The following is a 54325-nucleotide window of genomic DNA, read 5'->3' on the forward strand; positions in this document are numbered from 1 at the left end:
CTGTCATTGGTCCGGCGGTGAACCAGACTGCGCGTATTGCCGGGATGCATCGGTCTTTGGGTCAGCGCATTTTGATCTCGGATGACGTGGCCCGGGCTGCTCAGCCTTGCGGCAAGGAATTGATCTCGGTCGGGCGCTACATGCTGCGTGGCGTGCCCGAACCGAAAGAGCTGTTTACGGTCTACCGGCCAGGAGATTAGGCGTCGGCTGCGAGCGCACCGCAGCCGGTTCCGCTTAACATCAGAAAATTGATACTGAAGAAAGGTTGTCAATGAAGGCGTCGATCAAGTCGATCTGCTGGCATGACAGTGAACGTCCTTTGTATGATTAGCGGCGTATTCGATTATTAAAAACGGCCATCATCGAATTTCTTAATCGAGACACGTCTTCGTCTACTGAAGTGGATGGGTCGCATTCGAATGGCGGCAGAACCTCGACCCGGATCGTTCCACTTTTTGGGAGGTGTTTGCCGCGTGGCAACAGGCGGTCGGAATCGTGGATGACGATGGGTCGGATTGTCCGGCCCGTATTGCGCGCGGCCAATACAGCTCCCGCCTTGAAGGTGCCAAGACTTTCGGACCGGGTGCGTGTGCCCTCAGGGAAAAGCACGACAGAGCAGCGTGCGGGCATTGCTTGGATAGCAGCGGTAAGTGTTTCAAGCGCTACACTGCCGCTCTTGCGGTCAACCTCAACAAGCCCGGCGCCCTTGAACCCACGGCGTAAAAGGGCCGCGTCGCAGAGTTCTTTCTTAGCGGCAAAGGTGATCCACTTGGCCTCTGGCAGAGCATCCATCAGGGCGAAGCCATCCAGATGGCTGCGATGGTTGATCACAATGATGCTACCGGTGTCAGCGGATAACATTGCCACTTCTGCCTGTGTCATCTCGGTCCGGATGCTCAGCAACCATAAAAGCCGCGAACAAGCACGTTTGACCAGTCGCCAGTACCAGCCGCGAAAGCCCCGCCGTTTACTGCAGAGTAAGGGCACAAACGCAACGAAAAGGAAATAAACCGGGCCCAGCAGGAACAGCGTCATGCGCTTGAAGATGCGCACGCCGGTTGAGTCTATTGCCGCAGGTGCGGCTCGTTCTTCCGGACGTTGGAGTGACATGGATTCCGTTGCAAGTGTTGCTGTCCTGGGGATGGCCACAAGGGTCCTTCGTCTGGCTTTCGCTGCCTGCCCTCTGGGCGCGTGGCCTGACAAACACCCAGCGCACTGCCTCTATGGGGCAACGGCGAAGACACATCAACAAAAAGTCGCGCACAGACTAGACTTCAATGTTTGGTTAGGACTTCAAAAGCGGATACTTCGCCGGGGCGAATGTCCAGTAGTACAGTTTGTGACAGTTCGACCCAAGGGCTTGGGCGGTAGAAAACTCCGCAAATTTGACTTGCGAGAGGTACCTAAAAGTCGATTTCGACGCCCGGCAGGTTCAGCTCTTTCATCATGTCTCGCAGTTCCTGACGGGCCGCGATGTTCGAGATGTTGAGCTGTTTGACCCCGATATCCTTGAGGTCCAGCAAAGTCAGGCCGCGTGGGAAAAGTTCGCGAAAGACGACCCGCTCGGAAAAGCCCGAGGCCACGCGGAAGCCGATGCGCTGCGACAGCATCTCAATCGCGCGCTGCATTTTTTCCTTGTTGACCATGCGCTGGGTTCCGACACGGTTTCTTACGACGACCCAGTCAATGGGCTTCAATCCGGCCTGTGCCCGCAACTGGCGCGCGTTCCATACCATCTCGGAATAGACCGAAGGACCAAGGATTTTCTCGCCTTTAGAGTCAATGCGGGCCAGCAAGTCAAAGTCGATGAAACTGTCGTTCAGCGGTGTGATCAGCGTATCGGCCAGCGAATGTGCAACCTGGCTGAGACGGGTGTGCGAGCCTGGGCAGTCGATAAGGATGAAGTCACTGTCGCTTTCCAGTTCTGCCACGGCGGCTGAAAGGCGGTGGTCATATATGTTCTCGCCCGGTTTCAGCTTGGTCGCGTCAATCTCGGGCAGGTCATGATGGCGGGGGCTGGGAAGAGACAGGTCCGAGTTTTTCAGGAAATTGGCACGGTTTTCGAAGTAACGGCCAAGGCTGCGTTGGCGCAAATCCAGATCCAGAGTGCTGACCTTGTGACCCAGCCGCGCTAGTGCAGTGGCCACATGCATCGAGACGGTCGATTTGCCCGCGCCGCCCTTCTCGTTCCCCACTACGATAATGTGTGCCATGCCTGTATTCCCAAGTCCCGCCGTGTTTGACCACACGTTGTTGAACACCACTATATGTTGTGGAAACGTGGAAGGGAAGAACCCGAAACGCCATTCTGAAAGCCTGTTGCGAATTCATAGACCCAAGAATGGACGTGCTGCTTGCCAGTTTGGCACCCTTGTCTCACTGTGGGTCTGAGGCAGCAGCGGGAAGGGCTTGAGATGGAACAGATATTCCTGAATGTGCTGAATGTGGTGCTGCCAGTACTTATTTGCGCGGGGATCGGTTACGTTTTGGCCATCACTCGGGCGCCTTTCGACAACACAGTTGTTGGCGGGATCGTTTCTCGGGTCGGGTATCCGACGCTGATTATCTCGCATCTGTCGACAACGAATATTGCCGTTAGCACATTTGTCGACGTCATGACTGCCGCGGCTCTGGCAATTGCGGGCTTCGGCATTTTGGGATTGGTCGCGCTTAGGGCAATGCAGTTGCCGGTGCGGGCATTTCTGACTCCGTTGATGCATGGGAATGTCGGGAATATCGGTCTGCCGATTACTCTGCTGGCGCTGGGCGATGCCGGGATGGCCTACACGATGGCGTTCGTGGTTGTCGTGTTGATCAGTATCTTTACCGTAGGCATGTGGATACCGGCCGGAGCGTTCTCGGCCAAAAAGCTGGTAACCTCGCCTATTATCTACGCTGTCGCCATTTCGCTGGGCCTGATGGCGACTGGGTACAGCTTGCCTGCACCCGTGGCCAAATCGTTTGACATTCTGGGCGGCCTTTCGATCCCACTTATGCTTTTGACGCTGGGCCACACGCTGGCTGGTCTACGCGTTCAAAGCTTGGGCCGGTCAGTGGTTCTGACCATGCTGCACCTTGGGATGGCGGTGCTTATTGCCTCAGTGTTGGTTTGGACCTTCGGGTTCACAGGGGCTGAACGTGGGGCAGTCATCCTGTCTTGTCTGATGCCGTCATCGGTCGCAACTTATCTGTTCATTGATCAGCACATGCTCGAATACGGACCGGACGTTGCGGGGTTCATTCTGGTTTCGACATTGGCAACCATTCTCGTTTTACCGCTGGCGTTGTCTTACTGGGTCTGACCTTATGTCGAAGGATGAACTCTGCTAAGATTCTGATGTGGCGGGTAAATACCCAGCGGATACGAGGGCTTGGCGATGTCGGATGCGAAATCACCTCAGCACAAAGCGCGTGTTGTTTTGGCAATGACGGCGATTTGTATGATGGTGGTTGGTTTCAATACGACGGCTGTTGCCACGATCCTGCCCAACCTCAAGGCCGAGTTTGACCTTACTCCCGCAGAGCTTCAATGGGTGATGGCGACCTATACCGTCGCTAGTGCTTCGCTTGTTACAATTGTTAGCCGACTGGGCGATATAACGGGCAAAATGGGCGTGTTCTTTTTTGGAATGATAGTGTTTGCCCTTGGTTCAGCGACTGTACTGTTTGCGCATGACGGCGCGATGCTGCTGAGTGGACGCGCTGCGCAAGGGGCAGGGGCAGCGGCTTTGTTCGGAACGTCTCTTTCCTTGTTGACGGCTGCAACGCCCGAAGATCAGAGGGCAAGCGTCACCGGGGCCTGGGGCGCAATTGTAGGGTTGGCGATTGGCGTGGGCCCTATCTTGGGTGGGGCATTTGCTCATTACATCAGTTGGAGAGCCGTTTTTGCCACCGACCTGATCTTGCTGGCCGGCGCTTTTGCCATAGGTCTAACGGTCAGCAGGCGGGGCTATGTACCCGACACGCGGCTTGCAGGCGCAAGATTTGACTACGTTGGCGCAAGCGCTGTTCTATTGTTTCTTGGGCCGTTGTCTTTTGCACTCAGCAATGGCGAAAGCGCTGGATGGGATACGCCTTCGACATTGGTGCCGCTGGCGGTCTCCGCATTCGCAATGGTTTGTATTGTCATCGCTTCGCGCCGCAGCCAAGACCCTCTGATCGAACTGCGATATTTTCGCCATCCACGTTATTTCATGGCTGCGGCTGGCATGTTTTTGACCGGGTTTACCCTGTTCGGATTTTTCGTCTATTTCAACACGTTCGTCCAGTCACCCGACGCCTTCGGATATACGTCGGTCGAGGCCGGGTTGGCGATCATGCCGCTTAGTCTAAGCATGTTTGTCATTTCGGTCACCGCGCCGCGTTTCCTCGCGCCCTACAGTTTCCAATGGCCTGTTGCGATAGGGTTGGGGTTGATGGCGGTTGGGTTCCTTTCGCTGACCGCAACTACGAACACTACACAATACGCCGAGATTTGGTGGAAACTTATGATTGTCGGCATTGGTCTGGGTATCTGTTTTTCATTGCTGCCACGCCTTGGGTTGCGCCTGCTACCCGAAAAGCACGTGGGGCAAGGTTCCGGTGTGATCAATGCGTGTTTGTATTTCGGCGCTACGCTTGGTGCCGTCGTTTGTGGCCTGGCCGAGGCCCTTACAACCCGTAAGGGACTGTCAGAAGTAATCAATGCCTTGCCTGTCGGATCGGCCCCGCGCGAGGATCTGGCACATGCGCTCACCCATGGCTCACCCAGTCAGATTCAGCAGATTCTGGCGGATCTGAAGCCAATTGCCGGAAGCGCTCTGGCCCAGGCCCTTCGGGATCTTCAGGACAATGCTTTTGACAGCGCCATGGTCTTTACAGCGATGGCAGCCTTGTTGGGGATGGCGTTGGCGCTGCTATTGCTGCGTGGACCAATTCCACCACTGCACAGCGCTGCCGATCTGACAGCCAATTAGACTAGAGCCACTAGCGTCGAGGAGCACCCAAGTGGGATGGTCACTTGGGAAATAGGGATAAAATTAGGATGTGAGCATTGGCTGTTGAAGGCATTTCCCCTGCTGTTAGCTTTCCCGAAATTGGGACTGTAGAAAGCCCCGCTGTATTCTATGACGGGCGGACTGTATTTTTGTCTTACGAAATTGCGCCGGTGTCGGGCGGTGGGGTCGCGATACTGAAATTTGATGATGTTATCGAATTTCGGATAGACCCATTGAATGTCGAAGGTTTGCGGGCCGCCGAGTTCCCCGTCAAACCATGGGACTTTCAAGAGGTCACGGGATCAGAAAAAACCGAACGCTGGAAGGCTTTGAAACCCCGCTTTTGGACGATCTCCTTCAACGATGAAACGATAGAGGTCGTCTTCAAGCAAGTTGAACTGATTAACCGAACACGTGAAGCCACAGCTCCTGATGCGGCTTTGTTGGAGCTGCTCGCATCGAACAAGGCGGATCGATTCCAACCGTAGCCAGCGCCACATGCCGCTGAGAAGATAAACAAAAAGGCCGCCCCTTGGGACGGCCTTTCGCATCTGAAATAGATCTGGCTTAGAAGCCCAGACCTTCGTATTTCTTCTTGAACTTCGACACGCGGCCGCCGGCGTCCATCAGGCGGGCGCCGCCACCGGTCCATGCGGGGTGCACGGAGGGGTCGATTTCCAGGGCCAGCTGGTCGCCTTCGGCACCCCAGGTGGATTTCATCTTGATCACTGTGCCATCGGTCAGTTTGACGTCGATGAAGTGGTAGTCGGGATGGATGTCTTTTTTCATCTTTCCGCTCCTTACGCCTCGGCGCCTGCCTTGGGCTTGTAGTTGGTGACTTCGGCGATACGCGCGGACTTACCACGGCGCGAGCGCAGATAGTACAGTTTGGCGCGACGGACGCGGCCACGGCGGACAACGGTGATGCTGTCGATGTTGGTCGAATGCAGCGGGAACACACGCTCCACGCCTTCGCCGAACGAGATTTTGCGGACGGTGAACGAACCGGCGATGCCGCTGCCACCTTTGCGCGCGATGCAGACACCTTCGTAGTTCTGCACACGGGTACGCGACCCTTCGGTCACTTTAAAGCCGACACGGATGGTGTCACCGGCTTTGAAATCGGGGATGTCTTTCCCCAGGGCGGCAATCTGTTCCGCCTCAAGCTGTGCGATCAGGTCCATCGCATTCACTCCTATCTGCTCGTGGTTGGTCCACGAAGTTTGGGCACGGGCTGAGAGCTCTTGGTCTTCACCGGGTCCTGCATGCAGCCCGCCAGAGGTCAGATCGAATGTTCCTTAGTCCAGTTTGTTCCGCCGCGCCGTGGCCGAAGAAAGCCGGGCGTCACGACATGGACCAAACCAAAACACCGGAGTCGCATGACGCGGCACCGGATTGCGGTCGTTTAAGGGCATTATGTGCAGGGATCAAGCCCAAAATGCTGAGAAACGGTGGGATTCCGCCGCCTCAAAACAGCATCGTTGCTTTGATCCGTCGATCAGGCATTCTGAGGGCAATTACAAGAGCAGTCATTTCAAACAGGAACAGACCATGCGCACTGCATTGATGCTTGCTGTCGCGGCTTTTGCCATCCTGTCCTGCGGTCGCAGCAGCCCGCCGCCGCAACAGGTCGAGGCCAACGCGTTTCTGGACACGACCTCACCTGCGGTGATTTTCCCGGCTTTCGGCGATGCTGATCCGCACCCGTGGGAGGGGCGCCATCCAGGCCACTATCCCGTGCACGGACTGGACGTGTCGCGCTGGCAAGGGCCGATTGACTGGCAAAAGGCCAAGGCATCGGGTGTCAGCTTTGTGTTCATCAAGGCGACTGAGGGTGGTGATGTAGCTGATCCGATGTTTGCAAGTCACAGCAGCGGAGCAAAGGCCGCTGGAGTGCCTTGGGGGGCCTATCACTATTACTATTTCTGCCGCCCAGCGCGCGAGCAGGCGCGGTGGTTCATCCAGAATGTTCCCAAAGGATCGGACCTTCCGCATGTTCTGGATATGGAGTGGACGCCCCATTCCAAGACCTGCACTCTGCGCCCAGACGGTGCGACCGTTCGCGCCGAAGCTCAACGGTTTCTCGATATTCTCGAACGTCATTATGGGCGGCGTCCGATTGTCTACACGACTGTGGACTTTTATGCTGACACAGACATCGGGCGCCTGCCCAAGACAGAGTTCTGGCTGAGGTCCGTCGCCGGGCATCCAAGGAACGTTTATCCCAATGCGATTTGGCGGTTCTGGCAATACACGGGCACGGGGCTTGTGCCCGGTGTGCAGGGACCAGTGGACATCAACACCTTCAACGGCCCGCCCGAGATCTGGGCGCGGTGGAAGAACGGCTAGTCTTCGGACTTGGCTTTGGAGTAGGCGTCCCACAAGTCGGGGCGGCGCTCCTGTGTGATCCGCTCGGACATCTCATGCCTCCAATTGGCGATACGGCCGTGATGGCCCGACATCAGAATGTCCGGGATCGGGCGGCCCTTCCATTCGGCGGGGCGTGTGTATTGCGGGTGTTCCAGCAGGCCCGAGGAAAAGCTCTCCTCCTCAGCCGAAGCCTGATTGCCCAAAACGCCGGGGATCAGCCTTACGGTGGCGTCGATCAAAGCCTGCGCGGCAATCTCACCGCCGGTCATGACGAAGTCGCCCAAGGAGACCTCTTGCACGCCGTAATGCTCCAGAACGCGCTCATCGACGCCTTCGAACCGGCCACACAGCAGGGTCATGCCGTCACAGCGCGCCAGATTCTGCATCATGCGCTGATCCATCCGGCGGCCACGCGGGCTAAGGTAGATCAGCGGCCAGTTGCCCCGCACCCCCGCCATCGTGTGTTCAATCGCCTCGCCTAGTACATCGGCGCGCAACACCATGCCCGCGCCGCCGCCGGCGGGCGTGTCATCCACATTGCGGTGCTTACCGACGCCGAACTGGCGCAGATCGACGGTTTCCAACTGCCACAGGCCCTCTTGCAGCGCCTTGCCGGTCAGGCTTTCGCCCAACACACCGGGAAAAGCTGAAGGGAACAGAGTGATGATCTTAGCCTTCCACACCCCATGCAGGTCGGGCGTTGGGGTCAGCAGCTCACGCGGTTTCAGGGTCGGGCGGATCGCCTTGCGCCCATGAGATTTCGATGGTTTTTCGGTCATGTCGCACCCATCAGCGCCTGCTGCGCCCGTTCAACTACGGCGGCCTTTTGCGCGACCAAGGCGGCTTCGTCCAGACGTGATCTGTTCAGGTCCAGCAATTCGGCCAAAACGTTCTCGGGCAGTCGAGTGTTCGATTTGGAGGGCGGAACCAGCTGTTGCGCCTTGTCATGGGGCAAGTCCAGATACTCGGCAAAAGGCGTACCTGGCCCGAACTGGCGCAATTGCAGTTCCTCCAGCCAGTCCGTTTTCACGGCGACGGTGGGCAGCTTGTCACGGATTTGGTCCACGGTCTCTTGCAACGAGGGCAAATGGTCGATGCTGTCGCGGAACGTATCGAAATCCTGCACCTGCCGCATTCGCTGCAAATCATGCGCCCAAAGGCTGCGCAACCAACTGCCCCGTTGGCGCAAAGACAGGTAAAGCGTGATCTCGACCTCTTGGCCGGAAAACCTCTGGCGGATCGAATCCACAAGACAGGCGGCCAGATCGGGGGCTGCGGCGTAGCCCTGTTCCAGATTGCGACTGGGTCGGAGGCCCGCGAAGTTTTCCTCGCTGAGGATCAAACCGCGCTTTTCCCCGAAATCCAGCGAGTCGAGGAAATCGCGCATCTGGTGACCGAATTCGGACAAAGTACCAACGGTGCCATAAACGGAATGGTTAGTCGCTGCCCGCGACAGGCCCGAGTTGCGCGTTCGATAGGGCAGGACCAACGCGAAATGCGGCCAGATCAACTCGCGATTTTCATAAAGGAAAGACTGTGCCGCAGTGGTGCCGGTCTTGTGCAGGCCCAGATGCAGCAGGACGCGGCGCATCAGATCAGCCCTTCGGGCGGGTCGGCGATGATGCGGCCTTGATCCAGATCGACCGTGGGGACGGCCTCAAGCGTGAAGGGCAGCAGAACGGTCGCCTTCAGTCCCGGCCCGTGTAGTTCCAGCAGGTCGGCAGCGCCGTGGTTTTGCACCGATTTTACCCGGCCCAGCAGGGTGCCGCCGGTGTCATAAACCTCTAGCCCGATCAGGTCGGTGTGATAGAATTCATCATCGGGCAACGAGGGCAGTTGATCACGCCGCGCAAACAGACGCAGACCTTTCAGCGCATCGGCTTGTTCCTTGGTTTCAACTCCGCCCAGACGCGCCGCAAAGCCGTTCTTGATCGACCGAGTCAGGACCAGCGGATAACGATCGCCACCGGCCTCGTCCGTCAGGGGGGAATAGGCCTCGATATCCTCGGGGATGGCGCAATAGCTCTTTAGCCGCACTTCACCGCGTACGCCATACGATCCCGCAATGCTGCCAACGCAGATCAGATCACTCATTTGCCCCATCCGTCACACATAGCCCGTCATCCCATTGTCCGATCCCTTCGCAGGCCTCGCGTTGGTTCGAGCGTTCGAAGAACACGCCGACAATAAAGGCGATCATCAACAGGATGGGAAGGCGTAATAACCCGAACATGCGCCTATCGCACCTCGATGGGCAGGCTGTCGTCGCGGCATTCCCAACCGACCTGTTCCAGCTCGGGCGTGTCCGATTGCGTTTCTGGCAGGCCAACACAGAAATAACCGATCAGGCGCCAATCCTCGGGTACATCCAAATCACGCGCCATCTGGCCTGGGTCCAGAATGGATACCCAACCCAACCCCAGACCTTCGGCCCGCAAGGCCAGCCAGAACAGGGTGATGGCCGAAACCACCGAATAGCGCCGCATCTCGGGCATCGTGTCTGCGCCCAGACCTTGCCCCTTGACCGAGGCATCGTCGCAGAACACGGCCAGTTGCACCGGGGCCTCTTGCATCCCCGACAGTTTCAGGCGGCTGTAGAGTTGCGCCTTTTCGCCGGAATACCCTTCGAATGCCTGCGCATTGGCGGTTTGAAAATTTCGCAGCGCCGCGTCGCGCGCGGCCTGACTTTCGACGCGGATCACGCGCCAGGGTTCGCTAAGCCCCACCGAAGGGGCCAGCCGAAACGCGTCGAGGCAGCGCGTCAGCACTGCCTCGTCAATCGCGTCGGTGCGGAACCGACGCACATCGCGCCGGAGCCGCAGCAAAAGGTCAAACTGCGCGCGAAAATCGTCAGTGAAAGTCTGATCCCGCACGCGCCTGCCTGCTTATTCTTCTGCAGCCGCTTCTTCAGCCGGTGCAGCGGCAGCTTCTGCCGCCTCAGCAGCCTTGGCCGCTTTCTCTTCGGCGCGTTCCTGAGCTTTCTTGCCCGGGGTACCCTTGTTGGGGTTGTTGCGCTCGGCTTTGTCGCGTGCGCCAGCTGCTTCCAGCATACGTGCGATCCGGTCGGTGGGCTGGGCGCCCTGGTCCAGCCAGTACTGGATGCGCTCCAGGTTCATTTTCACGCGCTCTTCGCTGTCTTTGGGCAGCAGCGGGTTGTAGGTGCCCAGTTTCTCGATGAAACGGCCATCGCGAGGCATACGGCTGTCAGCCGCAACGATGCGATAGAAGGGACGTTTTTTCGAGCCGCCGCGGGCGAGACGAATTTTCATTGCCATGGTAGTATCTCCTTAAGATGGCGTGACCGGTCACGGACCGGGTATTCTATGGGTGGAAACGACGGGTCATTCCTGATGTTTCCGGTGGTGTCGGATGACTTCCTGAATGATGAAATTCAGGAAAGCCTTGGCGAAGTCGGGGTCCAGATCGGCCTCTTTCGCCAGGTCTTCAAGCCGAGCGATCTGCGCGGCTTCGCGCGTAGGATCGGACGGGGGAAGGTCGTGTTCGGCCTTGAGCTTGCCGACGGCCTGAGTGTGCTTGAAACGCTCGCCCAGCGTATAGACAAGGATCGCGTCCAGCCGGTCGATGCTTTCGCGATGCTCTTTCAGCAGCGCGGCAGCTTGTGCTACGGGGTCGGTCATGCGTAAGCCTCCATGCCGCCATTCACCAGATCGGCGGGGGCGGGGTGCCGCCAGATTTCGGATGTGCCGAATTTCGGATGTTCGTAGTGATAGTCGAAGGTTGCCCCCAGACGGTTGGCCACGGCCTTGCTGGCGTGATTGTCCGGGTCGATCAGCGAAATCGCCGTGTCCCAGCCCAGCACGTCATAAGCGTGGGCGCGTGCGGCCATCGCGGCCTCGGTCGCGTAGCCTTTGCCAGTGGCGTGGTTCATTAGGGTCCAGCCGATTTCCGGCTCGGGCCAGCCCTCGGGGAACCACAGGCCGACGCGGCCCACATAGGTGCCGGTGTCTTTTTCCTCAACGCTCCAGAACCCATAACCTCGGATTGCCCAATGGCCGAGGATGCTGGCGACAAGCCGCCATGTCTCATCCCGCCGCAGCGGGCCGCCGACGAACTGCGACGCCTCGCTGGCGAAGAACGCGGCATCCGCGTCCAGATCAGCCTCGGAGGGCGCGCGCAGAATCAGGCGCTCGGTCTCAAGCCGGGGGATATGAGGGGTGAGGGTGTTCACTTTTTCTTCCCGAACCCGCTAAGGCCCGGAGGCAGGGCCATTCCGCCGCCCATGCCGGGCATGCCGCCGGGCATCTTGCCACCCATCGCTTTGGCTGCAGCCTCAAGCGCCTTGGGGTCCATGCCTGCGGCCATCTCCTCGGGTGAGGGGCCGCCTTTGCCGAACATGCCCTTCATGGCCTGTTTCAGCATCTTGCCTTTGCCCATCTTGCCCATTTTCTTCATCATGTCCGACATCTGCCGGTGCATCTTGAGCAGCTTGTTGAGGTCGCTGACCTCCATCCCCGAACCCGCCGCAATCCGTTTCTTGCGGCTGGCCTGCAACAGTTGAGGGTTGGCGCGTTCGCGTTTGGTCATCGACTGGATCATGGCGATCTGCTGGCGCAGGATCTTGTCGTCCAGACCGGCCTGATCCATCTGCTTGGCCATTTTGCCCATGCCGGGCATCATGCCCATCATGCCCTGCATGCCGCCCATCTGGATCATCTGTTCCAGCTGCATTTTCAGGTCGTTCATGTTGAACTGACCTTTGACCATGCGCTTCATCATGCGCTCGGTCTGTTCGATCTCCATTGTTTCCTGGGCTTTTTCGACCAGGGCAACAATGTCGCCCATGCCCAGAATACGACCGGCGATCCGGTCCGGCTCGAAGGTCTCAAGCGCGTCCATCTTCTCGCCCAGCCCGACAAACCGGATGGGCTTGCCGGTGACCGCGCGCATCGACAGCGCCGCACCACCGCGACCGTCACCGTCCATCCGTGTCAGGACCACGCCCGAGATACCGACCTTGGCGTCGAACTCTTCAGCGACCTCAACGGCGACCTGACCGGTCAGGCCGTCGACGACCAGCAGAGTCTCGCGCGGGTCAACCGCGTTGCGGACCTGCTCGACCTCATCCATCAGGACTTCGTCGATGTGCAGACGGCCTGCGGTGTCGAGCATATAGACGTCATAGCCACCCAACGTTGCCTGCTGCTTGGCGCGCTTGGCGATGTCGACGGGTTTCTGGCCGGGAACGATCGGCAGCGTATCAACGCCGACCTGCGTCCCCAAAACGGCCAGCTGATCCATCGCCGCCGGGCGATAGACGTCGAGCGAGGCCATCAGAACCTTCTTGCCTTCTTTCTCTTTGAGGCGTTTCGCCAGCTTACCGGTCGTGGTCGTCTTGCCCGAGCCCTGCAGGCCGACCATCAGGATCGGGGCAGGGGGGTTGTCGATCTTCAGCTTGCCGGGGTCTTCTTCGCCACGGAGGGTATCGACCAGCGCGTCATGGACGATCTTGACGACCTGCTGGCCGGGGGTGATCGACTTGGTGACGGCCTGACCGGTCGCCTGTTCCTGCACTTTCTTGACGAAGGCACGGGCCACCGGCAGCGAGACGTCGGCCTCAAGCAGGGCAACGCGAACTTCGCGCAGGGCGGTTTTGACGTCTTCCTCAGACAGAGCGCCCTGTTTGGTCAGCCGGTCAAAGACGCCAGAAAGGCGTTCGGATAGATTTTCAAACATGCCTTCGGCCTCCTTAGCCGGTTATCTGGTGGCGCCTCCTAGATAGGATGCGTCGGTTAAATGCACAAACGCCCCCTCCCACTGAATTTGACGTGGGGGTCATGCCAAATGGCATTGCCCCCACGGGCGAAACTCGCTGGTGGGGGGCGATCCCTTAACGACTCAAGGGACCGGAAGATCAGACGCTTCCGGATGTTTGAAGTGGGCTGTAGGCCGATTGGCTGTCAGAGTCAACCGCTCGCGCCGGAAGCCAGTCATTGACCGCATCCACCAGCCGCTGCGCCCCGTGCCCGCTTACATAGGCTTCGACAATCGGGTGTCGGCCTGCACTCATGCCCTTTTCCAGGATCAGAACGGGACGGTGCATCTTGGACGTGGTTCTGTCGCGGGTGGATGTGGTGGTTTCCACCTCGGCATGGGACAGGTTCGACAGCTCATGTTCTACGGTGTCATAGCCAAAGACGGATTGGCGGCGGATCAAAACGCTGTTGCTGGGTCGATCCAAAATCACCTGTACGCGCCGCACAAAGACGCAGAAAGCGCCGATGCCCATCCCGCCGCCAAACACAGCAAAGAACAGACCGAACAGAATGCCCTCGCCGCCTTCGGTTGCCATGAACAGACCAGCGCCGACAAAGGCAAGGATGAAGAAGATCAGTGAGATGCCAATGAACCAGGGCGTATTAGAAAGGATCAATTGGTTCGGAGTATGGCGCGTGACTTTCATGGCGGCACGCTAGCACTGAATTCCGACGCTGTCTGGCTTGAATTTGTCCGCACGTTGCGCGATGAGCACGCCAAACAGGAGATACCCATGGACGCATCATCCACCTTTCAGGACACATTACCGCTGAGTTCCGACGCGCTGCTGGCGCAACTGGACGATTGGGGCCTGACTTATACGCTGCACACCCATGTGCCGCTGCGCACGGTTGAGGATTCAAAGGCGGTCGAGGATCAGTTCATGGTGCCCGGCGAAAACGCGTTGCGGGTCAAGAACCTGTATCTGCGCGACAAGAAAAAGCGGAACTATCTTGTAACGCTGGAGCAGAACGCCGAAATCGACCTTAAGGCGCTGGGGGCTGAACTGGGTGTCGGTAACCTGTCCTTTGGGTCGGCGGATCGTTTGTTGCAGAACCTTGGTATCCGTCCCGGCGCGGTGAGCCCTTTGGCGATGATCAACGGGGTGCAGAACGAGGTACGGTTCTTCATGGACGGCGCAGCCAAGCAGGCGGATGTCATCTATATGCACCCGCTGGTCAATGACCGCACCGTTGCAATGCCACGGGACGATCTGCTGGCGTTTTGTGATCGTACCGGGGTCGAGATTAACTGGTTGCCCTGATCAGTCCCCTAGCGCTTGGGCCAAGGCGGCCGAGACATGTGCGGCGGAAGGGTTGATGAAAAGGTGCCCGTCTGCCTCAAACACCGGATCGTCCAGATGGTTGGGGAAGGCTAAAGGCAGTTCGGTGCAGGCCAGCAGGATCGCGGTGCCAGTGCGCGCATGTTTGTTGCAGAACGCAAGCAAACGGGCATGCGCTTCGTCGGACGCCCCACCGTAAAAGTCGCTGTCGATCATCGCTTGCATCTCGGCGATCTCGGCGTCGGGCAGCCGCTTGTTGGCGACAACGCCATGTTCGGCCAGCTTTTCGGCATAGTTGGTCGCTTCCATCGTGACGGTTGTTCCCAGAACCAGCGCCTCAGAGGCTTTGGTGCGCGCTGTCACCTCTGCAGTGGCGTCGAAAATACTGAGAATCGGCATCGCCACGCCTTGTCGTATCGAATGAAGTCGAGCGTGGGGCGTGTTGGACGCGATGATGCCGAAATCACATCCGGCCCGCTCCAACGTCAGCAATGCCTCGCGAAAGACTGCGTCGAAGGCCGACCAACTCTCCTCGTCCCCGGCGATACCGCGCAAAGCGCGCGTTTTGGCCTGCGTGACGGATTCGATGGTCATCGGAGGGATGGGCAGCGGAGATGTATGACCCCGTTCAGCGAAATGGCGGCTCGCGCCCTCGGCAATGGCGCGGTAGTAGTCCACGGTCGAGGCCCAGCCCACACCGCCCAGAATTCCGATTTTTTTCATGCCCGGTGTCCAGTCTGCAATTGTCTGTTCAGGTGCAGACTGGACGTTTTAGGGCGTAACGGTCAATCAGGCCGCCAATTCCGAAACAGCCTTTTGCGCGTTGCTAAGGGTCGTTTCAGCGTCCAGTGCCATTTTATCGGCTGCGATGACGTCGACATTATGAATGCCGATGAAGCCCAGAACATGCTTGGCATAGTCGGTGGCAAAGTCGATCTCGGACCCGACTGCGGTGCCGCCAGAAGCGATGGCCAGAACTGCGCGTTTGCCGTCCAACAGTCCCTTTGGGCCGTTTTCACTGTAGGAAAAGGTCAGTCCGGCGCGGGCGACCAGGTCGATCCACGCCTTGAACGCCGCAGGCACCGAGAAATTATAGATGGGCAGGCCGATCACGACCGTATCGGCCTCTTGCAGTTCCGACACCAGAGCGTCGGAAAGGGACAGAAGGTCACGCTGGACCGCGTCGCGCTGATCGGCGGGAGTGAAATTGGCATTGATCCAAGCTTCGGTCAATAATGGCAGCGGGGTCGCCAGGTCGCGGCGGATGATGCGGTTGGCACCAAGGTGCTTGACGATACGGTCAGAAAGGTCTCGGGTCGTTGACCCTGTTCGGCGGGCCGAGGCGTCAATGTGCAGAACTGTCTTGGTCATGATGGTCTCCTTCAGGCGGTGAATTCTGTGTCTGGTCCCAATATGAATGTTGCGTTGGTGAACAAAACTCTGATATCCCAACATTAAGTGTTAAAATTTGCACAATGGGCAAGATGCAATGGACAATTGGGATGAAGTGAGAACCGCGTATCAGGTGGCGCGCATGGGGACGGTCAGCGGTGCCGCCGAAGTGTTGGGCGTTCACCACGCCACCGTTATCCGCCATATCGACGCGATCGAGGCGCGGCTGGGGGTCAAATTGTTCCAGCGCCACGCCCGTGGATACACGCCGACCGAGGCGGGCGACGACCTTCTGCGCGTAGCGCAAGCGACCGAAGATCAATTCAACCAGTTGGTTGGGCGCATGAAAGGCCGCGGAGATGACGTATCCGGAGAGCTGGTGGTGACTTCTCTGTCCTCGTTGGCGCCGTTGGTTGTGCCGGTGCTGAGCACTTTCCAGCGCCTGCATCCTGATCTGATCGTCCGCTATCTGACCGGTGACCGTCTATTCCGGCTGGAATATGGCGAGGCACATGTGGCGATCCGCGCCGGGTCGGCGCCGGATCAGCCCGACAATGTTGTGCAGCCATTCATGAAACAAGAGGTCGGCTTATATGCGAGCACGGCATACATCGAACGTCACGGCAAACCAGCCGGGGTCGAGGATTTTGCCAGCCATTTCTTTGTCAGTACCGATGACGAAACCAGCCGCGCGCCGTTTTCGCGTTGGTTGCGCGAAACGGTCCCTGCTGATCGCATCACTTTTCGCTGCACCAACAATTTCTGCATCCGCGAGGCCGTTCTTTCTGGAGCAGGCATTGGTTTCATGGCGCGGTGGGAGGCTGCCCGTGACCCCAATCTGATCGAGGTGATCCCGCCGCTGTCCGAGTGGTTCGGCAACCTTTGGCTGGTGACGCATGTGGATTTGCACCGCACGACCAAGGTGCAGTCGTTCCTGTCCTATCTGAAAGAGCAATCCAAAGGCTGGCAGCCATGACCCCTCCGGCGCGTGGCCATTTGGCCATGCTGGTCTTTTCTGCCTTGGTCGCGGGCAGTTTCTCACTAGGCTCAATGATTGCCAACCAGATCTCACCCGAGTCGGTCACTGCCGTGAGGTTTGCAATTGCGGCCATCGTGATCGGGGCAACAGCGTTGATGACCACAGGCTTGCCTCGCAGCGCTGCGCAAGCTCCTTGGCGTTACCTGGTGCTGGGCGGGCTTTTTGCGACCTATTTTGTTCTTATGTTTCACGGGTTGAAAACCGCCCCTCCGGTCAGCGCGGCTGCGGTTTTTACTCTGACTCCGGTTTTGTCAGCGATCGCCGGATGGTTTCTGTTGCGTCAGGTCACCACGCCAAGGATGGCACTGGCGCTAAGCATTGGTGCCGTTGGGGCGCTTTGGGTGATATTCCGGGCGGATTGGCAAGCGTTCACGGCTTTTCAAATCAACAAGGGTGAGGTCATTTATTTCTGGGGGTGTATAGCTCATGCTGTTTATACGCCGATGGTGCGTAAACTGAACCGCGGCGAACCCGCCGTAGTGTTCAGTTTCGGAACCATGGTAGCAGGTTGCCTGCTTTTGACGATCTATGCGTGGTCCGACATTCGCGACACCGACTGGGCCAACCTGCCCATGATCGTGTGGGTCGGGTTGCTGTACCTGTCGATCTTCGCGACCGCCGCCAGTTTTGTTCTGGTTCAGTTTTCGGCCCTGCGTCTGCCGTCGGCCAAGGTTATGGCCTATACTTATCTTGTCCCCAGTTGGGTCATTCTATGGGAGATTGCGCTGGGCAACGGCGCCCCCGTGGCACTGGTTTTGGTCGGCGTCGCTCTGACATGCGTTGCATTGTTGATGCTCCTCAGGCCCGACGGACCCACAGGGGCGGAACCTGTTTTTAAGGCCGATCGAAACTGAACTGAAGGTTGCTCAACAGGCCGAGGCCGCAAAACGTCTCGACCTGTGCGGCATGAACCGTTTGCGTCATCCTTAGAAGAGATAGATTTGGTTTTGGCAGCATACCACGAAACATGCGCCTGCCATTGTCAATTGGTCAGGTGTCGTCTGTCAAAGGCAATTGGCTTTCCAGAAACCGTTCGAACGCATCCAGGTTGACCGGCTCGAATTGTCCGAACCCCTGCATCCAGACCGAAGCCGACCGTAGCGCGTCGGGTTCCAGCTTGCACCATTTCACCCGGCCGCGTTTTTCCTGGCTGATCAGTCCAGCCTTGGTCAGGATCATCAGATGCTTCGAGATCGCGGCCAGTGACATCTCGAACGGTTCGGCAACATCGGTGACGGCCATGTCATCCTCCAACAGCATTGCAAGGATGGCGCGGCGTGTTGGGTCGGCAAGGGCCGCGAAAACGGTATCGAGATCACTGGACATGCTTCCGCTCAATCACAGCGGTCTGCTTTGGTCAACCATTTGGTTGAATATGGAAGATCCGGTCCATTCATGCCCCCGCAGGATCAACGGGTGCGCCTACGGAGGGGCAGTGGAAAATTTTAGCAAATAAAATCAGGGTATTAAACATAATTTGAGTGCGACCTATACACCGTTGACTCTATGCCCGCATCGCCTTAGCACCCTACCCAAGACTGTGCGAGGGAAACGCCCGTGACCGATGATGACCAAAAGCAGCGTATGGCGCAGCTGGAGGCCAAGATCGACGCGGCGAAAAAGGCCAAACAGCCCCCCAAACGCGCAGACAGTGACATTTCCGGTGGCGAGCTTGCCTGGAGGATGGTCATCGAAATGGTATCCGGTCTGGGGATCGGGTTTGGCATCGGATACGGGCTGGACAGCCTGCTCGGGACGATCCCGATCTTTCTGGTGCTGTTTACATTGCTGGGCCTTGTCGCGGGCGTGAAGGTTATGCTCCGCAGCGCGAAAGAGGTCCAAGAGAAACAAACGGCGGCGACGGCTGCCGAGAAGGACGAGAGGGACTGAACGTGGCAACCGAGACCACCGCAGCAGAGGGCAGCAGCCTGGTATTCCACCCGATGGACCAGTTCATCGTCAAACCGTTGTTCGGCGACGGTGCGGTGGGCATGTTCACCATCACCAACGTGACGCTGTGGCTGTTCTTTGCGATCGTTGCGATTGTTCTGCTGCTGATCGTTCCGACCTCGAAGCGCGCGATTGTTCCGACCCGGATGCAGTCGGTGGCCGAACTGGCCTACGGCTTCATCTACAAGATGCTGGAAGACATCTGCGGCAAGGAAGGCGTCAAGTTCTTCCCCTATGTCATGACCCTGTTCATGTTCATCGTGACAGCGAACTTCCTGGGCCTGATCCCGACCTCGTTCACCACCACATCGCATTTCGCCGTGACCATCCCGCTGGCGCTGGCTGTCTTCCTGACCGTCACCATCCTGGGCTTTGTCAAGAACGGCGCGGGCTTCCTGAGCCTGTTCTGGGTCTCCAGCGCCCCGATGGCGCTGCGTCCGATCCTGGCGATCATCGAGCTGATCTCGTACTTTGTGCGCCCGGTCAGCCACTCCATTCGTCTGGCCGGTAACGTCATGGCTGGCCACGCGGTGATCAAGGTGTTCGCAGGCTTTGCCGCGATTGCCGTGATCTCGCCCGTGTCGGTTCTGGCAATCACCGCAATGTACGGTCTTGAGGTCCTGGTGGCCTTTATCCAGGCCTACGTATTCACCATTCTGACCTGTGTTTACCTCAAGGACGCTCTGCATCCGCATCACTGATTGGGTCTTGCACCCAGCACAGGAACGATAACCAAACATCGAAACTTCCAATTCGTAAGGAGATACATCATGGAAGGCGATCTCGCACACATCGGCGCAGGCCTGGCAGCAATCGGTTCCGGCGCAGCCGCAATCGGGGTGGGCAACGTTGCAGGCAACTTCCTGGCCGGCGCCCTGCGCAACCCTTCGGCGGCTGCTTCGCAGACCGCAACCCTGTTCATCGGTATCGCATTCGCAGAAGCCCTGGGGATCTTCGCATTCCTGGTCTCGCTGCTGCTGATGTTCGCCGTCTAATCTGCGGAACCTGATCCTTACGCGCAGGTGGGTCCAAGCCATAGTGGCCCACCTGTTGTAAAGACAAGTTTCCGACGGAGGATATCATGGCGACTGAACCCCTTACAAAAGAGGTAGCTGGCTCGTGCGTCGACTCCTATGGCTCTGCCATCGGGATGCCGCAGCTCTGCTTCGATTGGTTCCCCAACCAGATTTTCTGGCTGGTCATCACGCTGGTCGTCATCTTTCTGGTCCTGTCCCGCGTGGCTCTGCCCCGCATCGCGGCAATCCTGGCTGAGCGTCAGGGGACCATTACAAATGACCTGGCTGCGGCCGAAGATCTGAAGGCCAAGGCGGTCGAGGCCGAAGAGGCCTATAACAAGGCGCTGGCCGATGCCCGTGCCGAAGCGCAGCGTATCGCTGCCGAAGCACGCGCCGAGATTCAGTCTGGTCTGGATGACGCGATTGCCAAGGCAGATGCTGAAATCGCTGCAAAAGCGGCTGAATCGGAAAAGGCAATTGCCGAAATCCGTGCCGGTGCGCTGGAAAGCATTCAAGTGGTTGCCAAGGATACGGCAGCTGAACTGGTTACAGCACTGGGTGGCGAGGCGGATGCCAAAGCCATCGACGGTGCCGTTGACGCGCAGATGAAAGGATAAGTGACATGCGGAATACTCTTGCCCTTATCCTGACCCTCGGCGCTGCCAGCCCAGCGCTGGCCGCAAGTGGCCCGTTCTTCTCGCTTGGCAACACCGACTTTGTGGTCCTGCTGGGCTTCATCGTGTTCATCGCGGTTCTGTTCTACTTCAAGGTGCCCGGCATGATCGGTGGCGCGCTGGACAAGCGGGCCGAAGGCATCAAGTCCGAACTGGACGAAGCCCGCGCCCTGCACGAAGAAGCGCGTAGCTTGCTGGCCTCGTATGAGCGCAAGCAGCGCGAAGTGCAGTCTCAGGCGGATGCCATCGTGGCAGCAGCCAAGGACGATGCGGTACTGGCAGCTGAACAAGCCAAGGTCGATCTGGAGAAGTCCATTGCTCGTCGTTTGGCGGCAGCACAGGACCAGATCGCATCGGCGGAGGCTTCTGCCGTGAAAGAGGTGCGCGATCAGGCCATCACCGTTGCTGTTTCCGCAGCCAACGCGGTTCTGGCAAAGCAGATGACAGCTACGCAGGCCAACAAGCTGATCGACGCGGCCATCGCGGATGTAGGCGAAAAGCTGCACTGACCGCTGAACATAATTCGAAACCTTGACCCGAAAGCCCGCTTTCGGGTCAAGGCGCTTTGAAAGACCCCTCGCCTGAATTGCTGGAATTTTGATGAACATTCTCGGCATTGTTCGAAATGGTGGAGAATCCCTGACCGCAACGCTCTTGCGCATCGAACAGCTGCGGGCGTACCTTGAGAGCAGTCGCGTGATCATCGCGACCAACGATAATAAAGACAATACCGACGACATCCTACAAGATTACGCGGCTCAGAACGCGAGAGTAGATGTGCTCTTTCTGGACAGTATGTTGGACCTGTTCGATGAACGCGTAGAGCGTATTGCCGTCGCCAGAAATGCAGTTCTTGAACATCTTCTTGCCACCAATCCGGTCCATCCTTTGACACTGGTTCTTGACATGGACGGCCCCAATACGCAGATGAAAACAAGTCAGGTGTTGAGCGCGGCGGCGCGTCAGGTGCCACAATGGGACGCTGTGTTTGCAAACTCATTGCCTGCATATTATGACCTTTACGCCTTGCGATGTGCGGGCTGGAGCGATCAAGACCCGTGGCGAGAGCTTACGGCGCTAACGCGACCACGGATGTTGCGCAGTGTCTGGTGGCGACGGATGCAGCGGAAAGTCATCTATAATCGTCAATACTCAATACCAACCGACGCGCCTCTGATTGAGGTGGAGAGTGCTTTCGGCGGGTTGGGCTTGTATAAGACCGAAGCTTTGCGCGGTGCGACGTACCAGCCACGGGACGAGACCGGTCAAATCACCTGCGAGCATACGACTCTGCATCATTCGCTGCGAACCGCGGGAAAACGTCTTTTTATTGACCCCGGTCTTTTAACTTTGGCACAAACCGAGCATATGGGCCCCGGTAGCGGAAAGCGCATTCCAAAGAAGCTGTTGCAATGATCAGCTTGTCAGAAATGATGCAGTCGCACAGAAACACTTTTTTTGCACCAATGCAGCTTGGTCTTGGGTGGTAGGATTACGCATGACGAATATGCCCAAGATAAGTCTGGTCGTTCCAAACCTGAACTGCGCCGAATTTCTTGAGCAGACCATTGCGTCAATTGTCAGCCAGTCTTACCCCAGTCTTGAGCTGATCTTGTCGGATGGGGGAAGCACAGACGGGTCGCTTGATATTGTCGAAAGATATCGCGGGGCATTCACACATATCATATCCGAGCCGGATACGGGTCAAGCCAACGCGGTCAACAAGGGGTTTGCTCTCGCCACTGGCGAGGTCATGGGGTGGATCAATTCCGATGATGTCCTAATGCCGGGAGGGCTCGGACTTGTTGGGTCTCTTTTTGCGCTAAAGCCAAAGTTGGACTGGGTGACGGGCAAGCTCACGACGATAGACGAGGCAGGACGTATTTTGGCCTCTCGACGCCCAAGGCCAATTTCGTATCAACGGTTTCTTGCGGGCGACTATCAGTGGGTGCAGCAGGAGTCGACATTTTGGCGACGCAGCCTTTGGGACAAAGCCGGAGGACAACTTGACGAGCGCCTGTCCTTGGCTGTGGATGGCGAACTTTGGCTGCGGTTTTCACGCTATGCCGAACTGATCCCCGTTCACGATAAGATCGGTGCGTTTCGGTTCCGCACAGGCCAACGTTCAGAAGCAATAGACGCCTATCATGCAGAAATGCTGGTTGTAATAGCCAATGAAAAGCAGAGTGCAGATAGCCCTGACGCCGTTACGAAATCCGTTCTGGCCGCGCCTACCAAGCTGCGTAGTTGGTCCGAAGCTGATAGCAGTTTTCCCGGACTGACCGATTGCGATCCAAAACCGATAAAGAACGTGAGTCTTTGGAAGCACAGGTTTGCACGAGTTATTCGCAAGCTGTGACCATTGCTGAACCTCAGGCGGTGCCGCGTACCAGGTCAGCGTGTTTCGTGATCCAGCCGTTGCCTTGCGATTTCTTCGTTCCGTAGGGCTTTTTGGTGATCCTGTGTGCATTGCTGAACGAAATTCAAGTGTCTCTGGACGGCTTCGCGGGCACCTTCTGGGTCACGTGCCTGTAGCGCGGTATTGATCGCTCGATGCTGGTCCAAGATGGCTTCTCGGGTTGTGCGCTGATTGAACATCATTTGGCGGTTGTAAAAGACGCCCTGTCGTAACAGATCGAACATCGACCGCATCATATGCAGCATCACGACGTTGTGGCTGGCCTCGATGATGGCCATGTGGAATTGGGCGTCCAGATTAGCTTCATCTTCCGGCGCATTGCGGGCATGGGCGGCCTCCATCTTTTCAAAGATCGTCTGGACGACTTTCAAGTCGCTTTCAGAACCCATTCTCGCTGCGCGCTCAGCTGCCAAGCCCTCCATATCTCGTCGGAATGAGAGATAATCGAAAACAGCCTCTTCATGGCTGCCGAACAATCGGATCAGAGCAGGGGAAAACGCCGAGCCCAAGACCTCGGCAACGTATATGCCCGAGCCTGCTTTGGCCGTCAGCAATCCTTGTTCTTGCAGTTCCGATATCGCATCCCGCAGCGACGGCCGCGACACGCCCAGTCGCTCGGCCATTTCACGCTCGGCAGGAAGTCGTTCGCCCGGACGCAGGATGCCCCGAAGGATTAGCAGTTCGATCTGTCGAACCACCGCGATCGATAGCTTTTCGGTCTGAATTTTTTGAAAGGGCATCGGGACACTTTTCCAGATTGGTCAAATCATATGACCACGGATTCAGGCCCGGTTCAAGAATGCCTAGAAAGGACATAACACTACTAGGTCAGCAATATTGACATTAATGCATTATCTATTACGCTGCCTCTAAACGGAGGAGCCTTATGTCAACGCCAGATTTGTTTGCGACCAGGGCCTCACGGATGAAAGCCTCAGAGATTCGTGAATTGCTGAAGCTGCTGGATCAGCCGGGGATTATCTCGTTTGCCGGGGGTATTCCCGACCCGGCTTTGTTTCCTGCCGATGCCTTTGCCAATGCGTTCCAATCGTGCCTTGGGGATGGGCCTCATGCGCTCCAATATTCGGTCAGCGAAGGATATCTTCCCCTTCGTGAATGGCTTGTCGGACATATGCAGCAGATCGGAATCAAATGTTCCGCGGAAAACATCCTGATCACCTCGGGTTCGCAGCAAGCGCTGGATTATTTAGGAAAACTTTACCTGTCCCCCGGAGACACAGCCTTGGTTGGCTGGCCGACCTATCTGGGCGCAATCAACGCATTCGACGCATATGAGCCCCGTTTTGATCGGTTGGACTTGAAGGCGAACCGCCGGGCGGCTGAATATGCAGCTGCGTCCGGTGAAGGAAAGATCAAATTCGCTTATTTGTCCCCGGATTTCGCAAACCCGACGGGTGAAACTGTTGACCGCGCTACACGTGAGTCACTGCTTGATCTTGCTGAGGACCTGAATATCGCAGTAATCGAGGATGGTGCGTATCAAGCCTTGCGCTATGACGGTGAAGATATTCCGCCGATTCTTGCCTTGGAGCTTGCCCGAAAGGGAACGATCGAGGCGTGCCGGACAGTCTATTGCGGCAGTTTTTCGAAGACACTGTCGCCCGGTTTGCGCGTGGGTTGGGTTGTTGCTTCGCGAGAGGTCATTTCGCAGTTGGTTTTGGTCAAACAGGCGGCTGATCTGCATTCGCCAACGATCAATCAGATGTCGATTAACGAAGTAGCACGTGCTTGTTTCGACACGCACATTTTGCGTGTGCGGGCAACGTATCGCAGGCGGCGCGATGCGATGCTGGACGCTTTGCGGCGGGAAATGCCCGAAGGGCTGCAATGGACCAAGCCGGAAGGCGGAATGTTCGTCTGGTTGACCTTGCCCCAAGGACATGACGGGGCCGATCTTTTGTTACGGTCGTTGGAAACGGTACAGCTGGCTTTTGTACCTGGGCGCGCATTTTTTCCTGATGGCTCGGGTCGGAATACAATCCGGTTGAGTTTTTCCAGTTCGGACGAGGCCACGATACGAGAGGGTATTAAACGTCTGGGTCAGGTTCTGCGCCACTAGTGGAAAAGGTTTGTTAACCATTCCACCTCACCATAGAGAACATGATCCGATACTTCGCCTTGCTGGTCCTGGCTGCATGTTCGGAGGGCACGCCTCATTTCCGCGATGTGCCCGCGACGCGTGTGGCGGTGAATGGTAGTGTCTTTGACGTGCGCGTGCGCGATGATCTGGCCGAAGCAGTGCGGGTGAACATGCAATACGCCCCGCGGCTCGGGCCGATCCGTGGTCGCGCTGCTCAGGCGATGGCACAGGTTTCGGGGTGCCCAATTCTGGATGTGCTGGGCGATGCCGCTGTGACGATTGGGGTGTTAGGTTGCGACCGAGAGGCGGGTGAGCGCTTGCTGCAGACTGCGGTGGCCATCCCGAACTACGAATGCTTGGACACAGGTATTTTCGATCACATCGGCGATAGCTACGGTTATCAGGTGTTCGAGTGTACTGCCTACTGACATACGCGAATTCCTGCGTATTTTGCCAAGATATTGTGGATAACTTGGGCTGATATCCCATATCCTGCGCAAGTTCGTTGACTCGACCCCAATCCGTTGCGCAGACTTCCAGCGTATAGGAATCACGGGACTCATTGCCTTTGCGTTTTAGCAAACTCAAACTCACCGGCTTCAAAAGCTTTGTCGATCCGACCGATCTGATTATCGCGGACGGGCTGACCGGTGTGGTGGGACCGAATGGTTGCGGCAAGTCCAACCTGTTAGAGGCGCTGCGTTGGGTGATGGGCGAAAACCGCCCCAAATCCATGCGTGGCGGCGCGATGGAAGATGTGATTTTCGCCGGGGCGGCCACGCGACCCGCGCGCAACTTTGCCGAAGTGGTCCTGACCATGGACAATTCGGAACGGTTAGCGCCCTCGGGGTTTAACGACACCGATCAGTTGGAGATCATCCGCCGGATCACCCGCGATGTGGGCAGTGCCTACAAGACCAACGGCAAGGATGTGCGGGCGCGCGATGTTCAGATGCTGTTCGCGGATGCTTCAACGGGGGCGCATTCGCCCGCGCTGGTGGGGCAGAACCGGATCGCCGAGCTGATCAACGCCAAACCCCGAGCGCGGCGGCGTATTCTGGAAGAGGCCGCCGGGATCTCGGGGCTCTATCAACGTCGGCATGAAGCCGAGCTGAAGCTGAAGGGCACGGAATCCAACCTGACTCGCGTTGATGACGTGTTGGAACAGTTGGGCACACAGCTGGCGCAATTGGCGCGTCAGGCTCGTCAGGCTGCGCGCTATCGCGAGATTGGTGAACAGCTGCGGCAAGCCGAAGGGATGCTGCTGTACCGACGCTGGAAAGAGGCCGACATGGCCCGTCAACAGGCCGAGGAAAAGCTGCGCGAACGGATTACTGAGGCCTCGCGCGCCGAGGCCGAGGCGCGCGCCGCCGCTGCCAAACGTGCCGAGATTGAGGAAACCCTGCCGCCCCTGCGCGAGGAAGAGGCCATCTCAGCCGCTGTGTTGCAACGTCAGCAGGTGCAGCGTGACCAGCTTTCTGATCAGGAAACCCGCGCGCGTCAGACGATTGAAACCCTGACCAACCGTATTCAACAACTCGGCAATGATATCGAGCGTGAAAGCGGTTTGAACCGTGACGCGGGCCAGATGATCGAACGGCTGGAATGGGAAGCCCGCGAGCTGGCCAAGGCGGCTGAAGGTCACGATGACAAGGTGGCCGAGGCGGCGGAAATCGCGCGTGAGGCGGCCTCGGTGCTGCAGGATCGCGAGGATCACCTCTCGCAACAGACCGAGGATATGGCCCGTCTGGTCGCCCGTCACCAATCGGCGCAGCGTTTGGTCGAGGACAGCCGCAAAACGCTGGCCCGGTCCGAGGGCGAAGAAGAAAAGGCGCGCGGTGCCGTGAATGAGGCGCGTGAGGCGTTGACCCGCGCGGCCGAGGCGTTCGAGGCCGCGCAAGAGGGTGAAGAAGAAGCCCGCGAGGCCGCCGAGGCCGCCGAAGAAGCGCTGGCCGCAGCCGATGAGCTGCGTAGCGAGACGCAAGCGCGCGAGGCTGAAGCCCGCGCGCAACGGTCCGAGGCAGAGGGTGAGTTGGGGGCCATTCGGGCTGAGACCACCGCTTTGGCCAAGCTGGTTGAACGTGACACCGCTGAGGGCGGGCAGGTGATGGATCTGCTGCGCGTTGCTCCGGGCTATGAAAAGGCGCTGGGTGCCGCGCTGGCGGATGATCTGCGCGCGCCTTTGGTCGACGGTGACGGGCCGTCGGGCTGGGTGGAGGTCGCGGGGTACGACGCGGATCAGCCCTTGCCTGAAGGAGCTGAGCCTCTGGCGCTGCATGTGTCGGGGCCGGACCGCCTTAGCCGTCGGATCGCACAGATCGGGCTGGTTGATGCAGATCAGGGCGCGCGGTTGCAGGCCGCGTTGAAACCCGGTCAGCGGCTGGTGTCGCGCTCGGGCGATCTGTGGCGCTGGGACGGGTTCCGCGCCTGGGCTGAGGACGCGCCGAGTGCAGCCGCGCTGCGGCTTGAACAGCTAAACAAGCTGGAAGCGTTGAAACAGGAACTCACCCGGACCGAGGCGCAGGCCGATGGCGCGCGGGCGGCGCATGAGGCCCTGTCGCAGCAATTGGCCGACGTGACCGAGGCTGACCGCCGTGCGCGCGACGCCCGACGGTCCGCCGATCAACGTATGGCCGAAACTGCACGCGCGCTCAGTCGGGCCGAGGCGGATCGCAATCTGGCGCAGGGCAAGCTGGAAACCCTGACGCTGGCCGTGGATCGCCACAAGGAAGATGCCATGTCTGCCCGCGCCCAACTGCGCGAGGCCGAGGGCGCGCTCGCTGGCTTGGGCGATCTGGACAGCGCCCGCGCGCAGGTCGAAGACATCAAACAAACGGTCGAAGCCGCTCGGATCACCATGCTGACCCACCGCTCGACCCATGACGAATTGCGCCGCGAGGGCGAAGCACGGACCCGTCGCAGCCAGGAGGTCAAGAAAGACCTCAGCGGCTGGAAACACCGGTTGGAGACGGCGGAAAAACGCATCTCGGAACTGGCTGAGCGCAAGGAAAGCTCTGAGGAGGAGCTGACCGACGCGATGGCCGCCCCCGGCGAAATCGCCGAGGCGCGCGAGGAACTGAACGAGCTGATCGAAACCGCCGAAGCGCGCCGGGCAGAGGCTGCTGACAAGCTGGCTCAAGCCGAGGCTCAGCAGCGCGAATGGGTGATGGCCGAACGTGATGCGGAACGTCTGGCCTCGGAAGCGCGCGAAAGCCGGGCCGCCGCCGAGGCGCGCTCTGACGCCGCCAAGGAAAGCGTAACCGCCGCTGCGGAACGCATCGCCGAGGATCAGCAGCTGACGCCAAACCAGTTGCTGAACCAGCTGGACGTGAACCCCGACCAGATGCCCGCCGCCGACGCGCTGGAGGCCGAGGTTAACCGCCACAAACGCCAGCGCGACGCGATGGGGGCGGTGAACCTGCGGGCCGAAGAGGACAGCAAAGAAGTCCAGGAAGAATTCGACACGCTGAACAGCGAAAAGGCCGATCTGGAAGAGGCGATCAAAGCCCTGCGCACCGGCATCGCCAGTCTCAACCGTGAAGGTCGCGAGCGTCTACTGACGGCGTTTGAACAGGTGAACTCGAACTTTGCCATGCTGTTCAAGCACCTGTTTGGTGGCGGTGAGGCCAATCTGGTCATGGTTGAAAGCGACGATCCGCTGGATGCGGGGCTTGAGATTATGTGCCAGCCACCGGGCAAGAAACTCTCGACGCTCAGCCTGCTCTCGGGCGGTGAACAGACTCTTACTGCAACCGCGCTGATCTTTGGTGTGTTCCTTGCCAACCCCGCGCCGATCTGTGTGCTGGACGAGGTCGATGCTCCTCTGGACGATGCTAACGTGACGCGTTTCTGCGACCTGCTGGATGAGATGTGCCGCCAGACCGACACGCGGTTCCTGATCATCACCCACCACGCGGTGACGATGGCACGGATGGACCGGCTTTTCGGTGTGACCATGCAGGAACAGGGCGTTAGCCAGCTGGTTTCGGTCGACCTGAAGAAAGCCGAACAGATGGTCGCCTAACCTTTCACTGCAATGTCATGCCTGTTGCAGAGCAGTTCGGTCTAGACTGTAACCATGACGCGACTATTGATCCTCGCCTTGCTGAGTGCTGGCCCCGCCCTTGCCGCCGAATGGCCCACCAAACCCGGAGACGTCCCCCTGTCGCCCGAGGAACTGGACGCTTTGGCCGGACGCACGCTGACTTTCTTTGACGACGGGCAGGCCAAATTCTCGGCTGGCGGTGCCTATTCCTACACCTACGCCAGCGGAGACGCCGCCTTTGGCACCTATTCCATCGCCGAGGACGGCAGCGTCTGCATCGCTTACCGCAACGGGTTCGGTCGCTGCGATCTGTACGTGCGCAGCGGCGACCGGCTGATCCTGATTGACGAAAAAGGGGATCGATATCCGGTCCGGCCGGAATGAACCGGATCGGGTGTATCCCTGTTCACATGCCTTTCGGCCACGATACAAACGAACAAGACGTCCTTGGCGGATACTCGGTCTGAAGGAAATCCCATCATAGGTATCGGTTGACCCGAAGCGCAGGGACTTTTTTCCAAGTCGTTAGTGCTTGTTGAACGAACCGCTGTCGGAGGCCCTGGTTTCCGCGCATTGCAGCTCCAAACCACGCTTTCAGCTGAGCGTTATGCTTTTCCGCATATTTGGGTGGGTTTCAGGTGTGAATATGATGCGCGCTGTGTGTTGAATTGGCATTTCCCGCGTTGTTCTACTCAACAGGCTTTGCGAGAACTAACCGTTTTTCTTAACTGGTTATATCTTCGCGGTAGTAAATGTCGCGTCCGATATCAATACAAACAAAGTCATCCGGAACCGGAATCATCGCGCGTAGAAACGAATGTGGGTAAGCGAAGAAATTGAAGTGTGGATTGAAAGTATACAGGTATTCTCGTTCGCGCGGAACGATTATAATCAGTCTCTTACGAGTGATGCGACGTAGTTCGGCAATTGCTGCGCGGTAATCCAGAATATGTTCGATCACATGCGTGCAAACCACGTTGTCGAATTCACCGTCCTCAAAAGGCAGTTCCTCGATGCGAGCTGAAATGCCTTCGATCCCTTCCAATGCGGCGGCATCATCTACAACGAAATCTACGCCAACCTTACGGGTCAGGCCGGGGCGACGCTCAGCCAGTCTGGTCAGTAGCGCACCGGTGCCACAGCCGACATCGCAGATTGATCCTTCGACCAGTTCTTGTGCAATCTTGTTGATACACTTGTCAGAGCAGTCAGTCTCGTCATGAACCCTTGGATGTTCGCGGTAGAGTGCTTCGTACTCATCATTGGTCAGAAATGGGGCGCGACTACGGAAATCGGCAAGCCGCGATATGTGCTTTCCCCAGGCTAATTCGGCCAGAATGCGAAACAAAACGGAGTCTCGAACAAACGCGGGAAGGATGTCCTCGAGAACGAAGCGCAGTTTGTTAGTTGTTTCTCGTCGCATTGGGTTTCGGCTTGGGTTTGGTCAATTACCACATCCGTTATACGTCCGATCCGAAGTGGGTCCAGAGGCTGGCGATCTTCATGGAAAGAAGAGGAAGCGATCGAATGCATTTGCTGCGATTAGGCAACATTCTTCCGCGACGGGAGCCTGCTAGTGGCAAACGTCTTGCTGAACAGCATTGCCAGGCCCAACCTGCAACCGCATTTGGACACGGGACTTGTTGTTTTGAAAACTGTAGAACCCGAAAGGACTCTGCCTGCCAGCTTGCGAGTGGCGGTGATATTGCCAAGTTACAATGAAAGTGTGGCCATCGGTCCGACAGTGACAGCATTTCAGGATGCTTTGCCAGATGCTACCATTTATGTCTTTGACAATAATTCTACTGATAACACAGCGCAGGTGGCCAGAGAAGCAGGCGCCGTTGTAGGGTTTGAGGCCAGTCCGGGGAAAGGTAGCGTTGTCCGCCGGATGTTGGCCGACATTGACGCGGACGTTTATGTCATGGCTGATGGCGATGCCACCTATGACGCGGCCAGCGCACCGGCCCTGATAGAGCGGCTCGTGTCCGGGAATTTTGACATGATCACCGGAAATCGGAGCAGTACAGAGCAAGCGGCCTACCGTCCAGGTCATCGGTTCGGAAATCGAGTTTTAACAGGTTTGGTTGAATGGTTATTCAAATGTAAGGTCGGAGATCTGCTTTCAGGATACCGCGTGTTCAGTCGCCGCTTTGCAAAGACTTTTCCTGCTCATTCCCGTGGTTTCGACATCGAAACCGAATTAACGGTTTTTGCGTTGCAACTCAGGCTTCCGATTGATGAGATGGACACTCCCTATCGGGCTCGCATGGAGGGTTCAAACTCCAAACTATCCTCTGTTGCCGACGGTTTTAGAATCCTGCGAATGATCGGGCTGATGCTGAAGGAAGAAAAGCCTATGCAGTTCTTTTCAGTGATCGCAGCGTGTGCATTTCTGCCGTCTCTGGTGGTTTTTGCCTCGGTCTTCCGGGAGTTTCTGGAGACTGGCCTTGTCGAACGAATCCCGTCACTGTTTACGGCGCTTTCAGGTTTCGTGATCGCAGTTTTGTCCTTTGTTTGCGCTGTGCTTCTTGACACTGTTGCGCGGGGGCGAAGGGAAGCGCGACGCATTGCTTACCTTAGCTATCCGCCACCTTGGAATTCTTCTGCCTCGAAGTGGTCGGACGTTACCGAAACAAGATCAGGCGCGGGGCAATGAAATCGAACGCCAATGCTGAAATGGCGGCAGGTGTCAGGGGGAATTCTGGAAACAACAATTTAGTATCAATTTGTTGAGCCGTCATCCTGTAAGCGGAAAAACTGATGGCAAGACCAAATGACATTGACCTAGGTGATAGCGCGTCAAATACCGCCTATCCTTGTGCGATGATCCGAACAGGTGAGGATATGCACGAAAAACAAAAAGCAACTGACGCCTCAGGTGTAATCGCATTTGTAGTGTTTTTTTCACTCGTTGCGGTGCGGCAGATATTGCGTGCGCCCGAAGCGACAGAGTTGTTGCTGGATCTCGACAACGATGCCGCCATGCGTCTTGTCATAGTGCGCGATTTTTTGGCAGGGCAGGGATGGTTTGATTTGGTGCAATACCGTCTTGGGGTTGATGGCGGTACGCTTATGCATTGGTCGCGTTTGGTCGACTTGCCGATTGCCGGATTGATTTTACTTTTCGAAGTTTTTTTTGATCGCGCCTATGCCGAGTACCTCGCTTTGCTCATCTGGCCACTTGTCACACTTGCGGCGGCTATGTTGGTATCCGCAAAGATCATGTTTGCTTTGGCTGGTGGTTCCGCGCTTTTTTATACTGCCGTTTTATTCAGTATCATCATCGGCTTCGATGGCAGGTTCCAGCCGGGAAGTATCGACCACCACAACGTCCAGATGGTTCTATTGCTGACTGCCCTTCTGGCGATGGTTTCGCCATTTGGAAGTATCAGGCGTTTGATTGCTGGCGGCATTGCGATTTCGGTCAGCCTAGCCATTGGTATCGAAAACCTTCCTCTGCTAGCCGTGATATGTTTTTGCATTGCCGGTGCTTGGGTCTACCACGGTAAATCCCGACAAAGGCAGGTCATGTACATATGTGCGGGAATTGGCTTGGGCATGTGCGTGATTTTCCTGCTGTCAGCTCCTGCTGCGGCTTATGCGGGCGGGTTTTGTGATGCGTTGTCGCGCGACCTTGCAGCCCCTGTCATTCTGAGCAGCGGTACTCTTTACATTCTTGCCTTAAAAACACCGGAACGTGCATGGCAAAGGGTGTTGCGTCTTGCTTTTGCCTTTGCAGCTGTTGGGTTAGTGTCAATCGCGTTTTTTCCGGCGTGCGCACAAAACCCGTTGGATGGGCTTGACCCAGACCTAAAAGTATTTTGGCTGGACCATGTCTCTGAAACAGGCGGCCTGCTCGATATCATCAACGGTGTCGCTGGGTATAACGATGTCTATATCGTGTATTACGTTGCAGGGTTCTTTGGTCTGCTCGCCAGTTTATTCCAAATCAAGGCGGATCGGACCAGGCGCACAGAGTGGATATCATTTTCTATCCTGCTCGGCGTAGCCTTGGCGATTACTGTGTATCAGATTCGTGGTTCTCTTGGCCTGTTGGTACTTTCGGTGTTCCCGTTGGTGAAATGTGTTACCCAAGCGCGTTGTGTCTTACGACGCCGCTTTGGCGAGTTTTCTCTTGTATTGATATGGATTCCTTTGCTTGCGATCTTGCCGGGGGTTTGGGGGTACGGTTTTTCGGTTTATGTCCGACTTTTCCCGACCACTGACTATGCATCAGTACCTGAATACGGTGGGAACGTTGCTTTGGGCGAATGCTGGACGCAGGAATCGGTCGCTGCGCTAGCCGGATTGCCGAAAGGTACGGTCGCGGTCAGTTGGGACTTTGGAACCAACGTTCTGGTCAACACCCCCCATAGAGTTTTGGCGGCGCCATATCATCGAAACGGTTCGGGAATACTGGCACAAACCCGACTTTCGATTGCCAAGGATGCCGAAACGGCGAAAGAAATAATTGAAGAACATGGCGTGACCTACGTTGTGACATGTGGCCATGATTCGGTATTGTTAGGGTTGTCTCGAATTGGGTATTCGGGATTCAGCCTGGATTTAAAATCGGGAAGTGTCCCAGACTTTCTGAAACTGATCCGAACGCCGGAAACTTCTACGATGACTGTCTATGGCGTGCGCTAGCACTGCCCGGTGGCCATTTTCAAACTCCTAGAACCGCTTCGACCTTGTCCAAAGTTGCTGTGCTGACAGCTACGCCATTTGCCTGCGCCGTGGCGCGGTTGGCGGCTCGGCCGTCTCCTGGAAGGTGAGCGCCGTCCTGGGATCGGATCGCGTCAACCAATTCGCCAAGACCAGAGGCGAATGCGTCTTGCGACGTGGCCGCTGGATCAATGGCAATGAAAAACTGCCCGGTTTTGGGTGGTCCGCCAACAGTACCTGAAAACGGAGATGCGTTAAGGCCAAGAGTGGCACCCGTAAGCGCGGCAGCCAAAACCTCGGTCAATAGGGCGACGCCGACACCCTTGTAACCTCCGGACGGCGCCATCGACCCTTTCAATCCAACTGCCGGGTCTGTTGTTGGATTGCCGTCTGCGTCCAGCGCCCAGCCTACCGGGATCGGTTTGCCTTCTCGGGCGTGTTTCATGACTTCGCTTTTCGCAATGGTGCTGGCGCTTTGGTCGATCACCAGCGAAGGTTGCCCGTTCGCGCCCGGAGCCGCGATCGAGAACGGATTAGTCCCGACCACAGGTTTTGATCCCCCGGACGGAGCGATCGAGGCTGGCGCGTTGGTGAATCCCAACCCGACCAGACCAGCCTGTGCAATCCGGAAGGTGTGATACCCCAGAACACCGCAATTATAGCTGTTGCGAATGGCGAGCGCTGCTATTCCCTGTTCGCGGGCGGCAGGCAGCAGCGCCTCGAACCCCAAATCAATTGCGGGATGCGCAAATCCCGTGGCGGCGTCCACGTTCACAACACCCGAACGTGGGCGTGACAGCACTGGTTGGGCGGCACCGTCGACTTTCCCGCATTTAACATGCTCGCAGTAGATCGGGATGTAGGCAAGCCCGTGGCTGGAGACGCCGTCTGCTTCGGTTGCAGCAGTTGCAACCGCCAAGGGGCGCGCATTTGCTTCGGTCGTACCAGCGGCAACGAGGGCGCGAAAAGCCAAATCTTCGATCTGGGTCAATGTCAGGGTGCGGGTCTCGGTCATTTTGGGTCTCATCAATCGTTGTCAGACAGACCCGCTCCGGCTCCGCGCAGGCGGGAGTCTTCGGTTGCGGGGGCATAGGTGAAGTGGGCAAGGCGATTCAGCTCGGACCAGTCTGCAGGGTCGGGCGTGGCACGTGTGCACTGAGGATGGGTTTGGATCATTATCCCGCCCCGCTTTATTGTGATCTGGCTTGCCTGTTCGGGGACCGAAAAGGCCGTGGTGAGGGCAAACCCATCGGTCACAAACTGTGTCTTATCCATTGTCACGGAAACGGGGGTATCCAAAAACCGCGCCACGTTGGCTGCGAAGGGCAAAAGTAAAACCGGGAAAACAATGTCCCGCAACGCGATGTCTTCTTTGCGCAACTCAGCAGCTTGGTCCGAAAGGTGTGCTCCGGCGGCAATTGGGCAGTCTGCTGCGGGCAAACTTGGTTGCGCGCTTTGTAGTTTCGCCAGTTTTGCTAACGCCCCGATCCCGTCCATGCCCTGAGCACAAAGCCAGCGAGTAGCCTTGGCGGCCTCTTCCGCGGGACCCCAGCTATGTCCGACACCGCGCATTGCCCGTTTGGCAGTGGCTTCGACCTCGTTCAGTGACAGGTTCATTGTAGCGCCTCGGGGTAAACCCAAAGATCTGCGTTTTCTGTGTTCAGTTCGTCCGGGTAGGGCGCGCCCGAATACATGCAGATGCGAACCCACCGGTCCGAGCGCGGGTCGAACTGTGTTGCTCCAAAGAATGATAGTTTTGCCCTTAGCATGTCGATGGGCAACACGTTTGCACTGATTGTGTTGTCGCGGATTTCTCCGTACGGGGCGACGCGACCGATCTGCGCTCGTCTTATGGTGTGGCGATGTTCTGGATGGCGCAGGAGAAACGCGGCGATCTTGTCTGTGTCCGCCCAATCCTCAAGGGAGCGATAAGCAACGGCCGCATCCCGTGCAGGGGCCAGAGGTTGTTCGTACTCCGCGATTGGTTCTTCGAAACGTTCGCCAAGGCGGGGTTCCAGCTTTTCTTCGGACACGTACCATGCGCGGGCGCAGTTGGCTTGTTCCTGCCAGTCAAGATCAAGCGCCCAGTCAAAACTCTGCCGGATCAGCGCGCTCACCTGTGCGACGCTCATACTGCCGTCGATCATCTGCGCGCCTGCGTTGCTGTCGGCCATGCAATCGACCAGACCGTCGACCAAATCGCCATAAGGTTCCAGAATCAGCGAAGCCAGCAATTCTTGCCCCTCTTCACTCAGATGATCCTCGGACCAGCAGATAAGAGCGTCCCATGGGTGGTGTTCGGTCAGGTCGCGCTTGGCCAGCTCGGCGGTGAGCATGTCCAGATCAGTTTTGAGCGCGGCCAGTTTGTCGATTTGAACCGGATGATCCGAGCGCCACCACGACACCGACAGCTTGCTGCGTTCGAAAATCGCGCGGAACTGTGCCATGCGGTCCGGTGTGGCGTGTGGCACGGACCGCACCCGCGCGATGGCCTCTTCGCGCACCATGATCCAGTTGTTGAACAGAACGGGGTGATTAATGATGAACGGCGCCATTCCCAGACCGGTCGAATTGCCGATGCCCAGCCACTGCGCAATCGCCGGGTCCAGACTGGCTGTTTCATCGCCCCCTTTGAGCCGCGCCATATGTTGCACCAGATCGCGCACGAAGGTGCGAGTCAGATAGACCGACAGCATCTCGGTCTGGAAAGGCGCGCTTAGTTCCGGGCGGTCAGCGGTTGTCTCACGATCAGCCGCCCCGAACTTGCCCGAGCCATATACGGCCGTGGTGCGCATCAGGTAGCCCACCTGATAGATCTGCTCGGGGTCCGGCTGTTTGCCTGCTGCCAGAGCGTCGACCACATACGCCCAAAGCCGGACCGAACGGTTGGCGCGGGACAGCGACAACTCGTTTTCGCTTATCCGCCCGGCCTCTTGCAAAGGGACGTTTTGCGACAGACGTTCGACGTCTTCGATCGTAGGGATGCCATCGAACAGGGTAAATGTGGCGTCCCAAGCCTCGGCGATCACGCGGTCGGAGCGTTGTTCGGGCGGCAAATCGTGAGCGAAAGCCACCAGTGAATAAGCGCGTTCAGGGCCATGCGCGGTATAGACCGCATGACCCACCCCGTTCGTGTCGATGTCAAAAATGGGTCGGGTAAAACGCCAGTTCTCGCGGGCCATCCGCCGGGTCAATTGCCGCATGAAACTGAGGCGACATTGGTGCAGCGACCCCAACCGCGACAGTCGCATGACCTGCGCGGGGTCTCGGCGTGCAATATCGCGCTGCAGATTGGTCATGCGCGTGGTCCGAAGTTTTCAGCAAAGAAACGATACCAGTTGCCGCCCATGATACCTGAAACCTCATCTTCGTTCATACCCACGGAACGTAGTCCGGATTCGATATTCCCAAAATCGCGGTTATCCTGAAACCAGCTGGGCATGGGTGGAAAACCGGGAGCCGAGGCCGAGCCTTCGCCATAGTCGATTTCTTTCGTCCAGCGCCCGACGCGCATCCACTCGACCACGCTGTCGGGTTGGTCCTGACACAGATCAGTGCCGATCCCCAGATGTTGGACGCCGTATTTGTCGGCGGTGCGAGCGATCATCTCGCAGAAACTGTCCAGCGTGCAGGCTGATTTGTCTTTCAGATGATGCGGATAGACCGAAAAGCCGAGCATCCCGCCATGGTCCGTCACCGCGCGGATCACCGCATCGCGCTTGTTGCGCAGCGCGGGCGACCAGTCATGCGGATTGGCGTGAGTGATGGCGATGGGACGCTCGGACAGTTCGGCGGCCTCGATTGTGGATCGGTCAGCCGAGTGACTCATATCCACGACAAGACCGACGCGGTTCATTTCTTTGATCACCTGCTTGCCCATGCGGGTGATGCCGGTATCTTCGGCCTCATAGCAGCCGGTGGCCAGCAGGGATTGGTTGTTATAGGTCAACTGCATGAACCGGGCACCCAGATCGTGCAGGATTTCGACCAGACCGATGTCGTCTTCGATGGGCGAGGGGTTCTGAAAGCCGAAGAACACAGCCGTCCGCCCGGTTTCGCGCGCTGTGCCGATGTCGCTGGCCCAACGGCCCTTCATGATCAGGTCGGGGAATTGCTCGAACCAGCGGTTCCACTTTTCAAAGTTCAGGACGGTTTCGCGGAAGTTCTCATGATAGGAGATGGTGACGTGGATCGCGTCCACGCCACCTTCGCGCAGTTGCCGGAAAATCTTTTCCGACCAGTTGGCATATTGGAGCCCGTCGATGCGCATCAGACCGGTGTCCCGGCGCTGATATAGGCGGTTTTGACGGTGGTGTAGAACTCAGCTGCCGCTTTTCCCTGTTCGCGGGGGCCGTAAGAGCTGTCGCCGCGCCCGCCGAAGGGCACGTGATAGTCGGTTCCGGCGGTCGGCAGGTTCACGGTGACAACACCAGTGCGCGCGTTGCGGCGGAAATGGGTGGCGCGGGCGAGGCTTTGGGTCACGATGCCCGAAGTCAGGCCGAAATTGGTGTCGTTGACGACACTCAGCGCCTCATCATAGCTGCCGACCTTGATGACGCTGGTCAGCGGCGCAAACATTTCTTCGCGGTTGATGCGCATGTCGTTGGTGGTGTTCAGGAACACGCCGGGCGACATGTAGAACCCGTCATGCGGCATCTCCAACCGCGCGCCGCCACAGGCCAGCTCGGCGCCCTCGGACTTGCCCAGATCGACATAGGCGAGGTTTTCCTGCAACTGCTGCTCGCTGACAACCGGCCCCATCTGGGTGCCGTCCTCCAGCGCGTGACCGACTTTCATCGCTTGCGCACCTGCGACCAGTTGCTCGACGAACGCATCATGGATACCCGCATGAACAACCAGCCGCGACGAGGCGGTGCATTTTTGTCCGGTGCCTCCAAACGCGCCACCCAGCGCCAGCGTCACCGCCAGATCAAGATCGGCATCATCCATGACGGCCAGCGCGTTCTTGGACCCCATCTCCATCTGTACCTTGGTCAGGTTCTGGATGGCTGCTGCCGCAATCCCTTTGCCCACCGGCACCGACCCGGTGAAGGAAATCGCATCCACCTTGGGGCTTTCCACCAGACGCTGCCCGATGCTGCGCCCCGAGCCCATCACCAGGCTGAACAGGCCCTTGGGTATGTCCTGCCGTTCAATAATCTCAGTCAGCGCGACGGCCGATGCAGGGGTGATGTTCGCAGGCTTCCATACCACCGCGTTGCCGTAGCACAGCGCCGGTGCGATTTTCCATGAGGCGGTCGCGGTGGGAAAGTTCCATGGGCTGATGATGGCGACGACGCCCACGGGTTCGCGCCGCACGTCAATCTCAACGCCGGGGCGGACAGAGTCGGCATTCTCACCGATCTGACGCAGACACTCGGCTGCGTAATAGGTAAAGAACTGTCCCGCGCGATAAACCTCGCCTTTACCTTCGGCCAGCGGTTTGCCTTCCTCGCGCGACAGCAGCGTGCCCAAGTCCTCGGCGCGGGCCATCAGCTCGTTGCCGACGGCGTTTAGAACAGCTTGCTTGCGTTCAGGCAGATACGTCGCCCACTCTGCCTGCGCAATGCGCGCCTGCGCTAGCGTTGCATCCAACTGGTCCACGCTAGCTTGGGCGAACATGCCGACAAGATCGCTCAGATCCGACGGGTTGCGGTTTTCGATTTCAGAGTCACCAGCCAGCCAGTTGCCGGCAATCAGGTTCAGTTTGGTCACACCACGCCTCAGAGAAAACAAGAGTTGCACTGAGCATGGCTTTTTCGTTTACCATCAGTCAAATTCAAACAGGTGAAGAAAACTTCAGGGAAATTGAAATATGGCGATTAAGATCGAAACCCTGCGATGTTTTTGTACCGTGGTTCAATCCGGAAACTTGACCGAGGCTGCGGACCGACTGGGGCGAACTCAGTCAGCCGTTTCCATGACGCTTAAGCAACTTGAAGGCCATTTGGGTCGCAAACTGTTCGAAGGCGAACGCAAGAATCGTCTTTCCCCTTTGGGAGAGCAAGTTTTTGAGCTTGCGTTGAGGCAGGTGCGTCAGTTCGATCAAGCCGTAGGTGACATTGAAGCCGTAGCTTCGGCCGAGCAGGGGTTGCTGCGAATCGCATCGGTGCCATCTGTCGCAGCGCTAGTGTTTCCGCGTGTTCTGAGGCACCTGACACAACGCTTTCCTGGGGCGAAGGTTGATCTGCGGGACACTGACACGCAGCAGGTCCTGGATGCATTGGTCGAAGGGAAGGCGGATATCGGAATTGCCTCGGGGCATCACGCGTTGAACGGTTTTAATACCAAACCCTTGTTACAAGACCGGTTCGGGCTGGTCTGTGCTGCCGATCACCCGCTGATCCGACAGGTTGAACCCCCGTGTATTGCCGATCTGGGGACCGTGCCGTTCATTCGAAACAGCCTGTGCGACCTGATCACGTCGCCGCAGTTTCACCAAGCGATTGATCAGGCTGACATCACGATCCGCAACACACATTCTTTGATTACGATGGTCAGGACGGGCAATTGGGCGACGGTCTTGCCTCAAACGGTGGCAGAGTTCATTCCCGAAGCCACCGCCTTTCGCGAGATAAAAGACCTGCCGGATCAAAGGCAGGTCTTTTTGTACGTCAAAGAACGGTCACGCTTTCCCGAACTGACCGAGGCCGCAGAGCACCTCATTCTCGCATATGATGCTTAGGGCTTCTATTTTTTGACGTCGCCCGCAAACCGCGCGGCGTTTTCTTTGGCAAAGGCCGACGCATCGGCGCTTGAGTCCCAGAATTGGGGGTTTGCCTTGGGAATGGTCACCGCTTTCTGAACGGCGGGCCGGGCGTCGATGCGTTCGAACCAGGCGTTCAGATGAGGTAGATCGTCTACCTTGACCCGTGCCCAGACATAGGCCCGCGCCCACGGGTAAAGCATCATATCCGCGATGGTGTATTCATCTGCGGCGATCCAGTCGCGCCCTTCAAGCCGTGTGTCCATAACCTCTAGCAGGCGGCGGCTTTCATCGACGTAACGGCGGATCGAGAACGGTTCGTCGTGCCCATTGGGGGCGGCGATATGTTGGAAATACATCGCCTGTCCCATCATGGGCCCGATATGACCGACCTGAAAGAAAACCCATTGCATGACTTCGGATCGTTTGATCGGGTCTTCCGGCAGGAACTTTCCGTATTTTTCGGCCAAGTGCCACAAGATCGCGCCGCTTTCGAATATGGCGCGCCCCTCGGACCGGTCATAAATTGTCGGTATTTTACCGTTGGGATTCAGCGCCAGATAACCTGGCGCTTTTTGTTCTTGTTTGGAAAAGTTGATATGGGTGAGGTCGTAAGGAATTCCGGCCTCTTCCAGAAAAATGACCGGTTTATAACCGTTCATCGTTCCTGCAGTGTACAGATGAATATCAGGCTGCGACATCGTCTGCCTCGGCGAATGTAGAATTCAGATGCGTCTGGAATCGGGCAAAATCTACCTCGATCGTCGGGTTCTTCATAACATCAAACGCGGCAAAAGTCGGCAGAGGCTTCATCGCCATGAATTTCGCGGTTAGGTGCAGCGGTTTCAGCAGGTCATCTACGCTATCGCCGGCAAAGAAGGGCTCGGTTGGGTTGTCGAACGCTTCGACCGGGGCGTTGAACGTGACTGACAGCATATAGCTTTTATCGTGCAACACGCCGCCCATACCGTAGTTGGACTTAGGGGCGTCACTGGTGCGCCCATCGCCATGTGCAAACCGTCCATCCATGGCCGAGGTATAGACCTCGTCCATGTATTTCTTGAAGACCCACGGCACGCCCATCCAGTTCACCGGGAATTGCATGATGACAGTGTCCGCCCACAAGTGGTTCGCGACTTCTGCGTCGACATCATAGCCTTCGGCGACCGTAGTCACCCGGACATCATGGCCCAGCGTGCGCAACTGGGTGCTGGCTTGTTCGGTCAGGCTGGCGTTCAGAGCACCGGGGGCCGCTTCATAAGGCTGTGTGCCATTGAGGATCAGGATATTGCTCATGTCTATGCCCTTTTTTCAATCTTGGGAATGTCGTGTCCAAGCAGTTGGGGGTGGCGGAGATAAAAAGCAACCAGTATACTTTTAGTAACCTTCTTTTTCATAAGGGATATGCCATGCGTGCAAAGGTCAGTCAGGATAATCGGGGGCGAAAACAAGTGGCAGAAGCCTGCCTCGAGCCTTGCTCGGTCGAGCGCGGGATGCGGATCATCGGCGGTAAGTGGACGGGTTCGATCCTATGGCACCTGAAAGACGGGCCCGTGCGATTCAATGACTTGTCCCGCATGATTGCAGGTGCCAGCAAAAAGATGATCACCGAGCGTTTGCGTCAGCTTGAGGCACAAGGTTTAGTGAAGCGACACGTGCTACAGACATCGCCCGTTTCGGTCGAATACTCTGTCACCGAACTTGGCCGCAGCGCGCTGGGCATTCTGGACGATTTGAGTAAGTGGAGCGAGACTTTGCCTGCGGCTGTTGTTTCAGACATTGGTTAATAGTTCGGAAATTTTCGAAACTAATATACGATGATATCAAATACATGTATTTGTCCTCCGTAGGGCTTGATGGGTGTTGCGTCACCATGCTTCACTTTTCTGGCCAATCCGGCGCGTCGAGCCGCTGGCCAAAAAATCCGGGGAGTTAGAGCTTCCCGAGACTGTTTGTAAGGTGCGGGACCGGCATTTGCCGAAAGAACAGCATCGCGAACGCCCAACATGGAGATATAAGATGAAGAAACTCACCACTCTTATGGGAAGTGCAGCAGCTCTTGCCGCAGGTCCCGCGCTTGCCGCAGATATCGTGATCGGTGTGCCAAACTGGGCATCGGTGAACGCCACGGCGCATATCCTTGAAGTTGTGATCGAAGAAAACCTGGGCTTGGACGTGGAGCTTCAGAACGGCACCAACCCGATCGTGTTCGAGGCGATGGATTCTGGCGCGATGCATGTCCACCCCGAGGTTTGGATGCCGAACCAGCAGAACCTGCATGACACCTATGTCAAAGATAACGGCACCGTGGTTATGAACGAAAACCCGGTTCAGGCCGAGCAGGGCATGTGTGTGCCCACGGCGACAGCTGAAAAATATGACATCAAGTCCATCGACGATCTGAGCGATCCGGACAAGATGGCCATCTTTGACACCGACGGCAACGGAACGCCCGAGGTTTGGATCGGTGCGCCGGGCTGGGCTTCGACCGTGGTCGAAAAAATCCGGGCCAAGTCCTATGGCTATGATCAGATTTTCGATCTGACCGAGTACGAAGAAACCATCGCCTATGCGAATCTGGCCAACGCCGCCAAGGCCGGCGATCCGTGGATCGGCTTCTGCTACAGCCCGCACTACATCTTTGTGACACAGGACCTGACCGTTCTGGAAGAGCCCGCCCATGATCCGGCGACCTGGACCATCGTGCAGCCCACAGATGATCCCGACTGGCTGGATAAATCCGAGGCATCCTCGGCCTGGAACGGCGCCACGCTGCATCTTCACTACGCCAAGGAGCTGGAAGACGCCTACCCCGAGGTGGCCGCTCTGTTCCGCAACTACCAAATGCAGGGTGACGACCTGAGCGCGATGGGCAAGGCCCTTGCTGTGGACAATGTGGAAGCAGCAGACTTTGCCCGCGAATGGGTGGCCAACAACGAAGATACCGTTCTGAACTGGCTGACCAACTAAGACGCATTCCCAGGGGGCCGTCGCGACCAGTTCGCGGCGGCCCTTTGCATATAGATCGGGGAAAACCCCGCATATGAGGGGCAAATGGACGAACCTGTCGTAAAACTTGAAAATGTCTGGAAAATCTTTGGCGCGCGCGCCGAAGAGGCCATGGCGGCTGTGCGCAGCGAGGGTATTGGAAAACCCGAGGTGCTTGAACGCTTTAACTGTGTCGTAGGTGTGCAGGGCGCAACCTTCGAGGTGCCGCGTGGCGAGATTTTCTGCATCATGGGCCTGTCAGGGTCCGGCAAATCCACTCTGGTTCGACATGTGAACCGGCTGATCGAACCGACTGCGGGTAAGATCGAGATCATGGGGCAGGATGTCTCAAAAATCTCGGAATCCGAATTGCGTCGCATTCGCGCCCAACAGATCGGGATGGTGTTTCAGCATATGGCGCTGATGCCGCACCGCTCGGTCCGCGATAATGTGGCTTACCCGTTAGAGATTCGGAAGGTGTCGAAATCCAAGCGTTGGGCGGTGTCCGACCATGCGCTGGGTCTGGTCGACCTGACAGGCTATGAGGATCGCTTGCCCAAAGAACTGTCGGGCGGGATGCAGCAACGTGTTGGCATCGCCCGCGCGCTGGCTTCAGACCCCGAGATTCTGTTGATGGATGAACCGTTCTCAGCCCTCGACCCATTGATCCGCTTGCAGTTGCAGGATCAGTTCAAGGCGCTGGTGGCACAACTGAAAAAGACCACGCTGTTTATCACGCATGATTTGGACGAGGCCATCCGCATCGGCCATCGCATCGCCATCATGAAGGACGGCGTGATCGTGCAGATTGGCACGCCCGAAGATATCGTGATGAACCCCGCCGACGATTACGTGCGCGAATTTGTGCAGGGGATTTCCAAACTGAAACTGGTCAAGGCCCATTCGATCATGGAGCCGCTGGCCAGCTATTCCGGCCCAACCGAAGGCGCGCCGCGTGCCGATGAAGGTGCTGATCTGGACCAGTTGATTGATCTGGCCGTTAACACTGAACTGCCGGTGATCATTACGGATGGTGGCAGCGACGTAGGTGTCGTGACCAAGCCGCGTCTGCTGCGCGGTATTCAGGGGGGCAAAAATGACTGACGCAAGCACCGAACTGAAAGTTACTGCCGCCTCGGATATCGAGGTGGATCGCGACGCACTTGACCGCTCGATCCACGAATTTTCGGGTCCGAACGGGGATTACTACGTCAACGCTTTTCACAAGATCCATGATGCGACCAGCGCGGTGCCAAACACGTTCAATAAATGGGCGGCGGCGCTGGGCCCGTTCTGGTCCGCCTCGCGCGCGATTTGGGGGATGTTCTGGACCTTCCTGATTCTTGAAATCATCGCGTGGGTGCAAATCGGACGTGGGGCCTGGGGCAATCCCGGCGCCGACATGGCCGAACGCGCCGAGCGCCAACAAGCCCGTGCGAACGAGCTGCTGGAACGCGCCGCCGCAGCGACCGAGCAGGGCGATATCGACCGGTTCACCAAATTGGCCGAGAACATCCAGAAGGCGGCAGACAGCAGTTTTGAAAAAGCCGCGGCCGCCCAGTCGGAATCGCTGGGGATCATGCTGATTGGCTTGGCGATGTTGCTGGTGTTCAAGCTTGTGCAGGGGCTTTATGCGGACCGCATCTACGAAAAGCAGTATTCGCGCTGGCGGATTGATCCCGACAGCACTGAAAGCGGGCGCTCTACGCGCAACACGGTTCTGGGCGCCGTTCTGATTGCCGCAATCGGGCCTCTGATCGTCTATAAATTCACCGTCAACGCTTCGCTCGCGATGCTGGATGCGTTCCCGGAGAAAGAGGTCTCGGCCTTGTTTCTAGGCGAAGATGGCGGCACGCTGTTCTCAAGCCTCGCCAGCTGGATGGAGGCCAAGATCGACGCCGCAGCCCTTGCGGGCGGGGACGTGTTCGACGGGATCGTCGCTGGGGTGCGCTCAGTCCTGGATGCGTTGACGATTGCACTGATTGGATCGCCATGGCCGGTCGTGATGCTGGTGATCTGCGTCACCGCGTGGCGTGCGGCGGGGCCGCGTGTGGCGATTTTCACCGCCGCCTCTTTGGCTTACATCGCACTTCTGGGTTACTGGGATGTCGCAATGGAGACGGTCGCTTTGGTAGGTGCAGCCGTGTTGCTATGCGTGGTAATCGGCATTCCTCTGGGTATTTGGTTCGGTAAATCGGCGCGGGCCTACCGCGCGGCGGAACCGGTGCTGGACCTGATGCAGACGCTACCGGCCTTTGTCTACCTGATCCCGATCATCGCCTTCTTTGGCACCGGAAACCCGCCGGGCATTCTGGCGACGATCATCTTCGGGATGCCGCCGGTGATCCGCCTGACGGCGCTGGGGATGCGGGGCGTGCCGGACAGCATCAAAGAGGCCGCAGTGGCATTTGGTGCATCAAAATGGCAGTTGCTGAAAGATGTTGAGATCCCGCTGGCGCTGCCTTCGATCATGACTGGTGTGAACCAGACGATCCTTATGTGTCTGTCGATGGTGGTGATCATCTCGCTGATCGGCGGCGGCGGTCTGGGCAAGGAAATCCTTGAGGCGCTGCAATATGCGGCCAAGGGTCCGGGTCTGTTGGGCGGCTTTGCCATCCTGTTCTGCGCCATGGTTATCGACCGGATCGTGCAGGGGGCCTTCCGGCGAGAAGACGAGAAAATCTAAACACAAAACGCCCCCGCCAGCCGGGGGCGTTTTTCATTGAAGGGGATGCAGATGACCGACCGCTATGAACAGTCGATGATGGATAACCTCTATTGGTGGGGCGTGCCGACCCTGTTTCGCTGTCCAAATACCGGCCCCGAGGGGCAGGATATCGCCTTGGTCGGCGTCCCGCATTCCACCGGCAACGGCACGACCGAGCGGGATCAGCATCTGGGCCCGCGCGCGCTGCGCCATGTCTCGGCGGTGCAGCGGCGGGTGCACTCGGTGTTCGAAATCAACCCGTGGAGCACCGCCAAGATCGCCGATGTGGGCGATGTGCCCTTTCCGCGCGCGAATGACAACGAGGACTGCATCGAGCGTATCACGACTTTTTACAAAGACATCGACGCAGCAGGCGCGCGGCCTGTGTCGGTGGGTGGCGATCACTCGATCACCGGCGGCATCGTGCAGGCGCTGGGACGTGGTCAACTGGCCGGGGGAGAACCCGTCAGCTTTCTGCATCTGGATGCCCATACGGATGTGTTCACCAAGGTCGATCACTTTCTGGGCGCCAAGAAATCCGCCGCCCATTGGGGGGCCTATCTGGCCGATCAGGGGCAGGTCGACCCGACGCGATCCATGCAGATCGGTCTACGGGGTCATCCGCGCAGCCTGGACTGGCTGCAACCCTCATATGACTATAGCTACAACATCGTCACCATGCGCGAATTCCGACAGCGCGGGTTGGAGGACGTGGTGGCGCAGACGCGTGAAGTGCTGGGTGATCGCCCAGTCTATATCACCTTTGATCTGGACTGCCTCGACCCGACTGTCGCGCCTGCGGTGTCCAATCTGGAACCCGGCGAGAAGGGGTTCGATATTGACGAAGCCGTGGGGATTTTGCGCGCCGCGCGCGGGCTGAATATCGTGGGCGGAGACGTGGTGTGCATGATGCCCACCAAGGACAGCCCCAACAACATCACCGCACTTACGGCAGCAGCGGTGATGTTCGAGATGATCTCGATGATCGCCGAAAACGTCAGTTAGCGGCGCGTGTCCACGGCCTGCGCCAGCACGCAGAGCAGTTCGAACATGAGCGAAATCCCCAGCCATGCGGTGCCGCCCGAGGCGTCGAAGGGTGGTGAGACCTCGACCAGATCGGCGCCCACCAAGTTCACCCCGGCCATCTGGCGGATTACTTGCTGGGCCTGAAAACTGTTCGGGCCACCGATCTCGGGCGTGCCGGTGCCGGGGGCAAAGGTGGGGTCCACAAAGTCGACATCATAGGTGCAATAGGTCGGCGCGTCGCCGACAATGCCGCGTACTTCGGCCATGACATCACCGATGCCCCGGTCGAACAGTTCCTCGATACGGATGATGCGGATGCCCTGCGCCTCGCCCCATTCGATATCCTCAGTGTTATAGGCGGTGCCGCGAATGCCCACCTGAACAAAGCGTTTGGGATCGACCAGCCCTTCTTCGACCGCGCGGCGGAACGGGGTGCCGTGAGTGAACTTGTGCCCGCCGAAGTAACTGTCGAAAAGGTCCGTATGGCTGTCGAACTGGATCAGTCCCAGCGGGCCGGATTTGGCGAGCGCGCGCAGGACGGGCAGGGTGGTCAGGTGATCCCCTCCGGCGGTCAGAGGGGTGATGCCGCGCGCGGTCAGGTCGGTGTAGAACGAGGTCACGCGGTTCAGCGTATCTTCGATATCCACAGGGTTCGGGGCCACGTCGCCCAGATCGGCGCAGTTCATCATCGCAAAGGGGGCAACCCCGGTCACCGGGTTCATCGCGCGTATCATGGTCGAGTAATCCCGCAACTGGCGCGGCCCGTGGCGCGCGCCGGGGCGGTTCGTGGTGCCCCCGTCCCAGGGGATGCCGACCAGCCCGATATCAACCTCAGTGATCCGCGCGTGATCCAGCGTCATGCCCGGCAAGCGCATAAAGGTCGGCACGCCGGCAAATCGTGCCAGTTCCATGGCCGAGACGGGCTGAAAGAAGGGATCGGACATCGGGGCCTCATTGCTGTGTATTTAAGCCGACCCTAGCCGCCGGGGGAGGCTTGGGGAAGGTCAATCGAGGATACGAAACCGGGCGCGGATTTCTGCATCCTGTTCGGGGGTCAGATATTGGGGGTGGTGCGTCGCCAAAATCTCACTCGCCCGGGTGCGGGCAGCGGTCCAAGCGTCGGTGGCGCCTTCGTCTGCCCAGGTGCGCGGCTCGGTGCGGTCGGCAATCTCGGGGTAGTAATAGTCGCGCTCCATCGCGTCATAAGTATGGGCGCTGCCCAGAAAATGCCCGTCGCCCAGAACCGACTGGCAGATTGCATCGAACCCAAGGTTTTCCTCGGTCACTTCAATCCCACGGAGGGCACGATAGGTGTGGGCGTGCATCTCATTGTCAAGCACGAAACCCTCGAAACTGGCCCCGAGCAGCGATGCGGTCATGCCCGAGCTTTCATAGATCAGGTTCCCGCCCGCCAGCGCCGCCGCCAGCGAAGTGATGCCTTTTTCCGCCCCGTATTGTGCGTCAATCGCCTTGGCATCCGTCATCGAGGCCGCCACACCCGAGGGCAGACCCAACCAGTTGGAAATCTGCGCCGAGGCGGCGTTTAGGATCGCGGTTTCACCACTGCCGCCCGCAAAAGACCCGGTGCGCAGGTCCACGATGAAGGGCCAGTTGGAGAAAACCATCGGAAAGCCCGGTTTGATGGTGTTGACCATGACAAGGCTGGCCAAAGTCTCGGCCAGCGACTGCGCCAGAAACCCGGCCAGCGTGGCCGGGGCCGTCGCGCCCGCTTGCGCTGCGGTGATGCAGGACATGGGGATGTTATGGGCGATGCATTCATAGACCACATCCACCGCATCCTCGCCATAGCGCAGGGGCGAGATGACCGGGCTGATATGCGCCTTCAGGAAGGGGCGCGCGGCGAATGCGCCGGGCCCTCCGGCTACGATATCCAACATGTCGACGATGGGCGCGACATGTTCGGCCAGCGTAAAGGACGTGGCAATCGGCTTGGTCGTGTTGCGGATGAGCGCATAGGCGGTGTTCACGTCCAGATCGAAATTATCCGGCACATCGGTGGCCACGCAGCAGCGGGTGAACCAGCTGACATTGGGCAGCGTGTCCTGTAGCCGGGTGAAATCATGCAGATCGGTCAGGGTTGAGGGGCGATACAGCCCGGAGTCGATATCCAGCGTCTGAACCGCCGCGCCGCCGGTGCCGAAATACACCCGGTCTCCGCCCACCTCGACCGAACGCGCGGGATCGCGGCCATGAAAGGTGAATTGTTTGGGGGCGAATTGAATGGCCTGTTTGACCATGGCGCGCGGGAACAGCAATCGGTCGTCAGGGCCGGGTTGCGCTCCGGCAGCCCGCAGGTCGCCGGCCAGCCGATCCGGCACCTCGCCCATCCCCAGGGTTTCTAGCAGGCGCAAGGCGGTGTCGTAAATTTGCGCGATCTCGACGTCTGTTAGCGGCTTGAAGGCCCCGCCGATCTGGCCGGGCGGGCAGGGATCAATCACGGGGGCGGCCGCGCGCTGCGCGTGCCGGGCGCGTCTGCCGCTTCGTTTGCTGCCCGTGCTCATCCGGTTCCTTTCCCGTTGCTTTTCCCGAAACCTAAGCGCCACATTGCGCCCCACGCAAAGGCGAAGTGCAATTTGCAGAATCCGCAATCGCGGTTTCGATTTTTCAATACAAGCGTCGGGCGACTTGTCGTGCGCGCGCATTGTTCCGCAAGACTTGGGCGGAACAGAACAGGAGCCGCGCCCATGAAATCACGCACCAAGGTCGTTGTCATCGGAGGCGGGATCGCGGGCTGCTCGACCCTCTATCACCTGACGCAGGAGGGGTGGAGCGATGTGGTTCTGGTCGAACGGAACGAGCTGACCTCGGGCACCACGTGGCATTCGGCTGCGCAGGTGACGAATTTTGGGATGAACCAGACTATGGTCGGGCTGAAATCGCACTCGATCCGGCTTTACAAGGAACTGGCCGACGATCCGGACTATCCCATCAATTACCACCACGGCGACGGCGGTATCCGTCTTGCAAATACCGAAGCGCAGATGCAGGGCTATCGCCATTTCGCCTCTATGGCGCGCGGGATGGACGTGCAGTTCGAGGTGATAGACGCCGAGGAATGCGCGCGTCGTCACCCTCTGATTTCGACCGAGAACCTGATCGGCGGGCTGTGGGATCCGATGGATGGGGATATCGATCCCGCGCAGTTGTGTCAGGCGCTGGCGCGGCGGGCGCGCAAGGCCGGGGCCGAGGTATATCGCAACACGCCGGTCATCGGGCTGAAACAACACGCTGACGACACATGGACGGTGCAGACCGAAAAGGGTGATATCGACTGCGATATTGTCGTGAACGCGGGCGGCTATCGCGTGAATGAGGTGGGCGCAATGATGGGGGTGCATCATCCCGTCGCCTCGATGGAGCATCAGTATTTCCTGACCGAAGAGATCCCGGCCATTCGCGATGCGGGACACAGGATGCCGCTGTTGCGGTGCCAGATCAGCGATTATTACTGTCGGCAGGAAAAGAACGGGCTGCTGCTGGGGTTCTATGAGCAGGACTGCAAGACCTGGGGCATGGACGGGATTGACCCGAATTTCGTCAACGCGCTCTGCCCTGACGATCTGGACCGAGTGACGGATGTGCTGGAAGGCGCTTTTGCCCGGATGCCCGCGCTGATGGAGGTGGGCGTGCATACGGTGGTCAATGGCCCGATCACCTATACGATTGACGGTGCGCCTCTGGTCGGGCCGATCCCGGGCAAGCGCAATGCGTTCTGTATCATCGGTCTGCGGGCGGGGCTTGGCGAAGGTGGCGGCCACGGCTGGCTGCTGGCGCAACAGATCGTGCATGGTGAGGCGTGCTATGACACGTGGTGCCTTGATCCGCGTCGGTTCACGGGGCACGCGAATGTGGAACTGACCGCGCTGAAAGCCATCGAGGATTACCAGAACGAGTTCCGCTTTCACTTCCCACATGAACACCGCCCCGCAGGGCGACCCGCCAAGACGACCCCTCTGACCCCGGTTCTGGCGGCGGAGGGGGCCGAGTTTACCGTCGTGAACGGGTGGGAAAGGGTGGATTACATCAAGCCATCGCCCGATTTCGCGCCCACTCACAGTTTCGATTTTGACGAAACCTTCGATCTGGTGGCCGCCGAGGTTGCCAATGTCCAAACCAACGTGGGGCTGGCCGAAGTGAATGGTTTCAACCGGATCGAGATCACCGGCGCGGACCGTCATGCGTTTCTTGATCGGATGTTCTGTGGGTCTGTGACAAAGCGCGACGGGCGTGTGGGGCTGGGCTATCTGCTGAACCACCATGGTATGGTCAAGGCCGAGGCGACCGTGGCCAATCTTCCCGCCAGCGACCGGGGGCCAGCGCGTGTCTGGTACGGCTCGGCAGCAGCCAGCGAGTTCCACGATAGGGACTGGCTGACCCGCCATTTGCGGAGCGACGAGGACGTCCAGCTGCGCAGCCTGACCAACGACCAGACGATCCTGATTTTGGCGGGCCCAAAAGCACGCGACGTCCTGAGCGCCTGCGCGCGCGGCGATTGGTCGGCTGATGCTTTCCCGTGGCTCAGCGTTCGAGAGTGCTTTGTTGGCTTCGCTCCGGCGACTGTGATGGGTGTCAGTTTCTCAGGCGAGCTGGCCTATGAAATCCACGTTCCCAATGTCTCGCTTTATGCAGCTTATCTGGCATTGCAGCAGGCGGGCGAAGCACATGGACTCAAGCTGTTCGGCGCGCGCGCGGTCGAGTCAATGCGCATGGAAAAGAGCTTTTTGCATTGGAAGGCCGATCTGATCACCGAGTTTGACCCGTTCGAAACCGGGCTGGATCGGTTCGTCAGGCTGGACAAGGGCGATTTCATTGGACGCCATGCCTTGCTCCAGCGACAGGCCGAGGGCCCGCGCCGGAAATTGGTGGCGCTGCAGGTTCAGACGGATCAAGGCCCGGCGCATCCCGGCGCTTCGCTGATGCGGGGAAATGAGGTCATCGGAACGATCACTTCGGGTGAATGGGGGCATCGGATTGGACTGAACCTTGCCCATGCTTTTGTTGATCCCGGGCTGGCAGACGTCGGGTCGGAAATGGAGTTGGACCGATGCGGTGAGCGTGTGTCGGCGGTTGTGATTGCACCGTCGCCTTACGATCCGGATTTCGGTCGGATCAAATCCTGAACGCGATACAAGCGCAACTTCCGGATTGCTCTGGGGATCATTCTCTGGTTCGATAGTTTCGAAGTAATCGAAACTGTAGGTGGTCCTCGTGTCCAAATCCCTGAGCTTGCGCTGGCTGGAAGTCTTCCAGTTGATCGCCAAATCCGGATCTATTCAGCAAGTTGCGTCGGAAACCGGTTTGTCGATCAGTACTGTGTCAAATCACTTGCGCAGTCTTGAAGCGGCATTGGGTATCGAATTGGTTGATCACAGTCGACGTCCGATGGGTCTAACCCCGGCTGGCGAGGTCTTTTCGCGTTACGTTCGCGACGGGCTCACCACGTTGAAACGAGGTGAGGCTGAAATCCGCACAGGAAACTGGCGGCACGCTACAGATTTAAGGTTGGCATTGATCGACGATTTCGACAATCAGATCGCACCAGATCTGTTCCGGTTTCTGGCGCAGGCCCTGCCGCGCTGCAACTTCCGCCATTTCACCCGGCCCAGCCATGAGATCATCGCGAAGCTACAGGAACACAAGTTGGATGCGGGGGTTGCCACGCGCCCGTCCGAGCGGACGGATGGTTTAATCGAATACCCTCTGATGCGGGATCCGTTCATCGTTATCCTGCCCGCTGGTTTTGAGGGAACGGCCAGCGATTTGTTCACGCCGGATGCGCAATTACCCCTTTTACGCTATTCTCGGGACTACATGATCGGCAAGCAGATCGAAATCCAACTGGCGCGAAGCAAGTACAACTTGCCCAACCGTTTCGAGTTGGAGTGCAACCAGTCCATCATCGGTCTGGTCGCAGAAGGGGCAGGGTGGGCCATTACGACTGCCGCGTGTTTCCACCGCGCCCAAAGGTTCCACGATAGCGTGAAGGCAATACCGTTCCCAGGGCGTAACTTTGTTCGTACGGTGTCGCTGTTCACAACCGAAGTTTACCCTGAAACCACATCGGCGCTGATCCAAAAAGCCATGGGAAAGCTCATTCGTCAGCATTTCACCGATCCGATGTGTGCCACCCACAGTTGGCTCAAGGATGATTTCCGTACAATGGAGGCCGAGGCCGCTTAACCTTGGGGTGGCGGTCCAAGTGATCCGCCCGATACTATATTGGTCGCCAGTTGCTCGCCTTGTCCGGGGCTTTGCGTTTCAACCATCTCAACCAGTTGTAGCGCCGCTTTGCGCCCCATTTCACGATGTGGCACATGCACTGTCGTTAATGCCGGAGAGACGATCCGGGCCAGTTCGATATCATCGAATCCGGTGATGGATACATCCTGAGGGACACGCAGGCCCATGTCTTGTGCGCGCCGCACAGCCCCCACGGCTAGAACGTCATTGCCGCACAGGATTGCGGTCGGTGGGACAGGTTGTGCCATAAGTTCAGCAAACGCGGCACCACCGTTTTCGATTTCGTAAGGCGTTTCGACTATTGTGAAACCGTCTGGGTTTAGACCGCGCGCGTTGGCGGCGTCTTGAACGCCCTCAATTCTTAGCCGGGCGCGATCATTGCCTTCGCTGATCCCCGAAATCATCCCGATTCTGGTGTGACCCGCCGCAATCACGCGCTCTGCAAGGTTGCGCATTGCCTTGCGGTTATCGAAACCAATAGACGGTGCCAATGCATTGGGCCGGTAAGACCACGCGATCAGCGTCGGAATTCTGCGGCTTTCCAAATACTTGTAAATCTCTGGGTCACGGTCATGGCCGATCAACAATAGGCCATCCGCACCCCGCGCAGCCAGTTTTCGGATTTGTTCTTCTTCAATATCAGGTTTGTAGGCGGAACTGGACACAAGCAGCGTGTAACCGCGCAGATGCAACTCCTCCTGGAATGCCTGCAGGCCCCTTGCAAAAATAGCATTCTCCATGGTCGGAATGATCGCCCCGATGGTGAAACTGCGCTTGGCCGCCATAACCCGGGCGGCGAAGTTGGGGGTATAGCCCAAAGCGTCAACGGCGGCCTGAACCCGTTCGCGGGTTGTGGCGACAACGCGATCGGGGTTGTTCAGGCATCGTGACACTGTCGCGGTCGAAACTCCGGCCATTTTGGCGACA

The 54325-nt window shown here is 58.1% G+C and carries 58 protein-coding genes (2 of these 58 running past the window's edge); 29 read left to right on the forward strand and 29 right to left on the reverse strand.

All coding sequences use genetic code 11. The features are described 5' to 3' along the window. Positions 1 to 200 carry the 3' portion of an adenylate/guanylate cyclase domain-containing protein gene (locus ACR0DX_RS16260; protein ID WP_170356094.1) on the forward strand. It extends 1036 nt beyond the left edge of the window, so only the last 200 of its 1236 coding nucleotides appear in the window; the start codon falls outside the window, past its left edge; its stop codon occupies positions 198 to 200. 127 nt (positions 201 to 327) lie between these two features. On the opposite strand, the gene ACR0DX_RS16265 is transcribed toward ACR0DX_RS16260, so the two are convergent. Both ACR0DX_RS16265 and ACR0DX_RS16270 read right to left on the reverse strand, forming a co-directional pair. Then, on the reverse strand, positions 328 to 1110 hold the full coding sequence (locus ACR0DX_RS16265) for a lysophospholipid acyltransferase family protein (RefSeq protein ID WP_170356095.1): 783 nt from the start codon (positions 1108 to 1110) through the stop codon (positions 328 to 330). Positions 1111 to 1403: 293 nt separating this feature from the next. Further along, the gene (locus ACR0DX_RS16270) at positions 1404 to 2213 is read right to left on the reverse strand and encodes a division plane positioning ATPase MipZ (RefSeq protein ID WP_170356096.1); all 810 of its coding nucleotides are present in this window, start codon (positions 2211 to 2213) and stop codon (positions 1404 to 1406) included. 201 nt (positions 2214 to 2414) lie between these two features. Between ACR0DX_RS16270 and ACR0DX_RS16275 the strand changes: the two genes are divergently transcribed. From ACR0DX_RS16275 to ACR0DX_RS16285, 3 genes are all read left to right on the forward strand, one after another. Next, on the forward strand, positions 2415 to 3302 hold the full coding sequence (locus ACR0DX_RS16275) for a transporter (protein ID WP_170356097.1): 888 nt from the start codon (positions 2415 to 2417) through the stop codon (positions 3300 to 3302). 75 nt (positions 3303 to 3377) lie between these two features. Next, a complete protein-coding gene (locus ACR0DX_RS16280; RefSeq protein WP_170356098.1) occupies positions 3378 to 4955 on the forward strand; it encodes an MFS transporter in 1578 nt (525 codons plus the stop codon). 77 nt (positions 4956 to 5032) lie between these two features. Beyond that, entirely contained in the window at positions 5033 to 5464 is a 432-nt protein-coding gene (locus ACR0DX_RS16285; protein ID WP_480846738.1) for a hypothetical protein, read from the forward strand. Between the two features lie 79 nt (positions 5465 to 5543). On the opposite strand, the gene rpmE is transcribed toward ACR0DX_RS16285, so the two are convergent. Further along, positions 5544 to 5765 (reverse strand): 50S ribosomal protein L31, encoded by a 222-nt coding sequence (rpmE, locus tag ACR0DX_RS16290; protein WP_170356099.1) that lies wholly within the window; start codon positions 5763 to 5765, stop codon positions 5544 to 5546. A gap of 11 nt (positions 5766 to 5776) precedes the next feature. Continuing rightward, complete coding sequence (rplS, locus tag ACR0DX_RS16295; protein WP_170328369.1) at positions 5777 to 6160, reverse strand: 50S ribosomal protein L19; 384 nt, start codon at positions 6158 to 6160, stop codon at positions 5777 to 5779. Positions 6161 to 6527: 367 nt separating this feature from the next. Between rplS and ACR0DX_RS16300 the strand changes: the two genes are divergently transcribed. Continuing rightward, positions 6528 to 7325 carry a glycoside hydrolase family 25 protein gene (locus tag ACR0DX_RS16300; protein WP_170356100.1) on the forward strand — a complete coding sequence of 266 codons (798 nt, stop codon included), beginning with the start codon at positions 6528 to 6530 and terminating at the stop codon, positions 7323 to 7325. Here the strand turns inward: ACR0DX_RS16300 and trmD are convergent. The 10 genes from trmD to ACR0DX_RS16350 form a co-directional block, all read right to left on the reverse strand. Further along, positions 7322 to 8125 (reverse strand): tRNA (guanosine(37)-N1)-methyltransferase TrmD, encoded by an 804-nt coding sequence (gene trmD, locus ACR0DX_RS16305; RefSeq protein WP_170356101.1) that lies wholly within the window; start codon positions 8123 to 8125, stop codon positions 7322 to 7324. The genes ACR0DX_RS16300 and trmD overlap by 4 nt on opposite strands. Then, complete coding sequence (locus ACR0DX_RS16310) at positions 8122 to 8937, reverse strand: hypothetical protein (protein WP_170356102.1); 816 nt, start codon at positions 8935 to 8937, stop codon at positions 8122 to 8124. Before ACR0DX_RS16310 ends, trmD begins: the two co-directional genes overlap by 4 nt. Further along, on the reverse strand, positions 8937 to 9440 hold the full coding sequence (rimM, locus tag ACR0DX_RS16315; RefSeq protein ID WP_170356103.1) for a ribosome maturation factor RimM: 504 nt from the start codon (positions 9438 to 9440) through the stop codon (positions 8937 to 8939). The genes ACR0DX_RS16310 and rimM overlap by 1 nt, the downstream gene beginning before the upstream one ends. Further along, positions 9433 to 9579, reverse strand: a complete 147-nt coding sequence (locus ACR0DX_RS16320; RefSeq protein ID WP_170356104.1) for a hypothetical protein — start codon at positions 9577 to 9579, stop codon at positions 9433 to 9435. Before ACR0DX_RS16320 ends, rimM begins: the two co-directional genes overlap by 8 nt. A gap of 4 nt (positions 9580 to 9583) precedes the next feature. After that, entirely contained in the window at positions 9584 to 10219 is a 636-nt protein-coding gene (bluB, locus tag ACR0DX_RS16325; RefSeq protein ID WP_480846742.1) for a 5,6-dimethylbenzimidazole synthase, read from the reverse strand. 12 nt (positions 10220 to 10231) lie between these two features. Then, a complete protein-coding gene (gene rpsP, locus ACR0DX_RS16330) occupies positions 10232 to 10621 on the reverse strand; it encodes a 30S ribosomal protein S16 (RefSeq protein ID WP_170356106.1) in 390 nt (129 codons plus the stop codon). 66 nt (positions 10622 to 10687) lie between these two features. Then, complete coding sequence (locus tag ACR0DX_RS16335; protein ID WP_170356107.1) at positions 10688 to 10984, reverse strand: chorismate mutase; 297 nt, start codon at positions 10982 to 10984, stop codon at positions 10688 to 10690. Then, positions 10981 to 11535, reverse strand: coding sequence for a GNAT family N-acetyltransferase (locus tag ACR0DX_RS16340; RefSeq protein WP_170356108.1), 555 nt, complete (start codon positions 11533 to 11535; stop codon positions 10981 to 10983). The genes ACR0DX_RS16335 and ACR0DX_RS16340 overlap by 4 nt, the downstream gene beginning before the upstream one ends. After that, a complete protein-coding gene (ffh, locus tag ACR0DX_RS16345; protein WP_170356109.1) occupies positions 11532 to 13040 on the reverse strand; it encodes a signal recognition particle protein in 1509 nt (502 codons plus the stop codon). The genes ACR0DX_RS16340 and ffh overlap by 4 nt, the downstream gene beginning before the upstream one ends. A 178-nt stretch (positions 13041 to 13218) precedes the next feature. Next, positions 13219 to 13767 (reverse strand): hypothetical protein, encoded by a 549-nt coding sequence (locus ACR0DX_RS16350; RefSeq protein WP_170724723.1) that lies wholly within the window; start codon positions 13765 to 13767, stop codon positions 13219 to 13221. A gap of 87 nt (positions 13768 to 13854) precedes the next feature. Here ACR0DX_RS16350 and ACR0DX_RS16355 point away from each other — a divergent pair, with 87 nt between their 5' ends. Beyond that, positions 13855 to 14385 (forward strand): prolyl-tRNA synthetase associated domain-containing protein, encoded by a 531-nt coding sequence (locus ACR0DX_RS16355; protein ID WP_170356111.1) that lies wholly within the window; start codon positions 13855 to 13857, stop codon positions 14383 to 14385. Here the strand turns inward: ACR0DX_RS16355 and ACR0DX_RS16360 are convergent, their stop codons facing one another. Both ACR0DX_RS16360 and ACR0DX_RS16365 read right to left on the reverse strand, forming a co-directional pair. Further along, positions 14386 to 15126, reverse strand: coding sequence for an aspartate/glutamate racemase family protein (locus ACR0DX_RS16360; RefSeq protein WP_353391617.1), 741 nt, complete (start codon positions 15124 to 15126; stop codon positions 14386 to 14388). A 66-nt stretch (positions 15127 to 15192) separates the two neighbouring features. Then, positions 15193 to 15774, reverse strand: coding sequence for an NAD(P)H-dependent oxidoreductase (locus ACR0DX_RS16365; RefSeq protein ID WP_170356113.1), 582 nt, complete (start codon positions 15772 to 15774; stop codon positions 15193 to 15195). A gap of 118 nt (positions 15775 to 15892) precedes the next feature. Here ACR0DX_RS16365 and ACR0DX_RS16370 point away from each other — a divergent pair, with 118 nt between their 5' ends. Together ACR0DX_RS16370 and ACR0DX_RS16375 are read left to right on the forward strand one after the other, a co-directional pair. Next, positions 15893 to 16771: a LysR family transcriptional regulator gene (locus ACR0DX_RS16370; RefSeq protein ID WP_170356114.1), complete on the forward strand. Its 879-nt coding sequence runs from the start codon at positions 15893 to 15895 to the stop codon at positions 16769 to 16771. After that, positions 16768 to 17688 carry a DMT family transporter gene (locus ACR0DX_RS16375; RefSeq protein ID WP_170356115.1) on the forward strand — a complete coding sequence of 307 codons (921 nt, stop codon included), beginning with the start codon at positions 16768 to 16770 and terminating at the stop codon, positions 17686 to 17688. The genes ACR0DX_RS16370 and ACR0DX_RS16375 overlap by 4 nt, the downstream gene beginning before the upstream one ends. Before the next feature lie 136 nt (positions 17689 to 17824). On the opposite strand, the gene ACR0DX_RS16380 is transcribed toward ACR0DX_RS16375, so the two are convergent. Then, the gene (locus tag ACR0DX_RS16380) at positions 17825 to 18160 is read right to left on the reverse strand and encodes an ArsR/SmtB family transcription factor (RefSeq protein WP_170356116.1); all 336 of its coding nucleotides are present in this window, start codon (positions 18158 to 18160) and stop codon (positions 17825 to 17827) included. 231 nt (positions 18161 to 18391) lie between these two features. Here ACR0DX_RS16380 and ACR0DX_RS16385 point away from each other — a divergent pair, with 231 nt between their 5' ends. From ACR0DX_RS16385 to ACR0DX_RS16415, 7 genes are all read left to right on the forward strand, one after another. After that, positions 18392 to 18724, forward strand: coding sequence for an AtpZ/AtpI family protein (locus ACR0DX_RS16385; RefSeq protein WP_170356117.1), 333 nt, complete (start codon positions 18392 to 18394; stop codon positions 18722 to 18724). Positions 18725 to 18726: 2 nt separating this feature from the next. Continuing rightward, a complete protein-coding gene (locus tag ACR0DX_RS16390; protein ID WP_170356118.1) occupies positions 18727 to 19485 on the forward strand; it encodes a F0F1 ATP synthase subunit A in 759 nt (252 codons plus the stop codon). A gap of 69 nt (positions 19486 to 19554) precedes the next feature. Continuing rightward, positions 19555 to 19779 carry a F0F1 ATP synthase subunit C gene (locus ACR0DX_RS16395; protein WP_005981269.1) on the forward strand — a complete coding sequence of 75 codons (225 nt, stop codon included), beginning with the start codon at positions 19555 to 19557 and terminating at the stop codon, positions 19777 to 19779. Between the two features lie 86 nt (positions 19780 to 19865). Continuing rightward, a complete protein-coding gene (locus ACR0DX_RS16400) occupies positions 19866 to 20417 on the forward strand; it encodes a F0F1 ATP synthase subunit B' (protein WP_170356119.1) in 552 nt (183 codons plus the stop codon). Between the two features lie 5 nt (positions 20418 to 20422). Beyond that, the gene (locus tag ACR0DX_RS16405; protein ID WP_170356120.1) at positions 20423 to 20983 is read left to right on the forward strand and encodes a F0F1 ATP synthase subunit B; all 561 of its coding nucleotides are present in this window, start codon (positions 20423 to 20425) and stop codon (positions 20981 to 20983) included. A gap of 91 nt (positions 20984 to 21074) precedes the next feature. Then, positions 21075 to 21890 carry a glycosyltransferase family 2 protein gene (locus ACR0DX_RS16410; RefSeq protein WP_170356121.1) on the forward strand — a complete coding sequence of 272 codons (816 nt, stop codon included), beginning with the start codon at positions 21075 to 21077 and terminating at the stop codon, positions 21888 to 21890. Between the two features lie 91 nt (positions 21891 to 21981). Further along, on the forward strand, positions 21982 to 22833 hold the full coding sequence (locus ACR0DX_RS16415; protein ID WP_480846748.1) for a glycosyltransferase family 2 protein: 852 nt from the start codon (positions 21982 to 21984) through the stop codon (positions 22831 to 22833). A 35-nt stretch (positions 22834 to 22868) separates the two neighbouring features. Here the strand turns inward: ACR0DX_RS16415 and ACR0DX_RS16420 are convergent, their stop codons facing one another. After that, on the reverse strand, positions 22869 to 23633 hold the full coding sequence (locus ACR0DX_RS16420; protein WP_170356123.1) for an FCD domain-containing protein: 765 nt from the start codon (positions 23631 to 23633) through the stop codon (positions 22869 to 22871). A gap of 146 nt (positions 23634 to 23779) precedes the next feature. Between ACR0DX_RS16420 and ACR0DX_RS16425 the strand changes: the two genes are divergently transcribed. From ACR0DX_RS16425 to ACR0DX_RS16440, 4 genes are all read left to right on the forward strand, one after another. Beyond that, complete coding sequence (locus tag ACR0DX_RS16425) at positions 23780 to 24973, forward strand: aminotransferase-like domain-containing protein (protein WP_170724718.1); 1194 nt, start codon at positions 23780 to 23782, stop codon at positions 24971 to 24973. A gap of 41 nt (positions 24974 to 25014) precedes the next feature. After that, positions 25015 to 25422 carry a hypothetical protein gene (locus tag ACR0DX_RS16430; protein ID WP_170356125.1) on the forward strand — a complete coding sequence of 136 codons (408 nt, stop codon included), beginning with the start codon at positions 25015 to 25017 and terminating at the stop codon, positions 25420 to 25422. Between the two features lie 140 nt (positions 25423 to 25562). After that, complete coding sequence (locus ACR0DX_RS16435) at positions 25563 to 29018, forward strand: AAA family ATPase (RefSeq protein WP_170724715.1); 3456 nt, start codon at positions 25563 to 25565, stop codon at positions 29016 to 29018. A 54-nt stretch (positions 29019 to 29072) separates the two neighbouring features. Then, on the forward strand, positions 29073 to 29423 hold the full coding sequence (locus ACR0DX_RS16440; RefSeq protein ID WP_170356127.1) for a hypothetical protein: 351 nt from the start codon (positions 29073 to 29075) through the stop codon (positions 29421 to 29423). Between the two features lie 340 nt (positions 29424 to 29763). Here ACR0DX_RS16440 and ACR0DX_RS16445 read toward each other — a convergent pair whose 3' ends face one another. Beyond that, positions 29764 to 30462: a class I SAM-dependent methyltransferase gene (locus ACR0DX_RS16445; protein ID WP_170356128.1), complete on the reverse strand. Its 699-nt coding sequence runs from the start codon at positions 30460 to 30462 to the stop codon at positions 29764 to 29766. 153 nt (positions 30463 to 30615) lie between these two features. Between ACR0DX_RS16445 and ACR0DX_RS16450 the strand changes: the two genes are divergently transcribed. Both ACR0DX_RS16450 and ACR0DX_RS16455 read left to right on the forward strand, forming a co-directional pair. Continuing rightward, positions 30616 to 31698 carry a glycosyltransferase gene (locus ACR0DX_RS16450; protein ID WP_480846752.1) on the forward strand — a complete coding sequence of 361 codons (1083 nt, stop codon included), beginning with the start codon at positions 30616 to 30618 and terminating at the stop codon, positions 31696 to 31698. Between the two features lie 104 nt (positions 31699 to 31802). Then, a complete protein-coding gene (locus ACR0DX_RS16455) occupies positions 31803 to 33692 on the forward strand; it encodes a hypothetical protein (protein ID WP_480846754.1) in 1890 nt (629 codons plus the stop codon). 19 nt (positions 33693 to 33711) lie between these two features. On the opposite strand, the gene ACR0DX_RS16460 is transcribed toward ACR0DX_RS16455, so the two are convergent. From ACR0DX_RS16460 to ACR0DX_RS16480, 5 genes are read right to left on the reverse strand one after another with little or no spacing between them, the layout of a single operon-like run. Continuing rightward, positions 33712 to 34725: an Ldh family oxidoreductase gene (locus ACR0DX_RS16460; RefSeq protein ID WP_170356130.1), complete on the reverse strand. Its 1014-nt coding sequence runs from the start codon at positions 34723 to 34725 to the stop codon at positions 33712 to 33714. 11 nt (positions 34726 to 34736) lie between these two features. Continuing rightward, complete coding sequence (locus ACR0DX_RS16465; RefSeq protein WP_170724714.1) at positions 34737 to 35327, reverse strand: DUF3726 domain-containing protein; 591 nt, start codon at positions 35325 to 35327, stop codon at positions 34737 to 34739. Beyond that, a complete protein-coding gene (locus tag ACR0DX_RS16470) occupies positions 35324 to 37009 on the reverse strand; it encodes a hypothetical protein (RefSeq protein ID WP_170356132.1) in 1686 nt (561 codons plus the stop codon). Before ACR0DX_RS16470 ends, ACR0DX_RS16465 begins: the two co-directional genes overlap by 4 nt. Continuing rightward, positions 37006 to 37980: a membrane dipeptidase gene (locus tag ACR0DX_RS16475; RefSeq protein WP_170356133.1), complete on the reverse strand. Its 975-nt coding sequence runs from the start codon at positions 37978 to 37980 to the stop codon at positions 37006 to 37008. Before ACR0DX_RS16475 ends, ACR0DX_RS16470 begins: the two co-directional genes overlap by 4 nt. Beyond that, a complete protein-coding gene (locus ACR0DX_RS16480; protein WP_170356134.1) occupies positions 37980 to 39425 on the reverse strand; it encodes an aldehyde dehydrogenase family protein in 1446 nt (481 codons plus the stop codon). The genes ACR0DX_RS16475 and ACR0DX_RS16480 overlap by 1 nt, the downstream gene beginning before the upstream one ends. Positions 39426 to 39525: 100 nt before the next feature. On the opposite strand from ACR0DX_RS16480, the gene ACR0DX_RS16485 reads away from it, so the two are divergent. Continuing rightward, the gene (locus ACR0DX_RS16485) at positions 39526 to 40395 is read left to right on the forward strand and encodes a LysR family transcriptional regulator (protein WP_480846758.1); all 870 of its coding nucleotides are present in this window, start codon (positions 39526 to 39528) and stop codon (positions 40393 to 40395) included. A gap of 5 nt (positions 40396 to 40400) precedes the next feature. On the opposite strand, the gene ACR0DX_RS16490 is transcribed toward ACR0DX_RS16485, so the two are convergent. Both ACR0DX_RS16490 and ACR0DX_RS16495 read right to left on the reverse strand, forming a co-directional pair. Continuing rightward, positions 40401 to 41117: a glutathione S-transferase family protein gene (locus ACR0DX_RS16490; protein WP_480846760.1), complete on the reverse strand. Its 717-nt coding sequence runs from the start codon at positions 41115 to 41117 to the stop codon at positions 40401 to 40403. Further along, a complete protein-coding gene (locus tag ACR0DX_RS16495; RefSeq protein ID WP_170356137.1) occupies positions 41104 to 41712 on the reverse strand; it encodes an NAD(P)H-dependent oxidoreductase in 609 nt (202 codons plus the stop codon). The genes ACR0DX_RS16490 and ACR0DX_RS16495 overlap by 14 nt, the downstream gene beginning before the upstream one ends. Positions 41713 to 41825: 113 nt before the next feature. On the opposite strand from ACR0DX_RS16495, the gene ACR0DX_RS16500 reads away from it, so the two are divergent. From ACR0DX_RS16500 to ACR0DX_RS16520, 5 genes are all read left to right on the forward strand, one after another. Further along, the gene (locus ACR0DX_RS16500) at positions 41826 to 42203 is read left to right on the forward strand and encodes a winged helix-turn-helix transcriptional regulator (protein WP_170356138.1); all 378 of its coding nucleotides are present in this window, start codon (positions 41826 to 41828) and stop codon (positions 42201 to 42203) included. Positions 42204 to 42435: 232 nt separating this feature from the next. Continuing rightward, positions 42436 to 43386 (forward strand): ABC transporter substrate-binding protein, encoded by a 951-nt coding sequence (locus tag ACR0DX_RS16505; protein ID WP_170356139.1) that lies wholly within the window; start codon positions 42436 to 42438, stop codon positions 43384 to 43386. An 84-nt stretch (positions 43387 to 43470) separates the two neighbouring features. Then, the gene (locus ACR0DX_RS16510; protein ID WP_170356140.1) at positions 43471 to 44508 is read left to right on the forward strand and encodes a quaternary amine ABC transporter ATP-binding protein; all 1038 of its coding nucleotides are present in this window, start codon (positions 43471 to 43473) and stop codon (positions 44506 to 44508) included. Beyond that, the gene (locus ACR0DX_RS16515; RefSeq protein ID WP_170356141.1) at positions 44501 to 46090 is read left to right on the forward strand and encodes an ABC transporter permease subunit; all 1590 of its coding nucleotides are present in this window, start codon (positions 44501 to 44503) and stop codon (positions 46088 to 46090) included. Before ACR0DX_RS16510 ends, ACR0DX_RS16515 begins: the two co-directional genes overlap by 8 nt. A 51-nt stretch (positions 46091 to 46141) precedes the next feature. Beyond that, positions 46142 to 47116 (forward strand): arginase family protein, encoded by a 975-nt coding sequence (locus tag ACR0DX_RS16520; protein WP_170356142.1) that lies wholly within the window; start codon positions 46142 to 46144, stop codon positions 47114 to 47116. On the opposite strand, the gene ACR0DX_RS16525 is transcribed toward ACR0DX_RS16520, so the two are convergent. Both ACR0DX_RS16525 and ACR0DX_RS16530 read right to left on the reverse strand, forming a co-directional pair. Beyond that, positions 47113 to 48081, reverse strand: coding sequence for an agmatinase (locus tag ACR0DX_RS16525; protein WP_170356143.1), 969 nt, complete (start codon positions 48079 to 48081; stop codon positions 47113 to 47115). The two genes, ACR0DX_RS16520 and ACR0DX_RS16525, sit on opposite strands and share 4 nt — an antisense overlap. Positions 48082 to 48141: 60 nt before the next feature. Continuing rightward, positions 48142 to 49659: a trimethylamine methyltransferase family protein gene (locus tag ACR0DX_RS16530; RefSeq protein ID WP_170527459.1), complete on the reverse strand. Its 1518-nt coding sequence runs from the start codon at positions 49657 to 49659 to the stop codon at positions 48142 to 48144. Positions 49660 to 49842: 183 nt separating this feature from the next. Here ACR0DX_RS16530 and ACR0DX_RS16535 point away from each other — a divergent pair, with 183 nt between their 5' ends. Both ACR0DX_RS16535 and ACR0DX_RS16540 read left to right on the forward strand, forming a co-directional pair. Then, a complete protein-coding gene (locus ACR0DX_RS16535) occupies positions 49843 to 52278 on the forward strand; it encodes a GcvT family protein (RefSeq protein ID WP_480846765.1) in 2436 nt (811 codons plus the stop codon). An 88-nt stretch (positions 52279 to 52366) separates the two neighbouring features. After that, positions 52367 to 53338 (forward strand): LysR family transcriptional regulator, encoded by a 972-nt coding sequence (locus ACR0DX_RS16540; RefSeq protein WP_170356146.1) that lies wholly within the window; start codon positions 52367 to 52369, stop codon positions 53336 to 53338. Here the strand turns inward: ACR0DX_RS16540 and ACR0DX_RS16545 are convergent. Next, positions 53335 to 54325: the 3' portion of a LacI family DNA-binding transcriptional regulator gene (locus ACR0DX_RS16545; protein ID WP_170356147.1), read on the reverse strand. It continues 35 nt past the right edge of the window; 991 of the gene's 1026 nt are visible here — the last part of the coding sequence; its start codon lies beyond the right edge, outside the window; it ends in the stop codon at positions 53335 to 53337. The genes ACR0DX_RS16540 and ACR0DX_RS16545 overlap by 4 nt on opposite strands.

This window comes from Ruegeria sp. D3 (assembly GCF_056534465.1).

What these genes read in the sequence shown, in the direction of transcription:
- ACR0DX_RS16265 (WP_170356095.1), bottom strand. Translation starts at nt 1,110, where the DNA reads ATGTCACTCCAACGTCCGGAAGAACGAGCCGCACCTGCGGCAATAGAC.
- ACR0DX_RS16270 (WP_170356096.1), bottom strand. Translation starts at nt 2,213, where the DNA reads ATGGCACACATTATCGTAGTGGGGAACGAGAAGGGCGGCGCGGGCAAA.
- ACR0DX_RS16275 (WP_170356097.1), top strand. Translation starts at nt 2,415, where the DNA reads ATGGAACAGATATTCCTGAATGTGCTGAATGTGGTGCTGCCAGTACTT.
- ACR0DX_RS16280 (WP_170356098.1), top strand. Translation starts at nt 3,378, where the DNA reads ATGTCGGATGCGAAATCACCTCAGCACAAAGCGCGTGTTGTTTTGGCA.
- rpmE (WP_170356099.1), bottom strand. Translation starts at nt 5,765, where the DNA reads ATGAAAAAAGACATCCATCCCGACTACCACTTCATCGACGTCAAACTG.
- rplS (WP_170328369.1), bottom strand. Translation starts at nt 6,160, where the DNA reads ATGGACCTGATCGCACAGCTTGAGGCGGAACAGATTGCCGCCCTGGGG.
- ACR0DX_RS16300 (WP_170356100.1), top strand. Translation starts at nt 6,528, where the DNA reads ATGCGCACTGCATTGATGCTTGCTGTCGCGGCTTTTGCCATCCTGTCC.
- trmD (WP_170356101.1), bottom strand. Translation starts at nt 8,125, where the DNA reads ATGACCGAAAAACCATCGAAATCTCATGGGCGCAAGGCGATCCGCCCG.
- ACR0DX_RS16310 (WP_170356102.1), bottom strand. Translation starts at nt 8,937, where the DNA reads ATGCGCCGCGTCCTGCTGCATCTGGGCCTGCACAAGACCGGCACCACT.
- rimM (WP_170356103.1), bottom strand. Translation starts at nt 9,440, where the DNA reads ATGAGTGATCTGATCTGCGTTGGCAGCATTGCGGGATCGTATGGCGTA.
- ACR0DX_RS16320 (WP_170356104.1), bottom strand. Translation starts at nt 9,579, where the DNA reads ATGTTCGGGTTATTACGCCTTCCCATCCTGTTGATGATCGCCTTTATT.
- rpsP (WP_170356106.1), bottom strand. Translation starts at nt 10,621, where the DNA reads ATGGCAATGAAAATTCGTCTCGCCCGCGGCGGCTCGAAAAAACGTCCC.
- ACR0DX_RS16335 (WP_170356107.1), bottom strand. Translation starts at nt 10,984, where the DNA reads ATGACCGACCCCGTAGCACAAGCTGCCGCGCTGCTGAAAGAGCATCGC.
- ffh (WP_170356109.1), bottom strand. Translation starts at nt 13,040, where the DNA reads ATGTTTGAAAATCTATCCGAACGCCTTTCTGGCGTCTTTGACCGGCTG.
- ACR0DX_RS16350 (WP_170724723.1), bottom strand. Translation starts at nt 13,767, where the DNA reads ATGAAAGTCACGCGCCATACTCCGAACCAATTGATCCTTTCTAATACG.
- ACR0DX_RS16355 (WP_170356111.1), top strand. Translation starts at nt 13,855, where the DNA reads ATGGACGCATCATCCACCTTTCAGGACACATTACCGCTGAGTTCCGAC.
- ACR0DX_RS16360 (WP_353391617.1), bottom strand. Translation starts at nt 15,126, where the DNA reads ATGAAAAAAATCGGAATTCTGGGCGGTGTGGGCTGGGCCTCGACCGTG.
- ACR0DX_RS16365 (WP_170356113.1), bottom strand. Translation starts at nt 15,774, where the DNA reads ATGACCAAGACAGTTCTGCACATTGACGCCTCGGCCCGCCGAACAGGG.
- ACR0DX_RS16370 (WP_170356114.1), top strand. Translation starts at nt 15,893, where the DNA reads ATGGACAATTGGGATGAAGTGAGAACCGCGTATCAGGTGGCGCGCATG.
- ACR0DX_RS16375 (WP_170356115.1), top strand. Translation starts at nt 16,768, where the DNA reads ATGACCCCTCCGGCGCGTGGCCATTTGGCCATGCTGGTCTTTTCTGCC.
- ACR0DX_RS16380 (WP_170356116.1), bottom strand. Translation starts at nt 18,160, where the DNA reads ATGTCCAGTGATCTCGATACCGTTTTCGCGGCCCTTGCCGACCCAACA.
- ACR0DX_RS16395 (WP_005981269.1), top strand. Translation starts at nt 19,555, where the DNA reads ATGGAAGGCGATCTCGCACACATCGGCGCAGGCCTGGCAGCAATCGGT.
- ACR0DX_RS16400 (WP_170356119.1), top strand. Translation starts at nt 19,866, where the DNA reads ATGGCGACTGAACCCCTTACAAAAGAGGTAGCTGGCTCGTGCGTCGAC.
- ACR0DX_RS16405 (WP_170356120.1), top strand. Translation starts at nt 20,423, where the DNA reads ATGCGGAATACTCTTGCCCTTATCCTGACCCTCGGCGCTGCCAGCCCA.
- ACR0DX_RS16410 (WP_170356121.1), top strand. Translation starts at nt 21,075, where the DNA reads ATGAACATTCTCGGCATTGTTCGAAATGGTGGAGAATCCCTGACCGCA.
- ACR0DX_RS16415 (WP_480846748.1), top strand. Translation starts at nt 21,982, where the DNA reads ATGCCCAAGATAAGTCTGGTCGTTCCAAACCTGAACTGCGCCGAATTT.
- ACR0DX_RS16420 (WP_170356123.1), bottom strand. Translation starts at nt 23,633, where the DNA reads ATGCCCTTTCAAAAAATTCAGACCGAAAAGCTATCGATCGCGGTGGTT.
- ACR0DX_RS16425 (WP_170724718.1), top strand. Translation starts at nt 23,780, where the DNA reads ATGTCAACGCCAGATTTGTTTGCGACCAGGGCCTCACGGATGAAAGCC.
- ACR0DX_RS16430 (WP_170356125.1), top strand. Translation starts at nt 25,015, where the DNA reads ATGATCCGATACTTCGCCTTGCTGGTCCTGGCTGCATGTTCGGAGGGC.
- ACR0DX_RS16440 (WP_170356127.1), top strand. Translation starts at nt 29,073, where the DNA reads ATGACGCGACTATTGATCCTCGCCTTGCTGAGTGCTGGCCCCGCCCTT.
- ACR0DX_RS16445 (WP_170356128.1), bottom strand. Translation starts at nt 30,462, where the DNA reads ATGCGACGAGAAACAACTAACAAACTGCGCTTCGTTCTCGAGGACATC.
- ACR0DX_RS16455 (WP_480846754.1), top strand. Translation starts at nt 31,803, where the DNA reads ATGGCAAGACCAAATGACATTGACCTAGGTGATAGCGCGTCAAATACC.
- ACR0DX_RS16460 (WP_170356130.1), bottom strand. Translation starts at nt 34,725, where the DNA reads ATGACCGAGACCCGCACCCTGACATTGACCCAGATCGAAGATTTGGCT.
- ACR0DX_RS16465 (WP_170724714.1), bottom strand. Translation starts at nt 35,327, where the DNA reads ATGAACCTGTCACTGAACGAGGTCGAAGCCACTGCCAAACGGGCAATG.
- ACR0DX_RS16470 (WP_170356132.1), bottom strand. Translation starts at nt 37,009, where the DNA reads ATGACCAATCTGCAGCGCGATATTGCACGCCGAGACCCCGCGCAGGTC.
- ACR0DX_RS16475 (WP_170356133.1), bottom strand. Translation starts at nt 37,980, where the DNA reads ATGCGCATCGACGGGCTCCAATATGCCAACTGGTCGGAAAAGATTTTC.
- ACR0DX_RS16485 (WP_480846758.1), top strand. Translation starts at nt 39,526, where the DNA reads ATGGCGATTAAGATCGAAACCCTGCGATGTTTTTGTACCGTGGTTCAA.
- ACR0DX_RS16490 (WP_480846760.1), bottom strand. Translation starts at nt 41,117, where the DNA reads ATGTCGCAGCCTGATATTCATCTGTACACTGCAGGAACGATGAACGGT.
- ACR0DX_RS16495 (WP_170356137.1), bottom strand. Translation starts at nt 41,712, where the DNA reads ATGAGCAATATCCTGATCCTCAATGGCACACAGCCTTATGAAGCGGCC.
- ACR0DX_RS16500 (WP_170356138.1), top strand. Translation starts at nt 41,826, where the DNA reads ATGCGTGCAAAGGTCAGTCAGGATAATCGGGGGCGAAAACAAGTGGCA.
- ACR0DX_RS16505 (WP_170356139.1), top strand. Translation starts at nt 42,436, where the DNA reads ATGAAGAAACTCACCACTCTTATGGGAAGTGCAGCAGCTCTTGCCGCA.
- ACR0DX_RS16510 (WP_170356140.1), top strand. Translation starts at nt 43,471, where the DNA reads ATGGACGAACCTGTCGTAAAACTTGAAAATGTCTGGAAAATCTTTGGC.
- ACR0DX_RS16515 (WP_170356141.1), top strand. Translation starts at nt 44,501, where the DNA reads ATGACTGACGCAAGCACCGAACTGAAAGTTACTGCCGCCTCGGATATC.
- ACR0DX_RS16520 (WP_170356142.1), top strand. Translation starts at nt 46,142, where the DNA reads ATGACCGACCGCTATGAACAGTCGATGATGGATAACCTCTATTGGTGG.
- ACR0DX_RS16525 (WP_170356143.1), bottom strand. Translation starts at nt 48,081, where the DNA reads ATGTCCGATCCCTTCTTTCAGCCCGTCTCGGCCATGGAACTGGCACGA.
- ACR0DX_RS16530 (WP_170527459.1), bottom strand. Translation starts at nt 49,659, where the DNA reads ATGAGCACGGGCAGCAAACGAAGCGGCAGACGCGCCCGGCACGCGCAG.
- ACR0DX_RS16535 (WP_480846765.1), top strand. Translation starts at nt 49,843, where the DNA reads ATGAAATCACGCACCAAGGTCGTTGTCATCGGAGGCGGGATCGCGGGC.